This is a genomic window from Mesorhizobium sp. CA8 (assembly GCF_020164955.1).
Taxonomy (GTDB): domain Bacteria; phylum Pseudomonadota; class Alphaproteobacteria; order Rhizobiales; family Rhizobiaceae; genus Mesorhizobium.
Genome location: NZ_JAIUHG010000009.1, coordinates 1 through 57,671 on the forward strand (window position 1 = coordinate 1; position 57,671 = coordinate 57,671).

At 59.3% G+C, this 57,671-nt stretch carries 47 protein-coding genes and 6 pseudogenes (1 of these 53 running past the window's edge); 9 read left to right on the plus strand and 44 right to left on the minus strand.

The features are described 5' to 3' along the window. Positions 1–117: 117 nt before the first annotated feature. The 7 genes and pseudogenes from LB553_RS12250 to LB553_RS12280 form a co-directional block, all read right to left on the minus strand. A pseudogene (locus LB553_RS12250) lies at positions 118–1,158 on the minus strand (quaternary amine ABC transporter ATP-binding protein). Then, a pseudogene (locus LB553_RS12255) lies at positions 1,151–2,032 on the minus strand (ABC transporter permease). Before LB553_RS12255 ends, LB553_RS12250 begins: the two co-directional pseudogenes overlap by 8 nt. 85 nt (positions 2,033–2,117) lie before the next feature. Beyond that, positions 2,118–2,880, minus strand: a pseudogene (locus tag LB553_RS12260) (glycine betaine ABC transporter substrate-binding protein). Positions 2,881–2,973: 93 nt separating this feature from the next. Next, complete coding sequence (locus LB553_RS12265) at positions 2,974–4,086, minus strand: ATP-binding cassette domain-containing protein (protein WP_224513515.1); 1,113 nt, start codon at positions 4,084–4,086, stop codon at positions 2,974–2,976. Between the two features lie 3 nt (positions 4,087–4,089). Further along, positions 4,090–6,069, minus strand: a complete 1,980-nt coding sequence (locus tag LB553_RS12270) for an ABC transporter permease (protein ID WP_224513517.1) — start codon at positions 6,067–6,069, stop codon at positions 4,090–4,092. A gap of 37 nt (positions 6,070–6,106) precedes the next feature. Further along, entirely contained in the window at positions 6,107–7,066 is a 960-nt protein-coding gene (locus LB553_RS12275; RefSeq protein WP_224513519.1) for an ABC transporter substrate-binding protein, read from the minus strand. Positions 7,067–7,111: 45 nt separating this feature from the next. Further along, positions 7,112–7,911, minus strand: a pseudogene (locus LB553_RS12280) (SDR family NAD(P)-dependent oxidoreductase). 229 nt (positions 7,912–8,140) lie between these two features. Between LB553_RS12280 and LB553_RS12285 the strand changes: the two are divergent. Beyond that, positions 8,141–9,709: an ABC transporter substrate-binding protein gene (locus tag LB553_RS12285; RefSeq protein WP_224513521.1), complete on the plus strand. Its 1,569-nt coding sequence runs from the start codon at positions 8,141–8,143 to the stop codon at positions 9,707–9,709. Positions 9,710–9,781: 72 nt separating this feature from the next. Here the strand turns inward: LB553_RS12285 and LB553_RS12290 are convergent, their stop codons facing one another. Then, positions 9,782–10,957: a cytochrome P450 gene (locus LB553_RS12290; protein ID WP_224513523.1), complete on the minus strand. Its 1,176-nt coding sequence runs from the start codon at positions 10,955–10,957 to the stop codon at positions 9,782–9,784. Positions 10,958–11,039: 82 nt separating this feature from the next. Next, positions 11,040–11,618, minus strand: coding sequence for a cupin domain-containing protein (locus LB553_RS12295; RefSeq protein ID WP_224513525.1), 579 nt, complete (start codon positions 11,616–11,618; stop codon positions 11,040–11,042). A 484-nt stretch (positions 11,619–12,102) separates the two neighbouring features. On the opposite strand from LB553_RS12295, the gene LB553_RS12300 reads away from it, so the two are divergent. Together LB553_RS12300 and LB553_RS12305 are read left to right on the plus strand one after the other, a co-directional pair. After that, positions 12,103–13,239 carry a DMT family transporter gene (locus LB553_RS12300; protein ID WP_224513526.1) on the plus strand — a complete coding sequence of 379 codons (1,137 nt, stop codon included), beginning with the start codon at positions 12,103–12,105 and terminating at the stop codon, positions 13,237–13,239. Between the two features lie 290 nt (positions 13,240–13,529). Next, entirely contained in the window at positions 13,530–14,522 is a 993-nt protein-coding gene (locus tag LB553_RS12305) for a PDR/VanB family oxidoreductase (protein WP_224513527.1), read from the plus strand. 95 nt (positions 14,523–14,617) lie between these two features. Here the strand turns inward: LB553_RS12305 and LB553_RS12310 are convergent, their stop codons facing one another. From LB553_RS12310 to LB553_RS12365, 12 genes and pseudogenes are all read right to left on the minus strand, one after another. Further along, the gene (locus tag LB553_RS12310) at positions 14,618–15,238 is read right to left on the minus strand and encodes an HD domain-containing protein (RefSeq protein ID WP_224513528.1); all 621 of its coding nucleotides are present in this window, start codon (positions 15,236–15,238) and stop codon (positions 14,618–14,620) included. A gap of 27 nt (positions 15,239–15,265) precedes the next feature. Continuing rightward, positions 15,266–16,194: pseudogene (locus LB553_RS12315) on the minus strand (3-keto-5-aminohexanoate cleavage protein). A gap of 37 nt (positions 16,195–16,231) precedes the next feature. Continuing rightward, a complete protein-coding gene (locus tag LB553_RS12320) occupies positions 16,232–18,679 on the minus strand; it encodes a GcvT family protein (RefSeq protein ID WP_224513529.1) in 2,448 nt (815 codons plus the stop codon). Continuing rightward, positions 18,676–21,126: a GcvT family protein gene (locus tag LB553_RS12325; RefSeq protein ID WP_224513530.1), complete on the minus strand. Its 2,451-nt coding sequence runs from the start codon at positions 21,124–21,126 to the stop codon at positions 18,676–18,678. Before LB553_RS12325 ends, LB553_RS12320 begins: the two co-directional genes overlap by 4 nt. Before the next feature lie 223 nt (positions 21,127–21,349). Then, positions 21,350–23,053 (minus strand): ABC transporter ATP-binding protein, encoded by a 1,704-nt coding sequence (locus LB553_RS12330; protein ID WP_224513531.1) that lies wholly within the window; start codon positions 23,051–23,053, stop codon positions 21,350–21,352. Beyond that, entirely contained in the window at positions 23,053–23,895 is an 843-nt protein-coding gene (locus LB553_RS12335; protein WP_224513532.1) for an ABC transporter permease, read from the minus strand. The genes LB553_RS12330 and LB553_RS12335 overlap by 1 nt, the downstream gene beginning before the upstream one ends. 5 nt (positions 23,896–23,900) lie before the next feature. Then, the gene (locus tag LB553_RS12340) at positions 23,901–24,854 is read right to left on the minus strand and encodes an ABC transporter permease (protein WP_224513533.1); all 954 of its coding nucleotides are present in this window, start codon (positions 24,852–24,854) and stop codon (positions 23,901–23,903) included. Between the two features lie 117 nt (positions 24,855–24,971). Continuing rightward, positions 24,972–26,531, minus strand: coding sequence for an ABC transporter substrate-binding protein (locus LB553_RS12345; protein ID WP_224513535.1), 1,560 nt, complete (start codon positions 26,529–26,531; stop codon positions 24,972–24,974). 165 nt (positions 26,532–26,696) lie between these two features. Next, positions 26,697–27,350, minus strand: coding sequence for a flavin reductase family protein (locus LB553_RS12350; RefSeq protein ID WP_224513537.1), 654 nt, complete (start codon positions 27,348–27,350; stop codon positions 26,697–26,699). Positions 27,351–27,371: 21 nt separating this feature from the next. After that, positions 27,372–29,072, minus strand: coding sequence for a thiamine pyrophosphate-binding protein (locus LB553_RS12355; protein WP_224513539.1), 1,701 nt, complete (start codon positions 29,070–29,072; stop codon positions 27,372–27,374). A 43-nt stretch (positions 29,073–29,115) separates the two neighbouring features. Beyond that, positions 29,116–30,216 carry an aromatic ring-hydroxylating oxygenase subunit alpha gene (locus LB553_RS12360; protein ID WP_224513541.1) on the minus strand — a complete coding sequence of 367 codons (1,101 nt, stop codon included), beginning with the start codon at positions 30,214–30,216 and terminating at the stop codon, positions 29,116–29,118. A 169-nt stretch (positions 30,217–30,385) separates the two neighbouring features. Further along, the gene (locus tag LB553_RS12365; protein ID WP_224513543.1) at positions 30,386–31,375 is read right to left on the minus strand and encodes a GlxA family transcriptional regulator; all 990 of its coding nucleotides are present in this window, start codon (positions 31,373–31,375) and stop codon (positions 30,386–30,388) included. Positions 31,376–31,585: 210 nt separating this feature from the next. Between LB553_RS12365 and LB553_RS30695 the strand changes: the two genes are divergently transcribed. Next, a complete protein-coding gene (locus LB553_RS30695; protein ID WP_318011496.1) occupies positions 31,586–31,978 on the plus strand; it encodes an NAD(P)-binding protein in 393 nt (130 codons plus the stop codon). Between the two features lie 189 nt (positions 31,979–32,167). Further along, entirely contained in the window at positions 32,168–32,734 is a 567-nt protein-coding gene (locus LB553_RS12375) for an FAD-dependent oxidoreductase (RefSeq protein WP_224513545.1), read from the plus strand. Positions 32,735–33,130: 396 nt separating this feature from the next. Here the strand turns inward: LB553_RS12375 and LB553_RS12380 are convergent, their stop codons facing one another. The 16 genes and pseudogenes from LB553_RS12380 to LB553_RS12455 all read right to left on the minus strand — a co-directional run bounded on the left by LB553_RS12380 (position 33,131) and on the right by LB553_RS12455 (position 46,634). Then, positions 33,131–33,574 (minus strand): ABC transporter substrate-binding protein, encoded by a 444-nt coding sequence (locus tag LB553_RS12380; protein ID WP_318011497.1) that lies wholly within the window; start codon positions 33,572–33,574, stop codon positions 33,131–33,133. Positions 33,575–33,588: 14 nt separating this feature from the next. Further along, complete coding sequence (locus LB553_RS12385; protein WP_224513548.1) at positions 33,589–33,933, minus strand: non-heme iron oxygenase ferredoxin subunit; 345 nt, start codon at positions 33,931–33,933, stop codon at positions 33,589–33,591. A 24-nt stretch (positions 33,934–33,957) separates the two neighbouring features. Beyond that, on the minus strand, positions 33,958–34,461 hold the full coding sequence (locus tag LB553_RS12390) for an aromatic-ring-hydroxylating dioxygenase subunit beta (RefSeq protein ID WP_224513550.1): 504 nt from the start codon (positions 34,459–34,461) through the stop codon (positions 33,958–33,960). Then, the gene (locus LB553_RS12395; protein ID WP_224513737.1) at positions 34,454–35,371 is read right to left on the minus strand and encodes an RHO alpha subunit C-terminal catalytic domain-containing protein; all 918 of its coding nucleotides are present in this window, start codon (positions 35,369–35,371) and stop codon (positions 34,454–34,456) included. The genes LB553_RS12390 and LB553_RS12395 overlap by 8 nt, the downstream gene beginning before the upstream one ends. 121 nt (positions 35,372–35,492) lie before the next feature. Next, a pseudogene (locus tag LB553_RS12400) lies at positions 35,493–35,702 on the minus strand (Rieske 2Fe-2S domain-containing protein); the annotation flags it as partial. Between the two features lie 231 nt (positions 35,703–35,933). After that, a complete protein-coding gene (locus LB553_RS12405) occupies positions 35,934–37,034 on the minus strand; it encodes an NAD(P)/FAD-dependent oxidoreductase (protein WP_224513551.1) in 1,101 nt (366 codons plus the stop codon). 281 nt (positions 37,035–37,315) lie between these two features. Then, the gene (locus LB553_RS12410; RefSeq protein WP_224513552.1) at positions 37,316–38,458 is read right to left on the minus strand and encodes a PLP-dependent aminotransferase family protein; all 1,143 of its coding nucleotides are present in this window, start codon (positions 38,456–38,458) and stop codon (positions 37,316–37,318) included. Next, the gene (locus LB553_RS12415; protein ID WP_224513553.1) at positions 38,428–39,348 is read right to left on the minus strand and encodes a homocysteine S-methyltransferase family protein; all 921 of its coding nucleotides are present in this window, start codon (positions 39,346–39,348) and stop codon (positions 38,428–38,430) included. The genes LB553_RS12410 and LB553_RS12415 overlap by 31 nt, the downstream gene beginning before the upstream one ends. Positions 39,349–39,477: 129 nt before the next feature. Beyond that, the gene (locus LB553_RS12420) at positions 39,478–39,777 is read right to left on the minus strand and encodes a DUF2218 domain-containing protein (protein WP_224513738.1); all 300 of its coding nucleotides are present in this window, start codon (positions 39,775–39,777) and stop codon (positions 39,478–39,480) included. A gap of 334 nt (positions 39,778–40,111) precedes the next feature. After that, the gene (locus tag LB553_RS12425) at positions 40,112–40,768 is read right to left on the minus strand and encodes a fumarylacetoacetate hydrolase family protein (protein ID WP_224513554.1); all 657 of its coding nucleotides are present in this window, start codon (positions 40,766–40,768) and stop codon (positions 40,112–40,114) included. Continuing rightward, complete coding sequence (locus tag LB553_RS12430) at positions 40,768–41,223, minus strand: hypothetical protein (protein WP_224513555.1); 456 nt, start codon at positions 41,221–41,223, stop codon at positions 40,768–40,770. The genes LB553_RS12425 and LB553_RS12430 overlap by 1 nt, the downstream gene beginning before the upstream one ends. 35 nt (positions 41,224–41,258) lie before the next feature. Then, positions 41,259–41,582 (minus strand): rhodanese-like domain-containing protein, encoded by a 324-nt coding sequence (locus LB553_RS12435; RefSeq protein ID WP_224513556.1) that lies wholly within the window; start codon positions 41,580–41,582, stop codon positions 41,259–41,261. Positions 41,583–41,598: 16 nt separating this feature from the next. After that, entirely contained in the window at positions 41,599–43,197 is a 1,599-nt protein-coding gene (locus tag LB553_RS12440) for an ABC transporter ATP-binding protein (protein WP_224513557.1), read from the minus strand. Further along, positions 43,194–43,994 (minus strand): ABC transporter permease, encoded by an 801-nt coding sequence (locus LB553_RS12445; protein ID WP_224513558.1) that lies wholly within the window; start codon positions 43,992–43,994, stop codon positions 43,194–43,196. Before LB553_RS12445 ends, LB553_RS12440 begins: the two co-directional genes overlap by 4 nt. Before the next feature lie 85 nt (positions 43,995–44,079). Then, on the minus strand, positions 44,080–45,066 hold the full coding sequence (locus LB553_RS12450) for an ABC transporter permease (protein WP_224513560.1): 987 nt from the start codon (positions 45,064–45,066) through the stop codon (positions 44,080–44,082). Continuing rightward, positions 45,066–46,634: an ABC transporter substrate-binding protein gene (locus LB553_RS12455; RefSeq protein ID WP_224513562.1), complete on the minus strand. Its 1,569-nt coding sequence runs from the start codon at positions 46,632–46,634 to the stop codon at positions 45,066–45,068. Before LB553_RS12455 ends, LB553_RS12450 begins: the two co-directional genes overlap by 1 nt. A gap of 213 nt (positions 46,635–46,847) precedes the next feature. Here LB553_RS12455 and LB553_RS12460 point away from each other — a divergent pair, with 213 nt between their 5' ends. Both LB553_RS12460 and LB553_RS12465 read left to right on the plus strand, forming a co-directional pair. Then, the gene (locus LB553_RS12460) at positions 46,848–47,399 is read left to right on the plus strand and encodes a TetR/AcrR family transcriptional regulator (protein ID WP_263484036.1); all 552 of its coding nucleotides are present in this window, start codon (positions 46,848–46,850) and stop codon (positions 47,397–47,399) included. Positions 47,400–47,426: 27 nt separating this feature from the next. Continuing rightward, positions 47,427–47,858, plus strand: a complete 432-nt coding sequence (locus LB553_RS12465) for a GlcG/HbpS family heme-binding protein (RefSeq protein ID WP_224513564.1) — start codon at positions 47,427–47,429, stop codon at positions 47,856–47,858. A gap of 17 nt (positions 47,859–47,875) precedes the next feature. Here the strand turns inward: LB553_RS12465 and LB553_RS12470 are convergent, their stop codons facing one another. The 7 genes from LB553_RS12470 to LB553_RS12500 form a co-directional block, all read right to left on the minus strand. Then, entirely contained in the window at positions 47,876–48,577 is a 702-nt protein-coding gene (locus tag LB553_RS12470) for a FadR/GntR family transcriptional regulator (protein ID WP_224513566.1), read from the minus strand. 2 nt (positions 48,578–48,579) lie between these two features. After that, the gene (locus LB553_RS12475; RefSeq protein WP_318011498.1) at positions 48,580–49,278 is read right to left on the minus strand and encodes an SDR family oxidoreductase; all 699 of its coding nucleotides are present in this window, start codon (positions 49,276–49,278) and stop codon (positions 48,580–48,582) included. Between the two features lie 285 nt (positions 49,279–49,563). Then, entirely contained in the window at positions 49,564–50,640 is a 1,077-nt protein-coding gene (locus LB553_RS12480) for an alkene reductase (protein WP_224513741.1), read from the minus strand. Positions 50,641–50,732: 92 nt separating this feature from the next. Further along, the gene (locus tag LB553_RS12485; RefSeq protein ID WP_224513568.1) at positions 50,733–51,707 is read right to left on the minus strand and encodes a D-2-hydroxyacid dehydrogenase; all 975 of its coding nucleotides are present in this window, start codon (positions 51,705–51,707) and stop codon (positions 50,733–50,735) included. A gap of 7 nt (positions 51,708–51,714) precedes the next feature. Further along, positions 51,715–52,668 carry a LysR substrate-binding domain-containing protein gene (locus LB553_RS12490; protein WP_224513570.1) on the minus strand — a complete coding sequence of 318 codons (954 nt, stop codon included), beginning with the start codon at positions 52,666–52,668 and terminating at the stop codon, positions 51,715–51,717. A 120-nt stretch (positions 52,669–52,788) separates the two neighbouring features. Then, positions 52,789–53,982 carry a mandelate racemase/muconate lactonizing enzyme family protein gene (locus LB553_RS12495; RefSeq protein WP_224513572.1) on the minus strand — a complete coding sequence of 398 codons (1,194 nt, stop codon included), beginning with the start codon at positions 53,980–53,982 and terminating at the stop codon, positions 52,789–52,791. Beyond that, a complete protein-coding gene (locus tag LB553_RS12500) occupies positions 53,979–54,866 on the minus strand; it encodes a sugar phosphate isomerase/epimerase family protein (protein ID WP_224513574.1) in 888 nt (295 codons plus the stop codon). Before LB553_RS12500 ends, LB553_RS12495 begins: the two co-directional genes overlap by 4 nt. Before the next feature lie 322 nt (positions 54,867–55,188). Between LB553_RS12500 and LB553_RS12505 the strand changes: the two genes are divergently transcribed. After that, positions 55,189–57,264: an acetate--CoA ligase family protein gene (locus LB553_RS12505; protein ID WP_224513575.1), complete on the plus strand. Its 2,076-nt coding sequence runs from the start codon at positions 55,189–55,191 to the stop codon at positions 57,262–57,264. A gap of 34 nt (positions 57,265–57,298) precedes the next feature. Further along, positions 57,299–57,671 carry the 5' end (the start) of a sugar ABC transporter ATP-binding protein gene (locus LB553_RS12510; protein ID WP_224513576.1) on the plus strand. It continues 1,115 nt past the right edge of the window, so 373 of the gene's 1,488 nt are visible here — the first part of the coding sequence; it begins with the start codon at positions 57,299–57,301; the stop codon falls past the right edge of the window.

Genomic DNA, 57,671 nt, shown 5'->3' on the forward strand with positions numbered 1-57,671 from the left:
CAGCCCTGTGCAGCTTCAGCCGATCCGACTGCATGGCAAACCTGCCAAGCAGGCGAGCCTTCTTGCCTTCAATCTTGACAGGGAACATGAGAGACTTCGAGGTGCTGAGCGGGCGCGTCAGCTTTCGGCAGGGGTCAACATCGCCGCAACCAGCGAATCGAGCGTAACCTCGCCGACTGCGCTTCCGTGACCATCGACTATGTGCGCGATGCGGCAGCCGGTCGCTGTCATCGCTTTGACGGCATCCTCAAGTGAGGCGTCGCCCTCTATTGCGGGCCCGACGGGTGGACGCCCACTGAGTTCACTCATGATCGAGGCGGCCTTCACCACCTTGCTGCGATTAACCTCGCGCACGAACCGGGCAATATAGTCATCGGCCGGCCGCAACATGATGTCTTGTCCGGTGCCTTGCTGGAAGATCTGTCCATCTCGCAGAATGGCGATCCGGTCACCCAGGCGTAACGCCTCGTCAAGGTCGTGCGTTATGAAAACGATGGTCTTTCTGATCTCTTTCTGGAGTTTGAGAAGCACAGTTTGCATATCGACCCGAATAAGGGGATCGAGCGCCGAGAAGGCTTCATCCATGAGCAGTATCGGCGCATCATTGGTCAGCGCTCGTGCCAAGCCGACACGCTGCTGCATGCCGCCAGACAGCTGATTTGGGTATCGATCCTCGAAGCCCTTCAGTCCGACGCGTTCAATCCAGCGCATCGCAGGCTCGAGCTGCCTTGCCCGGGTCAACCCTCGGATTTCGAGGCCGTAAACGACATTTTCGAGGACGTTTCTATGCGGCAGTAGCGCAAACTTTTGGAACACCATGGCGGTCTAGTTGCGCCGAAACATGCGCAATTCAGCACTGTTCATCTTGACGACATCGGTTTCACCGACCAGCACTTGGCCGGCGGTGGGGTCGATCAACCTGTTGATATGCCGGATGAGGGTCGATTTGCCGGAGCCGGACAGTCCCATGATGACCTGAACGGCCCCAGCTGACATATCGATGTTGATATCCTTGAGACCAAGCACATGGCCATGCCGTTGGTTCAGTTCTGCCTTGCTCATCCCCTGCCTGACAGGTTCGATGAAGGCTGCCCCATTCGGGCCAAAAATCTTGTAGAGCGACCTGATTGAGATGGCGGCGCCGATCTTGTCAGCCATGACCGACCTCGCGGTGACGCTGAAGACGCCTGCCAAAGGCCTGGCTGATGCGATCAAAGATGATCGCGATGCCGACGATGGCCAAGCCGTTGAAAACGCCGAGTGTGAAGTACTGATTGGAAATGGCTCTCAACACTGGCTGACCCAGTCCTTGGACCCCAATCATCGCCGCGATCACCACCATGGCGAGGGCCATCATGATGGTTTGATTGATGCCGGCCATGATGGTCGGCAGAGCGAGCGGCATCTGCACGTTCCTCAACTTTTGCCAATTGGAGGAGCCAAATGCGTCGGCGGCCTCCAGAACATGTCGACCAATCGGATTCCCAGATTTGTCAGCCGTATCATCGGCGGCACGGCATAGATAACCACGGCGATAAGTCCGGGAACCTTTGCTATTCGAGCAGCATGACGACAGGGATCATGTAGACGAAGCTTGGCATCGTTTGCATCACGTCAAGCACCGGGTTCACTACCCGCTCAAATCGGTCCGAACGAGACATCCCTATTCCGATCGGAATGCCCACCACTATTGCGATGACCGTGCAGACGAAGATCATTGAGATCGTCTTCATCGTGTCCTCCCACATTCCAAACAGCCCGATGACAACGAGCGTGGCGACGGAGCCGAACACCACTTTCCAACTGCGGCTGGCAAGCTAGGCAATCACGGCGATGACGAGGAGGAAAATCGGCCAGGGAGTGGCAAGCATCATTCGCTCGGAGTGAATCAAGAACGATTGAAGCGGGTCGAAGAACGATTCTATGCTGTCTCCATAGGCGCGCGTAAATCCGCGGAAACTCTCGTGACCGACTTCTTGAGAGCGGTAAGAAGCGCGTCGTTCAATGTCGGAAATTTTGAGAACCACTCCATGGGTGCATCTCGCAATCCTAGTGCAGAAAGCGAGGGGAAACGGCGACGTCAGCCGCCGTTCCCCCAAAGGTGAGCTACAATAGTCCTAGAGAGAGGCCTTGACCTTTGCAGCGACCTCCGGCGACACCCACTTGGTCCAGACGTCCGGCTGCTCTTGCAGGAAGTGTTTGGCACCGCCCTCGCCGGTAGCTTGGTTGTCAGACATCCAGGCTAGCAATGCGTTGACCGTCGCATTGCGCCAATTGCGATGTTTCAGATACTCAATTGCCGGGCCGGCCCGATCAGCAAATTTTGTCGTGACGATCGTCTGAACCGAGTCCTTTGGCCATTCGTTCGGCTGGGCTCCGGGCAGTCAGCGACGGTATTGCAGCGTTTCCATTCCGCCTTCTCAAAAGGCGGGTCCTCGGGCGACGGAAACAGTTCCGGATGCTTCAGGGCGTCCTGAATGGTCTTGATGTCGGGATGCGCGTCGGCGACATATCTGGGAATGAACCAGCCCTGCACGGCTCCATCGCTCAAGGCCTCTCCAACGGAGACGATCTTCTTGTCGTTCAGTCCCCGGTTCACAAGCTCCGGCTGCAGATCGACCCACCTTCCGGCGCGATGTCCGGCTGGCCCTTTTCGATCATCGAGGTCAGAGTTGGTACTGTGTCACCTTGCACGACTTGCGCGTTGCAGCCATAGCCAGCACTCAAGATGATCTTGTCGATGTTAGCCAGAACCTCGGCTGATTGCCACGTCATGCTCGCGATCGTAACATCTCCGCAGCTGTCTTGCGCATAGGCGGCGCCTATGCTGAAAGCACTCGCCACGGTCGCGAATGCGATGGTTTTGTATAAACGAAGCATGTGTTTCTCTCCCTTGAACTTCGTTGCTGATCGAGACACGCCGGTCTGTGCCGGCTTGCGTTGAGGCCGCGATTTCCCAATCGCACGCCTTCCTCACCCGTCGTTGGTCGACGGCACATCTACCCGTCCGACCTTGCCAGCCAGAACGCGAAGCGACGCAATCCGATCAAGCATGCCTATGATTGCACCGTTTCGCTGAACCGCGAATGGGGTGTCGCCTTCAACAATAAGCGGGGCGAATTGTTGAACCGTTTCATCGTGATCTGTGGTTGGCGCTCCCGCGTCGACCTGGCCGGAATGAAGCAGCAGTCTTTCTGCTTGCACGACCTTCGCGGGAGCGATCGATTCAACGAACCTGGCGACATAATCATTGGCGGGATCCAGGACGAGGTCTTGCGGCGTCCCTATCTGCACAATCTCGCCATCCTTCATGATGGCAATCCGGTCGGCCATTCTGATTGCTTCATCGAGATCATGGGTGATGAAGACGATTGTCTTGGCAAGTTCGCCCTGGATACGCAGAACTTCTCCTTGTAGATCGCGCCGTATCAGGGGGTCTAGGGCGGAGAACGGCTCATCGAGAAGCCACAATTCGGGATCCAGAGCAAGCGAACGCGCGATGCCGACCCTTTGTTGCTGGCCGCCGGACAGTTCGGATGGCCGGCGGTTCTCAAAGCCAGACAGTCCAACCATCTCGATCATCTGCATGGCGCGCTCGCGGCGCATGGTCTTTTGGCGGCGCTGCACCTCGAGCGGAAACTCGACGTTGCTGAGAACGGTCCGATTGGGCAGCAAGGCAAAGCTTTGAAAGACCATGCCCATCCGGTTGCGACGAAGCTCGACGAGCTCGGTGTCAGGTATCCGCCGCAAATCCTTCTGGTCAAAGAAGAGATCGCCCGTGGTCGGCTCGATCAACCATGGCAAGCATCGCAGCAAGGTTGATTTTCCGGAGCCCGACAAGCCCATAATGACGAACACCTCGCCTCTCGCGACCTCGAAGGTGGCTGCCCGGCCCGCCGCAACCCAGCCCCGTTTAGCCAAGTGTTCGCGAGATAAAGTGGGCCCGTCCGCCGAGGCAAAGTCGCGGGGCGCCGCCCCATAGACCTTCCAAAGATTTCGTACCGATAGCGCGCTCTGGTTCAGGGGTGTTGCTGGACGGTCCATAGCTGATTGCGATCGGGTGTTGTCGTTGAATCGTGCATTCATCAGCTACAACCTCACTCCGACGCTTGCTGCGGCATTGCGCGCAGCTGCCCGCATAAGCGAATCGGCAGCCAACGCGATCGCAGCGACAGCGAGCCCGGCAACCATGCCGTCTCCAACCCGCATGCGTGAAAGGGCGATAAACACTTGCTGGCCAAGATCGCGCGTACCCACCAGGGCAGTGATGACGAGCATGGCGATTGCCATCATGACCGTCTGGTTGATGCCTAGCAGCAGGGTCGGAAATGCCTCCGGCAAACGAATCCAGCGTAAGGTCTGCGAGGGACTTGCTCCGCTCATCCGCGCTAGTTCGAGGCGGCTCTCGGACACATGCGCGAACGAATGCATGGCGTAACGAACCGCTGGCGCGACCGCATAGCTCGTGATCGCCAACACCGCAGAAAAGTCGCCGTTTCGAAACAGCATGACAGCTGGAAGGAGATAGACCAGGGTCGGGAGGGTTTGAAGCGTGTCCAGGAACAGTTCGGCACCTGGCCGCCAGGACTCATGGCGCGCGAACCAGTAGCCGACCGGAACGCCGATCAGCAACGACAAAACGGCACCAAGCGACACCAGATATACGGAAACCACGGCAGGCTGCCAGTAACCCGTCACAACAACGAAGAAGCAAAGCCCAGCTACGAGTGCCCCGCAGCGAGGCCCGCCCAACCAGAGCCCCCATGCCGTCAGGAAGGTGACGACCAAGGACCACGGCAGGGCCAGAAGGAAATTCTTGGTTGGGTTCATGACGTTCAAAAGCGCGAAGGTCCTGATGCCATCCAGCACGTCGAACAGGTGGATGTTCATCCAGGTAACCAGTCCGTTCCACATTGGCGCAGTGGTCAAGTACGAATCTGCTGGCCAGGTCTGCAGTGCCGGGATCACCCATGTCGCCGCCAACGACAGGATCAGCAGACTGATTGCGGTGCTTCGCTTAACGGGCCATCGCAAGGAACTTGTTGGCGACGCCGAGATCAGGTGCCGAGCCATCGCCTGGCAGAAGCGGTCAAGAATGACAGCCAGCACGACGATCGCAAGTCCAGCCTCCAGAGCGTGACCAATGTCGAGCTTCCGCAGCATGGTAAGCACGACATAGCCAAGCCCGCCCGATCCAATCATGGAGGCCACGATGACCATGTTCAGGCAAGCCATTACAGCCTGGTTGATGCCGATAACGATTATCGGCATTGCCAAGGGCAGCTTGATCTTCCAGTAGGTCTGGCTTCGGCTGGCCCCCGTCATGACGCCGAGTTCGAGAGCTTCTGTCGGGACTGACTTAAGCCCTAGAATGGTGGCATGCACCATTGGCGGAAGCGCGTAGATGACCGTTGCCGCGAAGGCCGCACTTGGTCCATATCCAAGGAAGAGCAGCGTCGGAACCAGATAGGCGAACACCGGCACCGTTTGCATGACATTCATTGCGATCGCCACGGCTCGGTCGGTCGCACGGTTGTGCAACGCTGCGGTACCAATCGCCAGCCCCAGGATGATGGCCGCCACTGTCGAAATGAGAACGCTGGACAGTGTCATCATAGCGTCAGCCCAAAGGCCAAACGCTGCGACGTAGAGCAAGCCGAACGCCGCGGACAATCCCAGGCGCCAGCCGCCAAGTCGCCAACCCAACGCGCCGCTGATGGCAAGCACGGTGAACCAGCCAAGGGGAGGGACGATCGTGACCACATTCTCGCCGAAGCCTGACCGCCAGCCCGTCGTCAGCAGCACGTTGAGCGCATTCATCGGCATATCGACGATCCGGGCAGTGGCGCGCGTGATCTGCGATATTTTGACTGGCCCCAGCATTGCCTCACGCGCTAGCCAGTTCAGGAAGTCGCCAAGCCACCTGGCCAGCGGGAGGACCAACTGATCTGGATAGTCGAGGCGGGCTTGCGGCAAAAAAGGATGCCAGGCGGGCATCGAGACTATCGCGAGGAGCATCAGCAGGGCGGTGCAGGCAAGGAATATCTGACGATGGCCAGCGCTCAGCATGGCCGGCCATCGTCGAATTTTATTGCGTCAACCGTCTTCATTTCGCGCAGGACGTCCACTTCTGCCACGTCGGCTCGTTCTTGCCGATCCACTCGGCCGCAACGTCTTCTGCCTTCTTGCCATCGAGGTCGACTTCAGCGGCCATCTCGCTGAGCGTCTTGCTGTCCATATCGTAGGACTTGATGAATTCGTAAGCACAAGGCCACTTCTTTTCCCCTTCGGCCCAGGCCATCTTCTTGATCCAGCCTTCCGGTTTGCCGCAATCGTAAGCCTTGTCCTTGTTGATGCCCCAGGATGGATCCGAATAGCAGGCCGGCTCGTATTTAGGGAATTGCACCCATTCGCCTTTGAACTTGGCGGGCACCCAATGGGGCGTGTAGACCCACAGCATGATCGGCGCCTTGCGCTCATACGCCGACTGCAACTCGGCAAACAGACTAGCTTCCGTGCCCGCGTTCACCACTTCGAATGGCAGACCAAGCGCCTGGACGCGCTCAACGTCGAAGCCACCCCAGTCGACCGGACCCGACAGGTAGCGTCCCTTGGGAGCGGTTTCCGGCGTCGAGAACGCCTCCGCGCACTTGGGATCCTTCAACGCCTTCCAATCGGGAAGACCAGGGCATTTCTCCTTCATGTAGATCGGATACCACCACTCCTCCTTCGCAGGGGCCGACAGCGAACCCATATCGAGGATTTTCCCGGTCGCCAGGGACTTCTCGAATGCCTCGCGTTGCGTAGTGGCCCAGGTCTCCATCCCGATGGTGAGATCGCCGTTTTCGAAGGCGGGATAACGTGCCGAGTCGTCCGCGGGGACGTATTGGATCGTATAGCCGAGTTTCTGAAGTAGCTGGCCTGCGATCTGTGCCTGGACCACGAAACTCGTCCAGTTGCCGATCATCATGTTTATGGTGTCGTTCGATTCAGGAACACTTGCCGTGTGTGCGCTGGTTGAGGCGATCGCAAGCCCGAAGGCCAGAAGCGGAGCATAAGGACGCATTTCAGTTCTCCCATTAGTAATCCGGACAAAGTGGTTGTCTCGTCGTTACCCCTTTGCAAACCACCCATTGTCGACATAAAACGCCGAGCCGTTGATGAAGCTCGCTGCGTCGGACGCCAGGAATAGTGCCGCGCGCGCCACTTCATCCGGCTCGCAAAGACGGCCTTGTACGCCGGCTAGATCCGCTTCCGCCCATTTCTGGCCAAGGTGATCCAGTTCATCGACCTCGCGCAGGCCGTGCGCGGTCTTGACGAAGCCCGGCATGACACAATTGGCGCGAATGCCGCGGTCCCGATATTCCGTCGCGATCGACCGGGCGAGTTGGAGCACCGCCCCCTTGGTCATGCAGTATAACGCCTCAAAGGCAAATCCCTTCTCGCCGCCTATCGAAGATGTAATCACGATAGAGCCGCCGCCATGTTTCAGCATGCGGCGGACCACCTGCGTGCAAACCAGGAAGGCCGACCGGACATTGATGTTCATGAGCCTGTCGCAGTCTTCCTCCGTGGTCTCGTGGAATGGTCGAACAATGATCGTGCCGGCATGATTGAACAGCGTGTGGATCTGGCCGAACTCGCGGTAGATCGCCTGCAGCGCATTTTCCACGTCGACGCTCTTCGAAACATCCGCGCGAAGGAACCTCGCCCGTCCGCCTTCGTCGTTGATGTCGCGAGCCAGGTTCTCTCCAGCGGCGTGTCCAGGATCGCGACCGCCGCACCTTCACTTGCAAAGAGCCTCGAGGCCGCTGCCCCCATACCTCCAGCGCCTCCGGTAACAATGACGGTTCGGCCGGCAAAAGTTCTCCCGGTTGCGACGTGCCGTAGCGCTTCCGCCTTGTTCAGCATGCATTCCCTCTTAAAATGCGATAATGGTACAGGATATAGACCATTAGGACTTTCAATGTCCATCCCGTATAATCTCCATCACGATGAGGTCTTCGGATGAAGAAGGTTCGCGTGCTCCCGCGGCCCGTGTCGGCTTTGGACAAAATTTAGGCGGAAACCTTCAAAGCCACGCCTCTGGACTGTTTGACGCTCGCCCAAACGAATGGGCAATAAAGCCCTGGAGGAGAACATGAGCGAATTTCAAACAGACGGTTCGTGGCTGATTAACCGGCGGTCAGTGGTCAAACTGGGGGCCGCATCACTTGCAGCGTCGATGGTCGGCTTGCCGAAGTCCGCTCGTGCCGAACCCGAGAAAGGAGGCCATCTGCGCTTTGGCCTGCCACACGGCTCATCGGCCGATTCCCTTGATCCGGGAAAGATCGACAACGGGTTCTTGTTTGCTTTGGTCTATGCCGTTTTCAACAACCTCGTCGAGATTGACCCCGATGGCAAGGCGATCGGTGAACTGGCCGAAAGCTTCGAATCCGATGCGACGGCGAAAATTTGGACCTTCAAGATCCGCCCGGGTGTCGAGTTTCATGATGGCAAACCACTGAGCGTTGAGGACGTCGTCGCGTCCATCAACTTCCACAGAGGACCCAATACCAGCTCAGCGATGGCACCGTTGCTTGCAGATGTAGCCGACGTGAAGGCGGACGGCAGCGACAAAGTCGTAATGACGCTGTCGAGCGGCAACGTCGAGCTGCCCGGAGTGCTGGCCAGTCAAGGCTTCTTCATCAAGCAAGCCAAGGATGGAAAGATCGACGTAGCCTCGACCGTAGGTACTGGCGCCTACAAGCTGGAAAAGTTCGAGCCGGGGGTGATGGCCACGGGTGTGCGCAACGAACGCTACTGGAAGCAGGGGCGGGGGCATGCCGATCGGATGACGCTGCAGACCATATTGGACGCAGCGGCTCGCACAAATGCACTGCAGACAGGTGAAGTCGATGTCATTGACGGGGTCGATCTGAAGACCATCGGCCTCCTGAAGCGCAACCAGAAGATTCGAATTGATCGGGTAAAGGGTAATCTTCACTACACCTTTGCCATGTTTACGGATGCTGCTCCATTCAAGGACAACAATGTTCGGATGGCGCTGAAATTCGGCGTGGATCGTCAGCAGCTCATCGACAACGTTCTCTCCGGATATGGCTCGCTCGGCAACGACCATCCGATCGGCGAGGCCTATCCCGAAAAGGCTGCCTCACTGGAACAGCGCAACTACGACCCTGACAAGTCCAAGTGGCATCTCAAACAGGCCGGGCTCAATCAGCTGGACGTCTCGCTAAGCGCTGCTGACGCGGCTTTCACCGGCGCGGTCGACGCTGCCACGCTGTATTCGGAGAGCGCCAAGAAAGCGGGCATCAACATCAACGTTATACGCGAGCCCAATGATGGCTATTGGTCGAATGTGTGGATGGTGAAGCCGTTCTCAGCCGTTTTTTGGGGTGGTCTCGCGACGGCCGGCGCACAGCTTGAGCTTGCTTATGCCGCGAGCGCGGCATGGAACGACACGCATTGGAAAAACGGCAAGTTCAACCAGTTGCTGAGTGCATCGAAAACCGAGCTCGATACCGCCAAGCGCGTCAACCTGTTCTCGGAAATGCAGCAACTGATCCGTGACGACGGGGGAGCGGTGGTTCCGATGTTCGCCGATCTCGTCCTGGCGAGTTCCACCAAGGTCAACCACGGCAAGCTTGGCAGCCTTATCGGCATCGACAATTATCGGTTCGTCGAGCGCTGGTGGGTCGAACCCTAGACCGGGAAGAACCGGTAGCAGATAGGAGCCTTCGCGTAGCGGGGCTCCTACTCATCGTTCCTGCGCGTTTGGCTATTTCAGCGTAATGCGAACGTCGAGCTTGGTCACCCCGCTCATGAGCGGATTGTCCGACCACCTCACTGCATTGTCGCCCACGAGCTCCAGGGTGGCATGATGCTGGATGAGTGCGCCAACAAATGCTGCCGCTTCGCTTTTGGCCAGTATGTTGCCGAGGCAAGTGTGGATGCCGCGAGCAAATGACAGGTGGCGATTTGGCTGTCGCGCAATATCAAAGCGATCAGGCTCGACGAAAACCGAGTGGTCGCGATTGCCGCTGGCGAGCCAGGTGACGACGGTGTCGCCCTTGCGGACCTTCACGCCGGAGAGTTCACAATCCAGCTTGGCGACGCGTTCGGTCTCACGGAACGATCCGCGCAGCCTCAACGCTTCGTCTATGGCGCCCGACGCCAGTTCGGGAGCAATCTTCAGACGAGCATATTGATCTGGATGCTCAATCAACAACAAGAGCAGTTGCGAGAGCAGGTTCGTGGTCGTCTCGTTACCTGCATGCAATATGAACTTCGCCATCGAAACAGCTTCGTCCCGGCTGAGTTCCGAAGCCAACAACACGGAAAGCAGGTCATTTCGTTGAGAGCGGTGCGACTTGATCTTTGCCGAAAAGAAATCGGCCATCTCGTTGAGCGTCGCGCTTCCCGCCTGTTCCATCCAATCGTCAGGATGGTGCAGGAAGTTGGCAACGCCATCTATGCGGGCCAATTTCTCGGTCCATTCGCGCACTTTTGCGATCTCATCCTCTTCAATGGAAAGCATGAGACCGATCGTCGAGATCGTAAGCGGCGCGGCGATCTCGCTGACAAAGTCTATGACCTTGCCATTAGCCTTGGACAACAGGTTGGCCACCCGGCTCTCGATGGCGGCTTTCATGCCCGCCAGGGCCGCCGGCATGAACTGCCGCTTCACTGCGTTGCGACGACGCGTATGCTCTGGCGGGTCATCGAACAGAAGGATCATTGCATCGCCAAGACCGGCTTTGCGCACGGATTCTCCACGATCGCTTGACCACTTTTCGTGATCCTGGAGAACCGCCTCGCAATCGGCATAGCTGAATACCGAGACCAGGCGCTTCAGTGTATTGGTATGCACATATGGCTTGCCGGTCGCCCGCATAGCGGAAAGATGCTCGAACGGTGTCTGGGCGAATTCCGGCGACAGCGGATCGAATGTCATCAGCACAAGTCCCGATTTGCATGGGCTTCAAAAGGGGTGCGGCCGCTTCGAAGCGGCCGCCAAGCGCTGGGAGGATGCGCCACTATTTCTTGATACGGCGCGACTTGTGGAGGAAATCCATCTTCTCGGAGTCACCGAACTGAAAGGTCGCCATCCGATTATAGGAGTAGATCGGCAGATCCTGGACCGTCCACATGTAGGAATCCTCGGTTCCAGTGTTCCAATGCTCATGATAGGAATTTGACGGACACGAGAAAGTGTCGCCCGCCTCCCAATCGATGCGGTACTCGTTGATCGTCGAGTACCCGGTCCCGGAAATGACGTGATAGACCGAACCAGGTGTGTGTCGATGCATCTCGATGCACTCACCTGGGCGCAGCAGATGGACGGTCACCCACATGGTGGGGATGGTGGAATTGTAGTCGCTGTCGTTACCCTTCAGTGAGAGATAACGGGTGTTCCCGTCCCAGCGCCCGTCCTCCTTCATCGCAATGAGCTGCTTCTTGATTTCCTTCATCGACCAATGGGCAGGGCGCACTTCGAGCGGAAATGCACCGTCCATGTATTCGTTGTGGTTCTGCAACGACCCGGCGTCGGGGGCCACGGGAAAGAATTCAGTAGGCGTGGTGCTGTTGCGGCGCAGCGGCGGCTTGACAGTCATGACAGGCTCCTCGGGTCATGATGAGGACACTTATCCAGCTGCGACAGCCCTCCGTGCCCGTAACGGCTTCATCCTCCCAGAACAAACAATCTGAATTGTGCAACAGGCGACGCCGAGCGGGCGAAATGCGACGCGACACAAACACCTTTGGGCGGCTGCACGCCGCCATTCCTGCGACACCAAAGTGCATGGTTCAATCCGGATCCAGTCAGCTGCCTTGATAGTGGGAGGCCGCGGCCACTGCTGCGGCCAAGCCAGTCGGCGCTGCCAGCCGGGCCTGCGATTTGGACACCGCCGCGCCGGTCACCACACTTGCGGAGCTGGGCGCATACCTGCCGCAGAAAGCGCTTTGCCGAGATATGACACGGTAGGCGGCATATGGACGCCAAGTGCGTCAGGCGATTTCAGACAATCTGACGTCGAAAGTCACGGCGCCAAGGGCCCGCAATGATCTAGTGTCTCCTCGACTCAGGGGCCCGCGATCATGAACCGCAATACGCTTCTTGGCATTTCGTGCCTATGCATAGGGATATTTTCATTCTCAATGCAGGATGCCGTTCTCAAGGGCCTTTCTGGGAGGTTGCCGGTAACGGAAGCCATGACGGTTCGAGCAATGCTTGGCTTGCCGATACTAGGTTTAATAGTACATTGGACCGTCGGCTTACGTTCGATATTTCACCCAGTTCGGAAGATACTTATCGTGAGAGGGTCTCTTTCGTTTTCGGCCTTTATTTGCTACTATCTTGCGTTCCCCGCGCTCCCTCTGGCGGGTGCAATTGGATTATATTATACCGCACCCTTGATTATCTTGATATTGTCGTCCCTTTTCTTAGGAGAAAAGCTGAACTCCGTGAATTTGGCGTCGACCGCAATCGGTCTCGCCGGCGTTGCGGTCATGCTTAGACCCAGTACTGGTGTGTTCGAGCCGGCAGCGTTGTTATCTTTGCTTTCTGCGCTTCTCTATGGAATTTCGCAAATCCTTGCTCGTAGATTGGGTGGTGCTCTTAGCGCGCCGACCATGGCCTTTTATCAACACACGGTCTTTGCCTTGGGTGCGCCGTTCCTGGCATACATCATTGGCAACGTCGATTGGTCAGCCGTGACCCACCCGAGCATATTATTCTTGGTTCGCCCATGGGTATGGAACCCTTATGAAATTGGCGCGATGCTTTTGTGCGGTCTCTTCGCCGTGACTGGCACCTTGCTGCTTACGCAAGCGTATAGGGTGGCGCCGGCCAGCACGGTGACGATCTTCGAATACACCGGGCTGATTTGGGCACCCACCTGGGGCGCGCTATTTTATCATGAAATCCCAAGTGCCGGCACGATCTTGGGACTGGTCATGATAGCCGCGGCCGGGTTGCTCTCGGTGCTGGGACCTTCATGGCTGCTTCTCGTCCCATTACCCCAGAAGCCGAGTCCATGCCGGGATTGCCTCGAGGACAAAGCGGGCAGCCAGGTGTCGCGGTCGGGGCCTAGCTCGAGTGTGCGATCATTGAGAAGCTCGATGGACGCGCCGCCCACATCGGAAGGGCCCAAGCAGAATCCCAAATCCCACGCCTGCCCTGAATATTCGCCTGAGCGTCATCTCCGGGCCAAGCCTTCTCGCGGGTCCTGGTAGCTCGCGTCAACGGCGCGACAGTTTTCCTGATTCATGAAAAAGGGATGGCCGGATGCCGGCGTATTCGATCCTCCCTATGAGCCTACACCGAATTGCTCTGTCCTGGGTTCCAAGCTCGATCCAGACTGGCTCACCAAGACGTGCTCTATCCGTGAGTCGGCCTCGCGTTTTCATGGCCTTGATTGATATCGGCCGCATCTGCGGCGCAGAGCGCGTCGACTTCGCTCATTCATGTGTCGCATTCCGTCGGCAGTACGTGACGGCCAATGGTATTCGGTCCGAAGTTTAGAATGGACATGACACATACCATGGCTGGATCTTGGCGAAAGGTGCGCGTGTCTCGGATCACGTGCGAGACAGAAAGGATCAAGGCATTCGAGCTGACTCCGGAGGACGGGCAGCCTCTGTGGTCTTGGGCGGCGGGCGCTCATACTCGCGTCAAGCTGCCCTCTGGCACAGTCAGGCAATATTCGCTGGTGGGCGATCCGGATGATGTTTCGACATATCGTTTGGGCGTTCTTCGGGAACTGGCCGGTCGCGGCGGCTCCGCCGAGATGCATGAGGTCCTATGCGAAGGAGCCGTGATCGAGATTTCGGCTCCCATCAACAATTTTGCACTCGATGATGAACAGGTCCCGCATCTTCTGATTGCCGGCGGCATCGGCATCACGCCGATACTCAGCATGGCGCGTGTGCTGGCGAAGGAGGGGCGGGAATGGCGGTTGTTCTATTGCACCAGAACCCCTGCCGACACGGCATTCTTGCAGGATGTGCGTGCCCTGGAATCGCGTTGCGTCGAGTTCGTCCACGATGAGGGCGATGCTTCCCGGGGGCTGAACGTGCTGGATCTGCTTCGGTCGGCGCCCTTAGAAAGCCAAGTCTATGTATGTGGCCCACGCGGCTTGATCGATGCCGTCATTTACAAGGCGAAGGAAGCCAACTTCCAGGATTCGCGAATCCATTGGGAAGCGTTCACCGCATCCGGTACGCAACCCAAAGAAGAAAGGATCGCGGGCAGCTTCGAGATTGAGCTTCGCCGCTCGGACAAGATCCTTACCGTTCCACCGGACAAGACCATCCTCCAGGTCTTGCGTGCAGAGGGCATCCACGTCAAAAGCGTGTGCGAGGAGGGCTATTGCGGAACCTGCCTCACAGGCGTGCTGGAGGGCGTGCCGGACCATCGCGACGACGACCTGCTGACGCCTGAAGAGCGTGAGAGCAATGCGGTTATGACCGTGTGCTGCTCGCGTTCCAAGACAGCCAAGTTGGTTCTCGATCTCTGACCGGAAGCAGCCAAGCAAGACTGAAGTGGCCTTTGCTTGGCCCGGATCCATAGGTCGGGTCTAGCTTGCCAGGGACTGCAGCTCGGGCTTTGCGCTTATGCCGCCCTTTGGCTCGCAACGCCAGGATCGAGCATCGGCACGCGCTCCCCAACCCGTATCACCCCCGGATCGTAAGCCTTGCGGGCGAAAACCTCGAGCACGAAGGGCCGGAAGAATTCGACCGGCAGCGTCTCGTAGCCAGGGTCGAAGCTCGACTGGTCCCAGCGCTCGCAGAACTGGTCGCAGTCGTCGAAATAGGGGTGGCCGGCGAAGCGGTCGCGAGCATGCGGGTTGCCCCCCAGATGATGCGCGTAATAGAGGCGCTGGAAATCGCCGTGCTTTTCCACCACCCAGGTGCATTGCTCGCGCACGAAGGGTCTCAGGATCGAGGCAGCATACTCATCGTGATTATACGGTGCGTAAATGTCGCCAACGTCGTGCAATAGGGCGGCGACGACCCAGTCGGTGTCAGCGCCATCCTTCCAGGCGCGCGTCGCCGCCTGCAGCGAATGGCCGAGCCGGGTGATCTTGTAGCCGGAAAGCCCTTCGTCCAGCTGTACGAGGGCGTCGAGCAGGCGCTCTCCGGTTCCGGATGCGAATTCGGCCTCATGCGCCGCCAGAAACTCGTACTCCTCCTTGGTCCCGTCCTTCATCGCGGTGAATTTCACGTTATCCATTTCTTCCTCCGTTCGATCCGCAATTCTTCACGCTAAGGTTTGAGCTATCGGCGCCCGCTTGGTGAGGTTGAGCTTCTTGCGCACTTCCTCAGGCCCGAGGATACGCGCGCCGAGATTGGTGACGATGCTGGCTGCGCGTTCGACTAGCTGCGCGTTTGTCGCCAGCACGCCCTTGTCGAGCCACAGATTGTCCTCCAGGCCGACGCGGACATTGCCGCCGGCAAGCACGGCCGCCGCCGCATAGGCCATCTGGTTGCGGCCGATCGAGAAGGCCGACCAGTTCCAGGTCGAGGGCACGTTGTTGACCATCGCCATGAAGGTGTTGAGGTCGTCCGGCGCGCCCCATGGCACGCCCATGCAGAGCTGCACCAGCGCGTCCGGGTTGAGCACCTTCTCCTCGACCAGCTGCTTGGCGAACCACAGATGGCCGGTATCGAAGGCCTCGATCTCGGGCTTGACACCCAGCGCCGTCATCATGCCGCCCATGGCGCGCAGCATGCCGGGCGTGTTGGTCATCACATAATCGGCCTCGGCGAAGTTCATCGTGCCGCAATCCAGCGTGCAGATCTCCGGCAGGCACTGGCGCACATGTTCCATGCGGTTGGTGGCGCCGCCCATGTCGGTGCCTTTTTCATTGAGCGGCAGCGGCGCTTCCGGCGAGCCGAACACCATGTCGCCGCCCATGCCGGCGGTGAGGTTCAGCACCACGTCGACATTGGCTTCGCGGATGCGCGTTCGGTCACCTCGCGGTAGAGATGCACGTCGCGCCTCGGCTTACCGGTCTCTGGGTCGCGCACATGGCAATGGACGATCGCCGCACCCGCCTTGGCGGCGTCGATCGCCGAATCGGCGATCTGCTTGGGCGAGCGCGGCACATGCGGGCTGCGGTCCTGCGTGCCGCCGGAGCCGGTCACGGCACAGGTAATGAAGACCTCGCGGTTCATCGCAAGCGGCACAGTCTTTCCTCCCAGATTCTCCGCAGATCGGAGCGGGCTACATCCTCACCCGTTCCGCCTTCGGGTCGTACATCGGCTTCAGCGAGGCTTCCGCCGCAAATCGCTCTCCCGCGATCTCGACCTCGTAGGATGAGCCAAGCACATCCGCCTCGCTCTCGCCCTGGCAAGGCACGTAACCCAGGCCGATGGCGCCGCCCAGATGGTGGCCGTAATTGCCTGAGGTGATCGGGCCGACAATCCGGCCGTCGCGCAGGATCGCCTCGTTGTGGAAGAGCAGGGGCTGCGGGTCCTTGAGGCGAAATTGCACCAGCCGGCGTGACAGGCCGGCCTCCTTCTTTCTGAGCACGGCGTCGCGGCCGATGAAGCCGGCTTTGCTCGTCTTCACCGCAAAGCCGAGGCCCGCCTCCAGCACATTGTCCTCGTCGGTGATGTCGTGGCCGAAATGCCGGAAGGCCTTTTCGATACGGCAGGAATCGAGCGTATGCAGGCCGCAGAGTTTCAGGCCGACATCTGCGCCGGCTTCGGTGATCGCCTCGAAGACATGGGCCGCCTGTTCGGTCGAGACGTAGAGTTCCCAGCCAAGCTCGCCGACATAGGTGACGCGGTGGGCGCGGGCGAGACCCATGCCGATCTCGATCTCCTGGAAAGTGCCGAACGGATTGGCCTCGTTGGAGAAATCGTTCGGGCTGACCTTCCGGATCAGTTTTCGCGCTTCCGGACCCATGATGCAGATCACGGCTTCGGCCGCGGTGACGTCGGTGATGACGAGGAACTCGTCGGCGACGTGCTTTCTCAGCCAGGCAAGGTCGCGCTGCAATGTGGCGCCAGGCACGACCAGCAAATAGGCCGTCTCCGACAGCCGCGTCACGGTGAGGTCGCTCTCGATGCCGCCCCTGGCGTTGAGCATCTGCGTGTAGACGATCTTGCCCGGCGCGACCTCCATGTCGTTGGCGCAGAGCCGCTGCAGGAAGGCGCAGGCATCGCGGCCTTCGACGCGGATCTTGCCGAAGGAGGTCATGTCGAACAGGCCGACGCCGTTGCGCACCGCGAGATGTTCCTCGCGCTGGTTGTCGAACCAGTTCTGCCGCTTCCAGGAATAGCGGTATTCGCGCTCCTGGCCTTCGCGGGCGAACCAGTTGGCGCGCTCCCAGCCGGCCACTTCGCCGAAGACGGCGCCGCGCGCCTTCAAATGCTCGTGCAAGGGCGAGCGGCGCACGCCGCGCGAGGTCGCCATCTGGCGGTAGGGGAAGTGGTCGGCATAGAGCAAACCGAGCGTTTCGGAGACACGCTCCTTGAGGTAGCGGCGGTTCTTCTGGAAGGGCTGGGCTCGGCGTATATCGACCTCCCAGAGGTCGAAGGGCGCCTCGCCGTCATTGATCCACTGCGCCAGCGCCATGCCGGCGCCGCCGGAGGAAACGATGCCGATCGAATTATAGCCGGTCGCCATCCAATAGCCGGAGAGTTCCGGCGCTTCGCCGAGATAGTAGCGGTCGTCAGGGGTAAAGCTCTCGGGGCCGTTGAAGAAGGTATGGATACCGGCGGTGCCCAGCATCGGCATGCGGTTGACGCCCATTTCGAGGATGGGCTCGAAATGGTCCATGTCCTCGGGCAACTGGTCGAAGCAGAAATCCTCGCGGATGCCGTCCATGCCCCAGGGCTTCGCCACCGGCTCGAAGGCGCCGAGCATCATCTTGCCGGCATCCTCCTTGTAGTAGGCGCACTCGTCCGGCACGCGCAGCACCGGCAGGCGCGACAGGCCGGGGATCGGCTCGGTGACCAGATAGAAATGCTCGCAGGCATGCAGCGGGATGGTGACGCCGTTCTGCCGGCCAAGCTCGCGCGCCCACATGCCGGCGCAGTTGACGACGATGTCGGTCTCGATCGTGCCTTGCTCTTCGCCGTGCGCCCACGAGACGCCGGAGACGCGGCCGTTCTTCGTATGGACCTTGGTGACCTTGACGTTCTCGATAATCGCAGCACCCCGCTGGCGCGCGCCCTTGGCCAGGGCCATTGCGATGTTGGCGGGATCGCACTGGCCGTCGAGTGGCAGATGCACCGCGCCGACCACATCCGAGACGTTGAGATGCGGGTACATCTCCTTGACCTCGCGCGGCGAAATCTCGCGCACGTCGACGTCGAAGGCGCGGGCGAGCGATGCCTGCCGATAGATCTCGTGCTTGCGCTCCTCGGTCAGCGCCACGGTGATCGAGCCGACCTGGCGCATGCCGGTGCCGACGTCGGTCTCGGCCTCCAGCTTGACGTAGAGGTCGGCCGAATATTTCGCCAGCCGCGTCATGTTCTGCGAGCCGCGCAACTGGCCGATCAGGCCGGCCGCGTGCCAGGTGGTGCCTGAGGTGAGCTGCTTGCGTTCGAGCAGCACGATGTCGGTCCAGCCGAGCTTCGCCAGGTGATAGGCGACCGAGCAGCCGGAGACCCCGCCGCCGATGATGACGGCGCGGGCTTTGGTCGGGATGGTCCTGATCATGCTCGCAGTCTTTCGTTCTTCGGGTCGAACAGGGGCTGGTCGGGATGGACGACAGCCTTGCGCCGTTCGCCGTAGATTTCGACCTCGACTTCAGTCCCAGGCTCGGCCAGCTCTGATCGCACCATGCCTAGTGCAACGGATTTGCCGATGCGGTAGCCCCAATTGCCTGAAGTGGTTTCGCCTACGACCTCGCCACCATGCCAGATTGTCGACATGTACGGCGCGTCGGCATCGCCAGCGTCGACGGTCAATACCACGAACCGCTTGACCACACCCTGCTGCCTCTCGTTCTCGAGCGCGCCCTTGCCCCTGAAGCTCGGCTTGGTCCAATCCACGAAGCGCTCAAGCCCTCCCTGCAATATCGTGTAGTCGGTCGACAGATCACCCTTCCAGGTGCGGTATCCCTTTTCGATGCGAAGGGAATCCAAGGCCTCCATCCCGAATGGCTTCAGACCGAAATGCTTGCCGGCGGCCCACACGGCGTCGAACACCACTGCAGTGTCGGTGACGGCCGTATGGATCTCCCAGCCAAGTTCACCGGCAAAGGATACGCGAACCAGCCTGCAGGAGCGCTCCGCGATCTGGGCAACTTGATGCGTCAGCCAGCCTTTATGGAGATCGGCGTTGCTTGCAAGTGCAAGGATGTCGCGAGACCTCGGACCAGATAGGATCTGGCAGGTGAAGCGGTCCGTCACGTCTTCGAGTTCGAATTGTCTTTGCTCAGGAAGGTTCTTTTGCAACCATTCCAAATCGTGCCACTGGGCGGTGCCCGCGGTGATAAGATAGAAGTCGTCGTCATTGAGGGCCATCACCGAGTTCTCGGTAACGATGCGCCCCTTGTCATCGGCAAAATAAGCCAGGCCGAGGCGACCGGGCTTGGGCAGCTTCCCGGTTATCAACTCCGCAAGCCACGCAGTGGCGCCGGGGCCCTTGACGCGATAACGGGAGAAGCCTGGCAGATCGAGGATACCGGCTGCTTCGGTGACAGCGCGGCATTCCTCCTCGATCCGCCGCTGCCAAGGTCCAGCGCGGTTCCAGGTCTGCGTGGCAGCTTCCGATGTGTCGTCACCGACCTGGGCGTACCAGGTCGCACGTTCCCAGCCATTGAAGGGTTTGAACTGGGCGCCGAGCGCAGCGATACGATCATTGATCGGTGATAGTTTTCGGTTGCGTCCGGCCGGCCAAGCATGCTTGGGAAAGTGCATGGCGTATTCGTTGCCATAGATCTCCATGCCCTTGGCGACGCAATAATCGGGCGCCGAGGCGAAGCTGGTGAAACGGCGCGGATCGCAGGACCACATGTCCCACTCGGTCTGGCCCTCCGTCACCCATTCGGCGAGCACCTTGCCGGCACCGCCACCTTGGGCAATGCCGAAGGTGAAGACGCAGGCCTCGAAGGCGTTCGGCACGCCGGGCATCGGCCCGATCAGCGGGTTGCCGTCCGGCGCGTAAGGGATCGGCCCGTTGATCACCTTGGAAAGGCCGGCGGTGCCGAGGATCGGCACGCGGGCGACCGCGTCGGCCAGGTAATGCTCGAGACGGTCGAGGTCGTCGGGGAAAAGCTGGAAGGAAAAATCCTCCGGCATCGGATCGTTGTGGGTCGCCCAATGCGCGCGGCAATTGCGCTCATAAGGGCCGAGATTCATGCCGCTCTTTTCCTGGCGCAGGTAATAGGACGTGTCGACGTCGCGCAATAGTGGCAGCTTGTGGCCCTGCTCCTTCGTCCAGGCGGCGAGCTCGGGAATCTCCTCGAACAATATGTACTGGTGGCTCATCACCATCATCGGCACATCGCGGCCGAACATTTTGCCGACTTCGGCGGCGCGGTAGCCGGCGGCGTTGATGACGATCTCGCAGCGGATCTCGCCCTGCGGTGTTTCGACCACCCATTCGCCGTTCTCGCGGCGAACGCCGGTGACTGGGCAGAAGCGGATGATTTTCGCGCCCATGTCGCGCGCGCCCTTGGCGAGTGCCTGCGTCAGCTGCGCCGGGTCGATGTCGCCGTCGCTCGGATCATAGAGCGCGCCCTTCAGATCGTGCGTCTCGATGAAAGGGTAACGGCGCTTGATCTCGTCCAGCCCGACGACGTCGATGTCCATGCCCTGGTAGCGGCCCATGCCCTTGGCGCGCTGGAATTCCTGCATGCGCTCCTTCGTATGGGCGAGCCGGAGCGAGCCGGTGACATGGTAGTTCATCGGATAGTCGACCGCTTCGGCTAGTCCCCGATAAAGCTCGGTCGAGTAGCGCTGCATGTTCATCAGCGACCATGACGAGGAGAAGGTCGGCACGTTGCCGGCGGCATGCCAGGTCGAGCCGGAGGTCAACTCGTTCTTTTCCAGAAGCACGCAGTCGGTCCAACCCGCCTTGCACAGATGATAGAGCGATGAGCAGCCGACGACACCGCCTCCGATGATCACCACGCGCGCATGTTCTGGAAAATAGGACACTGGTCACCAATGAGGTTTGAAGTTGCTTGGATGGATCTGGGGTAGTCTGCCGGGATGTGAGAAACTGCTCGCAGTCTGAGGAGGCTCCCCATGGATTTCCTCGTCAGGCTAGGAAACACGGCAGGCTCTGCCCCAGGCACCAGGGCCTCAACGTAACGATGCGCCCCAGGGCTGTGCGGCAGAAATCGACGTCCCATCACCCGAAATGGACGCCCCACTCAGCTCAGCTTGGCGAGGTGCCGCGCTGGAGAAGCGCGTAGACGTTGCTACGTTGGGCTACGTCGCCGTCGGGAGCCTTTGCGGCGCGACGGCCAAGAAGCTCGGAAAGCCAATCTGGGTCCATTTGCGGAACCGAGCTCAGAAGCAATTCCGTATAAGGGTCATGTGGCGGTGCGAAGACCTTTTCAATCGGTCCGGCTTCCACGACCCTGCCTGTCTTCATAACCACAACGTCATGCGCAATGGCGCGGACCACTTCGAGATCATGGGTGATGAATATCATTGCCACTTTCAACTGCTGTTGCAGTTTGAGCAACAATTGTAGAATCTCCTTGGCCACCAGCCGGTCCAGGGCACTTGTGACCTCGTCGCAAATCAGGACCGAAGGGTTGGCGGCGAGCGCGCGAGCGATACAAAGCCGCTGCTTTTGCCCGCCCGACAACTCAGAGGACCGGCGGTCGAGGAATGTCTCGGGATCCATCTCGATCATGCGCAGCAATTCCTCGACGCGATCAAGGCACTTGGCGCCCGTCATTCCGAAATAGAACTTAAGCGGTCGCGACAGGACCTGCCGCACCGTATGGCGCGGATTGAGCGCGGTATCGGGCATCTGGCTGACAAGCTGGATCTGCCGCAACAGATCACGCGTGCGGTTGCGATAGCTGGCGGGCAGAGCCAATGCCTTGAACAACACTTCGCCGTCGGTCGGAGCCAGCAGGCCTGTGATAACCCTGGCCGTTGTCGATTTTCCGCTTCCCGATTCGCCCACCAGCGCGACTGTCTCTCCTCGCCTGACGTTGAAACTCACGTCATCGAGAACCTTCTGGGCGCCATACTGCGCATTCACATTCTTGATGGTCAAAACCACCTCGGCACCAGTCTCGCCGCCAGGCTCCCTTGGAATGTTGGTGACGTTGAGCAGCTCGCGGGTGTATGGATGCTCAGGGCTACTCAACAACTTGCGAGTGTCCGCGAATTCGACGACCTGTCCGTGGCGCATAACAGCAATCCGATGCGCCATCTGCGCGACCACTGCGAGGTCGTGAGTGACGTAGACGGCGGCGGTGTTATAGCGCTGGACGACCTCTCGAATAGCCGCCAGCACCTCTATCTGCGTGGTGACGTCCAACGCGGTCGTGGGCTCGTCGAAGATCAGCAGGTCCGGTTGGCAGACCATTCCCATGGCAACCATGGCGCGCTGGAGCTGACCACCGGAGACTTGGTGGGGGAAACGCTCCCCAATTCGTTCGGGGGCAGGCAACCTCATGGTGCGGTAAAGATCCACTGCCTTGGCGCGCGCATCGAACCGCGTCATGATGTGTTGATCAACCGCAGTCTCGGTGGTCTGCAAAAGCAGGCGCCATGCCGGGTTGAAGGCCGCCGCAGCAGACTGGGCAACATAGGCCACGCGCGTTCCCCAGTTCTCTCGCAACTCCTTTTCTTGCAACCTTGTGATGTCGACACCATCAAAGTGGATCGACCCTGCTGTGAAACGCACGCCTCCGCGGGTAAAGCCCATGCATGCCAGTCCAAGTGTGGATTTGCCGGCGCCCGATTCTCCGATCAGGCCGACCACCTCGCCGCGATGCACCGTGAGGTCAACACCATTGAGTATGGTGGTTGTTCCCTCCTCGGTCGCGGCCTTGACGACCAATCCCTTGATGTCGATCAAAACGCTGCCTGGCTGTCCTTGGTCGCGTCTACGCATCACACTTCCTTCAAACCGCTTGCTCGATGCAGGAACCAGTCGACCACGAGGTTGACCGCCACCGTGAGCACAGCGATGGCCCCCGCTGGGATCAGGGGCGTGATATCGCCGAAGCCGATCAGCGTGGCGTTGTCGCGTACCATTGCACCCCAGTCCGCGGTCGGTGGCTGGATACCAAGCCCGAGGAAGCTCATGGCACTGATGAAGAGAAAAACGAAACAGAACCTCAGCCCGAATTCTGCCGTCAAAGGTGGGATCGTGTTCGGAAGGATCTCGCGGGTGGCGATCCACCACAGACCTTCGCCGCGAAGCTTGGCCTGTTCCACGAAATCGGCAACGACGACGTTCATCGCGAGCGCTCGTGCCACACGATAGACCCGCGTCGATTCCAGCAGGGCAATGATGATGATCAGAACGGCAATCGATGACCCGAATACGGTCAGCAGCATCAGCGCGAAAATCAGAAGCGGGATTGCCATGAACAGATCATTGACGCGCGAGATCACGACGTCGACCTTGCCGCCAATGACAGCGGCGGTGAAACCGAAGCTGCACCCCACCAGGAAAGCAAGGATGGTGGCAATGATCGCAATGGCAATCGTGTTGCGCGCTCCGTAAATGACGCGTGACAACATATCGCGTCCGATGTTGTCGGTCCCCAGAAGGTGAACGGAGGTCCAAGGATCGTATTGCGAACCCACAACCTCGGCCTCACCGAAGGGCGCCAGCAAAGGCGCGAAAACGGCGACGATCACGTAGATCAATACGATCAGCGCTCCGATGCGCGCCGGCCAATCCATCGCGGCTAGCAGTCTGAAAGGGGCAGCCAGGATTTTCTTCATTTTGGTCAACGTGGATGAAGGACGCGAGGATTGCCCACCATGGAGACGATGTCGGCGAGCAGATTGAGAACGATGTAGATCACCGCGAACAACAGGGCGCTGGCCTGCACGACCGGCAGATCGCGCTTGGCAACGGAATCGACGAGCAACTGGCCCATGCCCGGATAGACGAACACCACCTCGACCACCACCACGCCCACCACGAGGTAGGCCAGGTTCAAGGCGACGACGTTGACGATCGGCGCCACTGCGTTGGGCAGTGCATGAAACGTGATCACCTTACGGGGCGAGGCTCCCTTGAGCCTGGCCATCTCGATGTAGGGACTGGCCAGGACATTGATGATCGAGGTGCGTGTCATGCGCATGATGTGGGCGGCCACCACCAATGTTAATGTCAAGGCGGGCAGGAGAGTCTTGTCGAGCCTTTCCGACAGGCTTATTGCCGGATCGACTATGTTGGAAATGCTCGGAAAGATCTCCAGCTTCACAGCCAGGAAGAAGATAAGCAAATAGGCTATGAAGAACTCCGGTAGGGAAATGGCGCTGAGCGTCGCAATATTGGCGAGACGGTCGAAAGCGCCATTCCTGTACAAGGCAGTCAAGAGACCAAGAGCCAGCGACACCGGGATGGCGATCACCGCAGCGACGCTCGCAAGGAAGAGCGTGTTGCCGATACGCGCCGCCAACAGGTCCGCGATCGGACGGCCGTTCGCCAGTGACTTGCCCAGATCCCCGTGCAGGACAGCCCAAAGCCACGTAAAATATCGCTCATGCAACGGCAGGTTCAGTCCGAGCTGATTGCGCAAGCTCGCCACCGTGTCGGGCGTCGCGCTCTGACCGAGCAGTTCCTGGGCGATATCTCCGGGGAGCAGATTTACCATCAGCGTGATCAGGATCGAAACGGCAAAAAGCGTCACGACCCCCCAGAACAGGCGCATCAAAATCAGACGTAGGAGCATTTTTTAAGGTCCAGGTTCGCTTCGCTCGGCCGGATCAGATGCCCAAATGACCGAAACGACCGGCGCCCAGTCCAGCCGAATCGATCACAAGGCAGATAGCTTTTCAGCCCGGCATTCTCAGGCGAGCCACCAACGCTCGCCGCACCGCAGTCCGTCGAGTTCCCAGGCAGCCGACGGCTTATCGTACATGACGTTCTGACGGTGGGCGATAACGTCATTGGCGAACATCGGGATGATCACGCCTCCCTGATCACGGACGAGCAGCTGCGCTTCCTTGTAGAGGTCCGCGCGCTTGCTGTCGTCAAGTTCGGCCCTGGCGAGCTTGATGACCTCGTCGAAACGGGGATTGCTCCAGTTGCTGTCGTTCCAGCTTGCGCCTGTCTGATAGGCTGAACTGAACATCCAGTCCTCCGTCGGTCGCCCGCTCCAGTACGCCATGGCAAAGTCCTTCTTGCGCCAGACGTTTGACCAGTAGCCGTCGTTGGGTTCGCGAACGATGTCGATCTTGATCCCCGCCGCAGCCGCGTGGGCTTGAAACAAGGTGGCGGTGTCGACGGCGCCGGCGAACGCTGCATCGGCGGCGTGCAATTGGAAGACGGTGTTCTCCATGCCAGCCTTCTTCATCAATGAACGAGCCTGATCCGGGTCATATTCACGCTGCGGCAAGTGCGCAACGAAGCGGTTCGACGAAGCGATCGGTTGATCGTTGCCGAGCGCGCCGTGGCCGGCCAGGACCTTATCCAGAAGCTCCTGGCGATTGATGGCAAGCTTGAGTGCCATGCGCACGTCAGGATTGTCATATGGCGCGTGGTTGGTGAGCATCGGAAGCGTGTAGTGCTTCTTGCCGGTCATCTCGAGGATCTTGACCTCGGCCACCCGCTTCAGCAGTCCGATGGTCTTCAGGTCGACCGCGTTCATGACGTCGATTTGATTGGTGCGCAAAGCCGTGGTTCTGGCGTTGTCGTCGGCGATCACGAGCGTTTCGATCTCGTCGGCATGCGCACGGCCGGCCTTCCAGTAGTTGGGATTTCGCTTCACAAGCGCGCGCACGCCAGGTTCGTATTCCACGAGCGTATAGCCGCCCGTGCCCATTCCATCAGAGAAATTCGTCGTGCCGGCAGGGACCATTTGCAGGTGGTAGTCGCCTAGCATGTAGGGCAGGTCGGCGTTTCCGTTTTTGAGTGTGATGACGAGGGTGTCCGACCCGTCCGCTTTGACGGACTCGACATCCGCCAGGAATCCAGCAGCGCCTGACTTGCTGTCCGGCCGAATATGATAGTTGATCGAATAGGCGGCGTCCTCGGCATCGAAGGCCTTGCCGTTGTGGAATGTCACGCCCTTGCGCAGCTTGAAGCGCCATATCTTGGCGTCCTTGGATGGCTCCCAACTTTCTGCCAGTTCAGGAACCGCCTCCGAACTTGCACCGATCTCGACCAGATTGTTGCGCAATTGCCAAGTTATGTTGATCGGATGGGTGTTGTTCAGGATGCTTGGGTCGAGATTGTCGGATGTATCGCCCCGGGCGATGCCGATGCGAAGCCGACCGCCCTGCTTCGGCTCAGCAGCGCGCGCCGTCCGCGGACTATTGAGCAGGGCATAGGAAGCGACGGCGCCAAGACCCATGGCAAACGTGCGCCGTGTGATGCCGCGACCGGCAACCGGCCTATTGTTGGACATATGTGACTCCCATTGGTTTTTTGTTTTTTCACATGCAGTCGAATTTGCGACTGCGCCACGATATTGCTGCCGCGGCAGGCCGACGTCAGGGCATATTTCGACGGCCTTTTTTCCCAAACCGACAACTAATGAAGTTGGCGTCCGCCGCCATGTCCGTTATGATGGCTAGTCGAAGAGCCGGCTGACAAGTTTTTCAGGATCGCCGGAATGTCCCCGGATATCCTCCCAACCGGGGCGGGGCATCTTGAATGTAGCCGCCAGGGTCGCATACCGACCACCCAAGCGGCAAAGAGGCTTGAGACGTTCTGGAGAAACTCGTCCGTTGCGCCAAACGCTGCCCATGATGTGATAGCGGACGACCGCGCCGATAACGACATGGTTGCGCCGCCCCACATCAATGATGCGGTCGACGCGGCATTCCATCGACGCTGGGGATTGCGCTACCCGAGGCGGACGAATGTCGATCGATGCTCCACGTTCTACCTGGGCCCAATCGAACTCGCTCTCGCCTCGCGGCATCGACGCCGCCGATAGTTCCATCCTTTCCGCCATCTCCTCGGTTACGACCGATACCGTGAACTCCGGCACCTCGAGGAGATTGCGATAGGTATCCGTCTCGCCCTCGATGGAAAACATCAGATAGGGCGGGTCGTCAGCTATCGCATTGAAATAGGAATGCGGCGCGAGGTTGTCTTTTCCGTCAGCCGAGACCGTGCCGACCCAGGCGATCGGACGAGGCGTTACGATCGAGGCATGAAGATAATAGATTTGCTTGGTATCCCACTGAGCGGGCGTGACGGTGAAGTCTGCTTCGGCCATGTCCATCATCCGATGCCGCAATCAGTATTTTTGCACCCAGCCCGAATCGTCCCAGGCCAAAGGCGCGGTCGCCTCGATGTCGGTCACAACGTCGATCACGACCGGCTTCCTCAACGAGACGGCTTTCTCGATCGCTGGCGCAAGATGCGCGGGTTTGTCAACGCGCATTCCCACCGCGCCCATATTCTCGGCAATTCGCGCGAAGTCCACCTCGGTATGGACCCAAAGTTCCCTCGATTTTTCCGTCGGCTTGCCCTCATAGGCAATCGAGAACCCTCGCATCGACTGGTTTCCCGACCGATTGTTGTTGACGATGGTCACGGCAGGAATGTTCTTGCGAACCGCCGTTTCAATTTCCGCGATATGGTACCAGAGACCGAGATCGCCTGTGAACGTAATCACCGGACGGTCGGGGCAAGCACACTGCGCGCCAAGGCCGGCCGGAAAGGCCCAGCCAAGATGCCCGGCGCTACGGATATAGGTTTGCGTGTTGGTGCGGATGTCGAACATCGAAGACATCCACATGCCAGCATGCCCGGTATCGACGCACAAAATGCCGTCGTCAGGCAAAAGACGCGTAAGCTCCGAGCAGATCCGCTCCGGTCGGATCGGGACGGCATCCGAGGCGAGTTTTTCGGCGCGCTCGCGGAACCACGATTCCTTGTTGTCGGCAACCGCCTTGCGCCAATCAGAGAATCGCGCCGCCAAGGTTTCCGGCACCAGCGGGAGCCATGCCTTGAAGGTCTCTCGGATGTCGGCCTGGATGCCGATTTCGGTGGGATAGTTGCGCCCGATGGCGGCACCATCGATGTCGATCTGGATGGTCTTGGTATTCGGCTTCGGCAGGCGCCAGAAGTTGGTCACCATGCTGCCCGCCGATGAGCCCGCAAAGATGACGAGGTCGGCCGCCGCAACGGCCTGGTTGGCATTGCGGCGAGAATAGGTGCCAACCACGCCTATTGCCAGCGGGTGATTGTCAGGAACTTGGTCCCTGCCGTTCATTGACATGGCGATCGGAATGCCCGCGCGCTCGGCGAAGGCGATCAGCGCCGCACCTGCGCCCGAGTGATGCACTCCTCCGCCTGCAATGATGACCGGACGAAGCGCTTTTTGGAGTTCCCTGGTCGCTGTCTGGAGCAATGCCGGGTCCGCCAGCGGCCGGAAGGGCGTGACAGAGGCGTGCCTCGGCTCAACGACAGTATCCAGATCACCTTCCTCGCGATCAATTTCACCTTCCTGCCCCCACACCTGAAGGTGCACCGGGCCGGGGTTGCCAGTGGTCGCGGCACGAAACGCCTGACGCACCAGATCCGGGAAGCGCTCGACGTGGTTGATCGCGGCATTGAACTTGACATAGGGATCAAATGCCTTGAGGTCCTCAGCCTCTTGGTAGAGTCCCCGGTACTGCAATTCTGGCCGGCTGCCGCCGGTAAAGGCAACGATGGGCGCCCGCGCAAGATAGGCATCGCGCAAGCCGGCGGCCAAGTTGAGCGCGCCCGTCTGCTGAGCCATGCATACGCCGACCCTGCCGGAGGCGCGCGCAAAGCCATCTGCCATGTACGCGGCCGCTTTCTCGCCATGCGTGTGGAGGATATCGATGCTTGTTCGACGTTCCATTTCCGCCATGCTGCGGCGCAACACAGCCGGAACCATGAAGATGTGAGTAACGCCGTAGCCTGCAAGCATATCGGTGAGGCAGCGTGCCCCGGTCATACGAGTCATGAAATTCCCCGTGAGATGAATTGTTGTTGTCGATGTGAAGGCGTTATTCGGTCAGCCGCGGACTGACGGCGGCGCGCACGAGATCCTGAAAATAGGCAATGACGTGTTCCGAACTGCTGCCCTGTTTGGGGTTGGCGAAAAGGTAAGCCTTTTCGAAGCCGTCACTCTTCATTCCGATCTGGACGCCTGCCGCCACCTCGCCATCTTCAGCGCCCGTGGTGCGTTCATGAAGATAGGAGTATTCCAGCACCGTCGAGGGGTCGGCGCCCTTGTCGACAAACCAGCGGTACCAGTAGATCGCGTTGTCCACGTCGATCGGATACATATGCCGAATGCAAAGTGTCATGCCATAGTCGGGAATGGGATAAAGCCCAATCGCCGTGTTCGGCCAGAAGTGCCAGATGATCTGTGTGCCCTTGTTACCAAGTGTCTTGACCTCATGACGCTGCACGAGGCGCTCGCCCCAGACCTTGTAGCTGTCGGGATCAATAACGTTGTCGGTCAGGTATTTATGCACAGGGCCGCAATGGTAGCACTCGGCGAAATTCTCAACCGAGGCCTTCCAGTTGCAGGCGTGCGGATAAGGATTGTCACGAACCAGCTGCTGGTCTTCGACATTGGGCTTGTGGGCCAGGATCTCTTTCTCGACGTCGCCGAATACGTCGCGAACAGTGGGGGCATCCGGATCAAGATTGACGAAGATCATCCCGCACATGGTTTCGAGACGTACGCCTCGAAGCTGAACGCAAGTCTGATCGAAATTCATATTCTCCGACCCCGGCGCACGCACCAGCTTGCCGTCGAGGTCGTAGGTCCAGGCGTGATAGGGACAAGTCATGCGCCTTTGAGTGCCTGGCTGGCTGATCAACCGATGGCCGCGATGCTGACAGACGTTGTAGTAGGCCTTCAGCTCACCCTTAGCCGTGCGAACGATCAAAATCTCCTGGTCGATCAATTTATGGACAAACATGTCACCTGGCTTTTCGGCCATGCACACGTGCCCAACGCAAATCCACGCCTTTGCAAATATCTCCTCGCGCTCGACATCGAAGACCGCCTTGTCGACGTACCATCGCTTCGGAAGCCCGCGCTTGATGGCAATATTCTCGTTGTCGCATTCGATAGTGCTCAAGCGTTCATACATAGCTTCCTCCGAGGCAGGTCGCTCGCCAGTCCGGTTTTGCAAAGACCCTCTTATCGGAGTAACGCTTCTTCGGTTTCACCCAAGCTAGCACTGCGGCTTTCGACTTGCGCCTTGCGGATTTCGACGCAGCCGCGCTTCTGTCCCGAAAATCTACGAAAGTGCCATGCAATTACAAATCGGGCTTTGAAGACAAAGATCGACGCGCCGACGTCGGTGAATGACCAAAGAAGTGGCGATAGACGCGCGAGAAATTGCTCTGCGAGCCGAACCCGCATGCCACCATTATTTCACTCACCGGAAGTGCCGTTTCGGTCAGCAGTGTGCGAGCTCTGTTGAGCCTCGACTTTGTATAGAACTGGCTGGGCGACATGGAGAACTCGCGATGGAACAGGCGCTCCAGCTGGCGTTGGCTTATCGACACGCGACTGGCAAGTTGCTCTATCGAAAGCGGCTGCTCAAGGTTGCTCTCTATGATTTTAACGGCGCTCGCCAGCACCCCAGACTTTTGCTCGGCTGACCGGATCCTGGCCTTGCGTTGGAAGTCCCCCGACGTGCGGATACGCTCCAGCAGCATTTGATCCGCAATTTCCAAGGCCACGTCGGTGCCTAGATGTGCTGCGGTAATGTGCAAGAAGAGATCGAGGCACGCCGAGCCGCCGCCACATGTTATTCGCTTGCGGTCGATCTCGTAGATTCTGTCGGTGACATCGAGATCTGGATATCGCTCCGTGAACGCAGGGAGATTTTCCCAGTGGATGGTGCAGCGGTAGCCATCGAGAAGCCCGGCGTCCGCCAGGACATACGAACCGGTCCCGATTCCGCCAATGTAACTCCCGGCATAGGCTGCCTTTCGCAAGTAGCTCCGCATTTTCGGGGTCTGCGCGCGTTCGGCCAAGAAGCTCGCGCAGACAATTATGAAATCAAACTGCGGTGCGTTGGAAAGGGCAAAATCGGGCTTGACGACAAGATGATTGCTTGCCTCGACGGGCGCCCCATCCTCGGAGATCGATGACCACTCGTAGATAGGTCGATTGCACAATCTGTTGGCGACCCTCAGCACATCGATCGACATGGTTGCTGAGGCGAGATTCATGCCTGGAATGAACAGGAAGCCAAATCGCATCGTCGGGGACGAATCGCTTTCCTTGACTCCGTTCATACAGGGGGGACCTCGCTACATAATCGCTACGCGTCTCGTGAGGGTGGACTTTCTATGCACCTTTGTCGAATCCCGCACATTCTCGCATTGTCAGGCAGCCACTATCCCAACGGCAAGTCGGATTTGCGTCATCAAAGGGAATATTAGCATTCGCAGCGACTGCTTGTAAGGCGAGCGGTGGGTTCAGGCGCATTCTGGGGAGGGATTGTCGTGTTGGGAAAAGCGGCTATTGCGGGCGCGGGCCTCGGAGGGTTGGCGGCGGCGACGTCCTTGGCCATGGAAGGCTGGGCCGTCGAAGTCTTCGAGCAGGGCGATGAACTGCGGGAAGACGGCGCCTGCATCTGGCTGGGCGAAATGGCTCTCACGACGCTCGGCCGATTGGGTGCCCTCGACGAGGTCCTCGCAAGTGGCACCGATGTCGAATACTGGGAAATGATTGGTCACGATGGAACGGTGATCCAGAGTGGGGGACCTCGCCTAGGTTCCACCGGGAGACTTCATTGGCTGCCACGCGCTGAGCTGCACCGTTCGCTTGTCGAGGCGGGAGCGAAGGGTGGGAGTGAAAATCAGTACCAGCGCGCGCGTAACCTGTGTGCCGGATGATTGCTCGGTGTCGCTTGGAGATGGCACCGCCTGCGTGGCAGACTTGGTGATCGGCGCTGACGGTGTCCATTCTAGAGTCCGCGGGTCTCGGGACTTTGGCGCGCGCTCACGACCGATGGGACATCTTCTGATGCGCGAGGTTATTGATTTCGACGACGATGCCATCGCACCCAAGGTGATCTACGAGCATTGGGCCTCGTCATTGCGTATAGGCTATGGCTGGCATCAGCCCGGCAACTGGGAATTTGGCTCTCTCTGCCGGCTCCAAACAAGATCGACAATGCCGACTGGTATGACGCGGAGCGCTGGGCGAGAGCGTTTCCGGCATTAAGGCGAATGGTTTACGCGCTGGCGAATGCAAAGCCGGTTGGACGTCAGCTGATAGACGTCCGCTGCGCCAGGTGGACGGATGGATGTGTCGCCATCATCGGCGATGCCGCACACGCCATGGCACCGCATTTCGGACAGGGGGGTGGCCTTGCGATGGCGGACGGGTGGGCGCTCGGCGCATGGTTGAGTTCGCCAAGCCATTACGCCAATGCAAACGAATTGTCCGAGGCGTTGCGGGCATGGGAACTGCGCCACAGGTGGCTCGCAGACACGACACAGCGCTATGCCCGTTTCTATACGAATGTTCAGTCCTACGTGTTGCGTCCTCTTGAGCGGCCGCGGGCGAAACTGCTTCGCTGGCTCGGCAACAGTGGCACTGCCATTAAGGTCAATGACGGCTTGTTGCTGCAGCAGGCTGGCATTTGAGCCGCCAAGGGAGTGCGAACAAAACATTGGCGCCGGCTGGCCGGCGTCTTGATATCCAGGCGGGCGCCCGGGCATCAAGACGCCCGCTCAAGCTTCAATCCACCATCGCTCGAGAAGCCGATAGTTGTCCGGACCGGCGAGATTGCCGATCCTTTCGTGTCCAACCTTGTTGGAGCTGGCCAACACGAAATCGGCAAACATTGGGATCACTGCGCCGCCATCGTCGCGTATCAGAACGGACATTTCGTGAAAAATCTCCTTGCGCCTGGCGGGATCCAGCTCGACTTTGGATGACGCCAGCAGCCGGTTGAATTTTTCGTCCTTCCAATGGGTGTCGTTCCACGGGCCGTCGGAGGCCTATGCGAGCGATAGCTGCGAACCCGCCGTGGCGACCCCCTAGAATACACTCACGAACGGCTTCTTGAGCCAGACACTTGACCAGTAACCGTCGTTTGCCTCGCGCACGACCTGCAGGTTGATGCCTGCCTTCTTGCTCGATGCCGAATAGAGCGTGGCGGCATCGACGGAACCAGGAAATGCCGCGTCTGCCGCACTGACACGAACATCGAGACTGCTTAATCCAGCCTGTCTGAGGTGCCAAAGCGCCCTGTCGGGGTCATAAACGCGCTGTTCGATAGCATTACTGTGTTCAGGATAGGCTGCGCCGATTGGATGGTCGTTTCCCAGCGACCCATAGCCGGACAGGATCTTGTCGATCAATTCCTGGCGATTGATGCCAAGTTTTAGAGCCATGCGCACATCATTGTTGTTGAACGGCGCGGTGTCCGTCCACATTGAGAACGCGTAGTGGTAATTGCCCTTGACAGAGTCGACGCGCACGTTCGGATTTCGTTTCAGCCGCGAAACAGTCTTGAGATCGACGCCGTCGATGATGTTCCGTCCACCACGCGCACGGGATATGTGGCGATGTCTTTTGTGGCTGGGCTGGTCAGCGCCTTGCCGCATTTGACGTTGAAACGTCCCCCGTGCAAAGGGCACTCGATTTCCTCTCCATCAAGCCAGCCGTCGGTCAACACGGCATAGGCATGGCTGCAGATGTTTTGCGTGGCGTAGAGTTCGCCTTCGACATTGTAGATTGCGATCGAACAGCCCTTGGCCTCGAACGAAATCATCTCCCCCGCCGGCAGTTGGTCTAGTCGAATGGCAGCATGCCAGTCGGTCGCAATGTCGAATCCCATTGGGTCCAATCCCGTCGTTGAAGCTCACAACGTGTAGAAATCGATCACAGTTGGCACCCTGTCGTTGACGAGGATCGTCTTCTTGCGCGCGATACGCCATTGGCCATCGGCCTCTTTGCGCAGGCGATGTTCAACTCGCCCAAAGTGGGTGTATTGCCTGGCCGTCCTTGGATCGTAGACATGAACTTGCCAGACAGAGTTCGCCTCGATTGTCGTCTCGGACTGTGCTTCCACAAGAATGTTGCTGGTCAGATGCGTCGTCCGGGGTAATGGCATTGCGGTGACCGATTTGCGCGACCGAATACGCATGATCCGCTCCGCCAGGCTGTTGCGGCTGGTGTGGTAGATCAATGAGCCTTCGCTTGCCGGGTCGCCCGTCGGGCTGTGCTCGCTCTTCCACGCGGGTATCCAATACTCGACATCGTCGCAGTACAAAGCGAGCCAGGCATCCCAGTCTTGGCGGTCGAGACACAATGCCTCCCGATAGAGCACTGCGGCCACGGTTTCTCGCGCGCTGGCGTCAAACATTGCGCAGATCTCCGGCTTGAGACAGCAGCCGGAGCCATTCCCGATAGCCGGTGTGGAAACACGTCTCGCCGAAGGTCAGGTCGCCTTCACGCCAGTCTTGCGGTGAAAACGAAAAGCCGTCGCCGCTGTGCTCCAAGGCGCCGCGATCGCTTCCTAGCCCTCGTGCGTAGCCTTGTGTCCACCCAGCATCTCGCGCTTCGTAACCGCTCTGGCAATATTCATACATGACGTTGTCATCGGAGGTCGCCATGCCGCTGAGGTTGAAGAAATCTTCATACTGACGGATGCGGAGTTCGCGAGCCTTGGCGGCTTCGCCTATCGGTTCGAGGCAATGAGAGTGCATTTCGGTGCGATCTGGTGCCAGCGGGCGCCAGGTGCGCAACTGCAGCGACGAAATGTCGATGATTTGCAGGTTTGGGAAGATAGTCAGATTCCGTTGCCGTAGCATCCATTGCAACCGGTGTGGTGCAATGTTTGCCTGCAAGGCCTCAAAGTCATCCGTGTCGTAGGCGAGCGGCCGAAGCTGGTCCTCGTCTCCGCGGATCGACCACATCACGGAGTGCCCGTTGCGGAAGCTGAATGAGCCCTGGCGGTCGGGGGAAGTTTCTCGTAACAAGGCAGCCAGACGACTCTTGATTTCCGTTGGGGTGCCGCGCCGACCAAGCACGTCTATGTAGGAACTATGCGTGGAAACGAAATGATAGTAATCGAGGCCGTTCTCGAATTGCAGTTTCCAATTCGCATCGAACGTATAGGTAACCGTTCCCGGCACATATTCGAGGCCTTGCGGTGCTTGGTCGGCGACAATGTCCAAGAATGGTCTTGCGTCGCCCAGATAATCTTCGAGGGTCGGCACATCGCTTGAAAGGCTTGCGAAAAGAAAGCCGCGATAGGTGTCGAAACGGGGCACATGAACCAAGCCGTGCTCCTCTTCCGTGAAGCTCCTGCGGATACTGGCCAGCCGCTTCGTCGGTAATGCTCATGTTGTTCCCGGCGCTATCGTACGACCAGCCGTGATGACGACAGATGTGGTACTTCTGATTGCCCTTGGAGAACGGCCAAACGATCGCGCCGCGGTGCCGGCAGGTGTTGAGAAAGCAATTCAGCTTGCCCGAGGCGTCTCTCGTCACCAGGATTGGCTGGCGACCGATAAAGCTCGTGAAAAAGTCGTTTCGCTTCGCGACCTGGCTCTCCAAGCCAACAAGGACCCACGTACCTTCGAAAATGCGCAGCATCTCCATTTCATAAATGGCCGGGTCACGAAACACCTCTCTACGCACGCGGAAGATCTGCTCGGCCGGTCGTCGATGAGACGGCGTGCATCCACGACAGGATGGGTCACGATCCTCTCCTAAAATTCGCGTGAAATGGTGCGAGCCGGGTCAGCGGTGAAAAGCGAGCAAGCAGATCGCTCGTCAGCTCAGCCCCATCTGCGAGCGGGCGGCGGAGCATGGAGATATCGCGGCCGCTGTTTACCGAGACCGCCCAACCACTTGGCCGCCGATGACCGCGATGACGGACCATCTATCGCTGGAGACGTCGCCATTCGCCAGCAGGTCTGCATCTGGTGGAACCTCACCGATAATCTGCAGGTTCGAACCGAACTGATCTGACCAGAACCACGGTGCCTCGGTATAGGATGCCTTGCCGCAAGCCATGATTTTAGCAGCCACAAGTGGTTGCAGTTGAGCGGTTCGCCACGACTGGGCACGGCGATGTCGGCCGGTTGTTCCGACTGGGTGGGCGCTAACGTCACCTGCAGCAAAGATGCTGATATCAGATGTCCGGCATTGTCTGTCCACGACTATGCCGTCTTCGACAGTGAGACCGGCACTTTTTGCTATCTCGCTATTCGGATCGACGCCGATACCGATCACGACCGCGTCCGCGACGAAATCCCCGCGACTGGTCCGCACCAACGCTCGTTGCTGGTCGTCTACCGCGATCTCATGGATTTCGACGCCGAACAGGACATGCACCCCGTTTCGGATTTGCAGATCGAGCACCCAGGCGCCGGCAAACTCGGGAAGTGCTCGCGCAACCAAACGATCACCGGCCTCCAAGAGGGTAACCTCGCAGCCGTGGGCCCGAGCCGCGGCGCTGACCTCTAGTCCGATCAGGCCGCCGCCAACGACCACGATCGATCGCCCCGGGCGCAGGTGTCGCCTAAGCCGTTCGGCGTCGGCGAGCGTGCGAAAGGTAGAAACTGGGGCGCCGATTTCGACCGCTGCCGGCAATTGCCGTGGGCGCGAGCCGGTGGTTATCAACAGACGCCCGTATGTAGCTGAGCCTCTGTCGGTAACCACTGTCTTCGCCGCCCGATCGATGGAGATAGCAGCGGTCGACGGTCGGTAGTCGATGTCCAGGGCATCATAGTCGGCGGCCTCTTCAAGGGTTCGTTGAGACGCCTTCGAGTCGCCAAGCAACACAGCCTTCGAAAGCGGCGGCCTGTCATAGGGCAGTCCGGCCTCATCGCCGAGCAACGTGATAGATGCGCCCGGTTCATGTTTGCGCAATTCAAGCGCAGCTTGATGGCCGGCCAGACCAGCGCCAATGATGAGAAAGTCGGACACGCGATTTGCAGGTTCGCTTTGGCATTGAGGCGCTCTCGCAGGGCTGCGAGGTTGTCGCCGTTTCCTCGCGGCCTTTGATGAAACGGCCCTGTACGGATAGCCACAGTTGTCAACCAATTTGATTAGTACAGATGGTGGCTAGGCAGCGGTGGTGGCGGCGTCCGCCAACAAGGCGCCTATCATCCGCAATCGCTCCTCGCGCAGCTTTGTCCAAGGATAGGACATGTTCAGGCCGACGAAGTTTCGGAACGAGTCAGTCATCGAGAACATCGGACCCGGGGCTATTGCAATACCATGTCGCAGCGCCAGGCTCGCTGTTGCGAGAGCGTCGAAAGCCTTGGGACCGCGGAGCCAGCACACGACGCCGCCACTCGGCCGCGAAACAGCGCAGTTCTCTGGAAAATGTTGCGAAATAAGCGCCAGTCCCCTTGCATGCGCGAAGTCAACAATTCGCGCGTGCGGCGCATCTGACGATCATAGCTGCGTGCCGAAAGGTATTGCGACAGCGTCTCCGCTGCTTTGGCAACAACGCGTCGCATTGCATCATCGCTATAGGTGATGCCGGTTGGGTAGTGGTGGGTAGCCATCAAGAGACAGGCCGAGACGGGATTGCTGTCCATCAGGTAGGCAAATTGGTCAGGGTCGATCCCATTCTTTGGGTGCGAGTAGATCTCAACAGCCCTCAGGTTTCGCCTTTGAAGCGCCGCAAGCATAGGGAAAAAAGATGGGCTTTCGACAAGCACCAGGTCCCCGGGTTGCGTGACAGTCTCAATGCACAGATTCAGAGCGTGCGCTCCGCCCTGGGTCAAAACTATGCCCTCGGTGCCCACATGAAGACCGCGTTCCACCAGGCGCTTGGATATGAACTCGCGCAACGATGCCTCGCCCTCGGGCGGAGATGGTACGCGCATGCGCATCACTTTGTGCCGCAGCTCCTTGCGCAGGAAATACTTCAAGTCTCCTTCGGGGAAGAGATCCGCGCTCGGCAAAACCGAACCGAATGTTTCGAGACCCGGCTTCGTCCACGACGACATGATACTGAACGTCAGGTCCGCGATGGCGCTTGGACTACGGTCTTCCGCCAGGACCTCATCGCTGAATGGGGCGAACTCATGCATCGGTCGCGGCGCTCGCTGCAGGTAAAAGCCTGAGCGGGGTCGGGCGCGAATAACTCCGTCGCTTTCCAGCAGAGAATAGGCATGGTGTACCGTAACCATGCTGTAGCCTGTTTGAGCACTGATCTCGCGAATCGAGGGTAGACGAGCTCCGACTTCGATAGATCCTGCCTCGATGCGTTGTTGGATCAGTCGAACGATTTCTTCGTAACGTCGCATCCCGCCAAAGCGCCGATCGATCCACCTGTGAGCACGTTTCAACATCAGCGGCCAGCGCATCAGTTGACGGAATGCGCTCTCGGCGTCCATTCAAGTCGCAATGCCTTGATATGGTCTGGAGTTATCCCGCAGCAACCGCCCAGGATCTGACATCCCGCTGCCCGCCATTCGTGACTTTGAGATGCGAACTCCCCGGGCGAAACAACCGTGTTGAAATTCCAGCGGGGCATCACGAAATGGCCGGAATGCGGATAGGCCGCGACGGGACCTGACCACACACTGCGTATCTGTTTGAGCGCCGGGAGCACAAGTTCCAGATCGGTGTGCATGACAGAAATTATGTCGACACCGAGCGTCGAGATGTTGCTTGCGATATCAAGCAGGTCGAACTCGAGCCCAGCGTCTGGACGGCCGACCAGTCCTCCATTCTTGCCCCGGACGACCGAAACTCCAGCCATGACCGGAAGCCCCGTTGCTTTGCCAGCCTCGATCTGGACGGTTGCATAGTCCACATCGCGCAACATCTCCAGGATGATGAGGTCGCAGCCCTCGCCGGCCAGCATCGATGCCGCCTCGGCGAAGCTTTTACGGGAGTTTTCGGGTGAGGGGCGCCTGGCAGGGTCAAGACCTGGCGCCATGCCCGAAATCGCGCCGCCAATCCAGGCCGCGCCTGCACGTTCGCGCGCTTCCTTCGCACACTCGATGGATGCCCTGATGACCGCCGGCGATTGGCCGGCACGACCAATACCGTCCATCACGAAGCTCGTCGCTGCATAGGTGTTGGTCGTAATGATATCTGCCCCAGCCGCAATGTAGTCGGCATGAATCTCCGTCAGTATCTCGGGATGCGTGACCGCTGCGAGCGCGGACCATGCATCGTCATGCATAGGCACGCCGCGACGCTCGAGTTCGGTACCGGTTCCACCATCGAGGATGAGCAAATTGCCGGACTTAAAAGCTTCCCCAAATGACGACTGCATGATTGCCCCTTGATGGTCAGACGGCTTGCGACATGGATGTCATCTCTTGCCAGATAGACGCCGCGCGTTCGGCAGGATTCGTCATGTAACGCGCGGAATCGGACAAGAGGCTTGGCAGAAGCGTCGGCCTCAACCGAAGGGCCCGCTCCATCTCAAGGCCAGATCTTCGCGAAAGGCGAAACGTTGCAAGTGATGCACGACGACGCCAGCCAGTTCTTTCGTGGCTTCGCGCGAAACGTCGGTGACAGTTATGTTGAGGACCTTGTTTTCGGCGGTCAGATCGACCTTTTGACCATTGCCGAAATCGATGTGTCCCTCGAGACTGTCAAACTTGACTGTGTAGCCATGCGACCAGTGTTTGCAAAGCTGCTGTAGGTATCTGCTCCCGCGCTCCGTCCGGACGGTGGCAGTTGAAAGGGGCACGATCATCTCCACTGGGCATGGCCGGCGCGTTCACACCGGCCGAAGGGTTTGCCAAGCCGAAGAGTCCGCTGGCCGAAGCGCCGCTCTCGGGCTTGCGGATCCCACTTCCGTGGCGAGTCTTTAGCCGGCACAATTGAGTCCACCGGCAAATGAACGCTTTCGTGGGCATGGTGGTCTGTTCCAGTGCTGCTCATGACCGGACGTATCATCTCTTGCGAGATTGCTTTTTGTCGTGCCGGCAAAATCCGTGATGCGATTGTCGAGATTGGACAAGGATGCTGGCAAAGGTCCGCTTTGGTCAGGGCCAGTGAAACCTGGTAGCAAAGCACCCTGCGATTCCTCAGGTGACGGTGTTGGTCAGCACCCCCACGTCCTCGATTTCGACCTGCACGATGTCGCCTCGCTTGAGAGAAACGCGCGGGTCTTTGTAGTAGCCGACGCCTCCAGGCGTGCCGGTCGCGATCAGGTCGCCGGGTTCAAGCGTGATGTCTCTGCTTATGAACTCTATGAGCTCGGCAACGCCAAACACCATGTTGGCGGTGTTGGAATCTTGCATGGCTTGCCCGTTCAGCGTCAGCTTTATGGCCAGCTTTTGTGGATCCTTGATCGCGCTGGCCGGGACAAGAGCAGGGCCAATCGGGCAGAATGTGTCGAACGACTTCCCGCGCGTCCACTGGACATCTTCGACCTGCACGTCACGAGCGGAGATATCGTTGACGCACAGGTAGCCAGAAATCAGGTTCAGCGCATCCTTCGCATCGACATTCCTGGCTCGACGACCAACGACAACGCCCAATTCCGCTTCGAAATCCACGCACCTAGAGGTGCCTGGCAACATGATGGCATCCCCATCGCCGACGAGGGAATTCGACCATTTGGCGAAAAGGAGTGGGCGTTCGGGCAATGCGACCTTCGCTTCGGCGGCATGGTCCTTGTAATTGAGCCCAACGCAGATGATCTTGCCTGGAAGAGCGATCGGCAGCTTTGGCGGAGACATCAATTCGAACCCTTCAGTTTGCTGCCGTAAATTCCTGTCAGTCGCGCATCAGTGTTGGAGGCGCTTTTTATCCAGCTCTGCATGTCACCGGACTTCCACCAGTATGACGGATCATCCGTTTCCTCACCTGCGAGGTCTTCGACGGAAACGCCGCGGAAACGTTGAAGGGTAAATTCGCTTTGGCGCATGAACCCGACCGCGGTCGTTCCAAAGATCAGCGGATGGATATTGACCGACCACCCTTCCAGCGGACCTAGCTGGTCCAGCGCGGCCCGTTCATCGGCGTTGCGAACATGGAACACCGCAAACCCGCCATTCGGGTCGGCGAAATGATCATGTGCGATGCAGAGCCCGCGTTGCTCATCGAGGAGATACTCATTGAGACGGAGATTGGACTCGTCCCATGACATCGACGCGGGCGCGAGCGCGTATACGAGACAGCAGGTTTCCTTCATGATTTCCTCTTGTGATTGAAGTCCAGCCGTGATCTTCAGGTCGTCACGGCGAACCCGTGCGAGGCCCAGTCTTCCAGGCCTTCGACGTAGCGGAAGACGTTCTTGTAGCCGAGATTTTCCAATCGTTCGGCGGCCCGAAGGCTGCGCTTGCAGTCGGCCGAGCCGCAATAGACGGCGATATCAGCCATCTTGTCGGGCAGCAGCGTTGGCGCTCTTTCAAGTATCGTGTCGGATGTCCCGAGGATGGCGCCGGGGATATGGCCTTCGGCGAAGTACTCGGGCAAGCGGGTGTCGACCAGAAGGAGTCTTTGCCCGGCATCCAACCGGCTCTTGATCCCATCAGCGGAGATAAGCTGCATACGTCCTCCAAGGAGTCTAGCGCCTGGACAGGCTCACCGATGGTGTCTTCTCAATGAGTTCGATGGTGTAGGGGTGGCGCGGCTCACCAAGCACTCGCGCTGTAGGCCCATAGTCGACAATGGTTCCGCCCTGCATCACTGCCACGCTGTCGGCGATGGAAGCCACCAGGGCGATGTTGTGGGTGATAAACAGCAGCGCCAGCCCGCGTTCCCGACTAAGATCCTGGAGCAGCTTGATGATCGAAGCCTGCACCGAGACGTCGAGCGCGGAAGTGATCTCGTCGCAGATGATCACGTCCGGGCTGCACGCGAGTGCCCGGGCGATCGAGGCTCTTTGACATTCGCCGCCGGATATCTCTCGAGGAAATGCATCGGCAATCGACTTGGGAAGTGACAGTTCGGCAAGAAGATCAACAGATCTGCGGTGGGCGTCCCGTCTGGACATGCCGAAGAAATGCTGGAACGGCGAACTGACGTTTTCCGCGATCGTCCGGCGAGGGTTCATGGAAGCGTGCGGATTTTGATAGATGTACTGCAACGTCCGGCGCTGATCGTTCGAACGGTCGAACAATGCCGCGGGCAGGAGGTCGCCTTTGAACCGGATTTCTCCCGAGCATCCACCGGACAATCCCATCAGCGATCGCCCCAGCGTGGTCTTGCCGCTTCCAGATTGCCCAACCAGGGCAAGGACTTCGCCAGAGCGCAGCTCAAAATTCAGTCCATGCAGCACCTGAAGCCGCCCGAAAGATTTGGATAGATTTTTCCCTGACAGCACTGCCAACTTGGCCTTGTCCGCCAAAGGCTCCGCCCGTGCGCTTCCTTTGGAGGCTTTGAAGGCGGTAATGTCCGGCGCGGCCGCAAGCAGGCTGCGCGTGTAGCGATGAGCCGGCCGATGAAGCACCTGGTCCTTGTCGCCGACTTCGACGATCTCCCCCTTCAACATGACCATGACGCTGTCAGCGATCTCGGCCACGACGGCGAGGTCGTGCGTGATGTACAAGGCGCAGACCTTGTGGCGCCGGCACATGTCGCGGATGGTTGACAGCACATGAGCCTGCGTAAGGATGTCCAGGCCGGTTGTCGGCTCATCGAGAACGATTGCACGCGGCTTGGCAATGAAAGCCATGGCGATCATCAGCCGTTGTTGCTGACCGCCGGAGAGCTCGTGTGGGTAGCGGTTGAGAAATGCATCGTCGGAAGGAAGCGCGACGTCCTGCAGCGCTGCCGCGACGCGTTCGCGACGCTTCTCGGGCAGACCGATGCCGTGGGTTTCCAAAACCTCGGCGACTTGTCTTCCGACCCGTTGCGAGGGGTTGAGAGCGATCCCGGGATTCTGTGGGATATAGGAGACGTCGCGACCGCGCATCGCCCGAAGACTGTCACGATCGAGGCTCAGGATATCCGCCCCCGCGAGCCTGACTGTGCCACCGGTGATCGTGGCGCCCCTGCGGGTGTGACCGAGCAGAGCCATCGCCACGGTGGTCTTGCCCGAGCCGGATTCTCCCACCAGCGCGAGGATCTTGCCAGCTTCGATCTCGAAGCACACGTCCCGGGCGACCCGCGCTCGTGTCCTGGAAACTTCCACATTGAGCCGATCGACTTCGACGACGTTCATGTGTTCGGGCTCACATCGCCGATGTTCGAGGCGCTGCGCGAGATTGCCTCCGCCAAAAGATTTGTGCCGATCGTGAAAACGGCGATCATCGCCAACGGAGCAAGCACGCCAAAGGGCTGTAAAATGAGCCCATCACGGTTTTCGCTGATCATAAGGCCCCAATCGGAGGCAGGCGGCTGGATGCCGAAGCCCAAAAAGCTGATGCCCGCCACAATGCCGATGGACCATGTCATCCGCAGCCCGATCTCGACCATCAACGGCGTTACGAGATTTGGCAGAAGTTCTCGAAGCAATATGTCACGCGTCGGGACACCGATGGTCTCGGCGGCCTCAATGAAGGGCTGATTAACGATTTCGATCGTAACACCTCGAACCATGCGCGCGACCCTCGGCGCGTGCGATATCGAGACGACCAGCACGATCAGCCACAATTGCGGGCCCAGCATCGAAACAAACAGAAGCACAAGAACCACTTGAGGAAAGGCAAGGACGACGTCTGTCAGCCACATCAGCACATCGTCGATAATCGATCGGGAATAGCCCGCTACCAGTCCGATCGTCGTTCCCAAAGCCGCGCCGATCGCGGTCGCCGCCAGTGACATCCACAGAACCGAGAAACCGCCATTGAGGACTCGTGACAGGACATCGCGGCCCAATCCATCCGTGCCCAATAGCGCCTTGGCGGAAGGCAGTGCATAGGGGCGTTGAACGAACTGTGTCGGCGTGTGCGGCGCGAGCATCGGCCCAAGCACGGCTACGCCGATCACCAAGGCCACCATGGCAGTGCCGACTGCCATCGCCTTGCGTTGTCCTGGCCTTGCCCGAGACGGAGCTCGCGCAGCCATGGTCCGATCACCTGCCAATGCCTGCTTCAACCTGACCTCAACCATGGCTCGTCCTGAGTCTTGGGGTAAGTCTGATGGTCAGGTAGTCAGCCAGGAGATTCACGACCACATAAAGCGCAGCCTGTATTACGGCAATTGCCTGGATGACGGGCAGATCGCGATTGGCAATGGCATCTGTCAATGCGCTTCCAAGTCCTGGAAAGCGGAAGAGATACTCAACGACAACGATGCCGCCGGCCATGTAGGTCAGCACCAAAGCGCTTCCCTGCACCGTCGGGATCAGGGCATTGGGAACGGCGTGACGCAGTACTACACGGCGCTCCATCACCCCCTTCAGCCGGGCCATTTCCACATAGTCGGCCTGCAGCACCTCTATCATGCTGCCTCGAAACAGGCGCGTCAGATAGGGAAGGGTGGCCAGGACGAGGGTCAAGGCAGGCAGGATGAAGGCTGAGGCGTAGTAGAATGGGCTTTCGCCCTCGGGGATCATCGACACCGCAGGCAGCAACCTTGTTACGGTGGTCGCGAAAAGGATGACCAGCACCATGCCGACGATGAACTCGGGAAGGGCCGTCAGGACGGTCGTCAACACCCAAACCGAAAGATCGGCTGGCTTGTCTCGTCTCATCGCGGACCAGCCCCCGAGGGCCAGGGAGACGGGTATGCAGATCGCCGCCGACAAGCCGACGAGAAGCAACGAGTTCAGCCCACGTGTCGCGAGCAGGCCTGAGACCGCCCGTCGAGACGCGAGCGACCTGCCAAAATCGCCATGCAGGATTCCGGACAGCCAATTGAAGTATTGCTGGATGACGGGAACGTTGAGCCCAAGCTGCTGACGAAGCAACTCGACGCGATCGGGCGCCGCGTCGCGCCCCAATATCGCTATGGCCGGGTCACCGGGGAGCGCCTGGGTGCCAAGGAAGACCACCACCGAGATCATGAGGAGCGTGGCAACGCCAAGCAGCGCGCGGCGCAGGAGCCACGCGCCGCCCTGCACCGGCGACCAGTTCTGCTCACGCTCCATCAGGTAAAAAAAACGCGTTCGAATTCAAATGAGGTCAACGGCAGTCCGTTGCGATCTGGCCGGAAGCCGGCGAGCTTGCTGCTGTAGGCATCGATCTGGTTTGCGAAGCCCCAGATGATGTAGCCGCCCCGCTCGTATTGGATCTTCTGCATCTTCTGGATCAATTCCTTGCGCTTGGCGGCATCAACTTCTTGTTGCGCCTTGCTGAAGAGGTCGTTGAACTCGGGGTCATTGAAGTGCGTCTCGTTGTAGACTGCTCCGGGACCGTCTGCCTGGGCCACCTGCACCAGATACGAATTGGTCGGCGACCAGTTGTCGACCGCAAAGGTGTATTTGAGGTAGTCCGGGCCGAAGAAGGATGATGGGTCGAGCTTTCTCAGCTTGATATTTATGCCGGCAGCCTTTGCCTGCTCGACCAGAACCTGCGATGCCTCCACGACTCCGGCATTTACGGGCGCCGTAACGAGTTCGATGTCGAGCGTATCGTGGCCTGCCTCCTTCAGAAGCGCCTTGGCGCGTTCGATGTCCTGCTTGCGCTGGGGCAGGTCCTTGGCAAAATCCGGATCGAAGGGATTGTAGAGATCGTTTCCAACGCGACCCTCGCCAAGCAGCGCCTGTTCGACCATCTGCTCACGGTCCACCACCAGCCGCATTGCCTCGCGGACCTTCGGATTATCGAAAGGTGGAGCGTCTGTGCGCATCGTGAAGGGGCGCCACCCGCCGGTTTCGGAACGGAGGAGCTTAAAGCTTGCGTCGCCTTCCACCGTGGCGATGCGCGTGTAAGGGATCGAGGCAATGGCATCAACCTGGCCGCCGAGAAGCGCGTTAACGCGAGCTGTCTCGTCGGCTATGTCGATAATTTCAAGTTCGTCGACGAAGGGGCCTCCCCCCCAAAAACTCGTGTTGGCGACGAAGAGCGAACGATCGCCAGGAGTGAAGCTCTTATACTTGAATGGACCGGTTCCGACGGGATTGGCCGGGTCAAAATCCGCCGGCACGATACTGGATGTCGTAGTCGCAAAGCCCGACAGAAACTCCGCGTTTGGCTTCGGCAGCTTGAAACGCACAGTTCTGTCATCGAGCTTTGTCATGCCCTTGGCGTCGACATAGGCAATCATCGCGGCCGCAGATAGCTTGGATTGCGGGTCCATCATCCGCCTGACGGTGAACATCAGATCGTCGGCACCCAGCGACTTTCCATTGTGAAATGTCACGCCCTTACGCAGCCGGACCGTCCATTCATCCCCGGCCTTGTTCGGCTCGGCGCTTTCGGCCAAACGCATCTCGAGTTCGAAGGTCTCCGCGTTCGGCCAAGCCAACAGGTCGTACAGATTGAAGGCGCGCGCAAAGTCTGCCTGGTTAGTCACCCGGTGGGCGTCAAGGGTGTCGGTCGGGCCACCTTGGCTCATGCCAATCCGCAGCCTGCCTCCCTTCTTGGGCGTTTGCGCAAGTGCTGCAATGTTGGGCTGAACGGCCAGTCCGACGCCCGCCGCGGCGCCCATGACCAAAAGGCGCCTGCGGGAAATCAATTCCCGCATATATTCCCGACGATCACGAAAATCGTTCATGGCAGTTCCTCCCCTTGTCGCCGTATGCGTTGACGGCGCTCACAATAATAATATAATGATATTGTCGGTCAAGCCCTTTCCTGAAACTCAGAATCAATGAATAGTGAAATGATGCCCTCTAGCTATCTAGGTCCCTCAAGTCGGCTGGCTCTGGAGGAGGCTTCCGCTCAGGGACGTCCTCCTTATCGTTGTGACGAGCAGCGGGTGTCGATCTTGGACGCCACCCTCCTGCTGGTGGCGACGGTTGGCTGCGACACCTTGAGGCTTCGCGACGTAGCCGCGAGCGCCGGCGTCTCGATCGGTTCGGTTCAGCACTATTTCGACACGCGGGAAAATTTGTTGGTGGAAGCATTCGAGGACTGGCGTCATCGCGCCTTGATCAGATTCAACCCGCTCCTGCAGGCGAAGGGCAGCGGCCTGGCTCGGCTGAGAGGCATACTGAGATACCTCAAGAACGAAGACCCGGGGCCAAGCACTCTCGTTTGGATTTCTTTTTGTCTTGCGGCCACGCGGATCGAGGACGTTCAGGTGCGAGTGCGCGACCTGTTCCAAACCTGGCATGATGGCTTGTCGAATGCCCTCTTGACGTCAGGACAGTGGAAGGACCTGGGCGAAGCCGGCGCCAGGCAGGCGGCCAGCTTGTTCATGTCACTTCATTTTGGCGCAGTGTTGACCTCGACGATCACCAAAGGTTCGGAAATCGATCATCAGGGATCGACGGTGCACTCGGTCCTTTCAAAGCTGCTGGCCCTCTCGTCGCAATAGCCACCCAAAATGTTGTCGGAGATGGAATTGAGTTCAATCAGCCTCGATCAAGCCAACAAGATCATCGACGGAGCTTTTTCCTACGCACGCGACAATGGTCTGAAGCCCCTTTCGGTGGTGGTGCTGGATGCGCGCGGGTCGATGAAGGCGGCCGCGTCTGCCGACGGGACAAGCATGGGGCGATCGCAAATTGCCTTTGGCAAGGCTTATGGCGGGCTCGCATTCGAGTGCAACTCACGCACTCTTGGCGCGATGGCGACGAGCCGGCCTCATTTCATCGGCGCTCTAAACGGAGTGTTCTCGGGCAACCTGGTCCCGGTACCGGGTGGCTTGACTATTGTTGGCCAGCACGGCGAAGCAATTGGAGCGGTGGGTGTTTCAGGCGATACGTCCGACAAGGATGAGGCAGCCGCTCTCGCCGGCGTTGCATCGGCCGGCCTCGTCGCGGCGAGCGAGTAAGTTGAGGATGTCGTCCATCAGCGTGAGCGTCGCACGGAGCTGATCTGCTTGCTGTCCCGCTCGAGCGCGCGGACGATGGCGGCTTCGGCTCTGTCCTCGCTGCGTTCCTCGATCGCGTCCACGAGCTCCGCAGCGATTTCCCGCGACACGTGCCGCTCGGTTTGAATGGCGCCCGGAGGCTTCGGCGCGAAAGTGGCAGCCCAGGCTTCTTCTATAGCGTGAGCAAGGAACACGTTTTGCGTTGCTTCCGCTACGGTCATTTGAAGCAACGTCTCTGCACGCCGCAGCAGGCTCGGACTGTCGGCGTGCTCTATGTCGTCCGCGGCCCGTCGCATAATCCTCAGATGGGAGGGCGTCCGTCTCACGGCAGCAAATCGGGCCGCAATGCGGGCATTGACGGATAGAAATTCGAAAGCCCGCATGATCGCTGCGGGATCGCGACCAATCCGACGCAGGACAAGCGATCGCAGGTCCTCTTCGCCGACGACAAAAGCACCGCCTGCGACGCCGCGCCTGACAGTGAGATAGCCTTCGGTTTCGAGTATCCGCAGCGCTTCGCGAAGTGTCACTCGCGACACTTCGAGCTTTTCTGCCAACTGGCGCTCAGCCGGGAGACGCTCGCCCGGCATTATCAGGCCGATATGGATCTGTCGTCTGAGGCCTTCGACGGCCAGGCCATATGCGGCCTGCTGTTCGACCGGCCGGATTCCCCAGAGCATGATCAGACAGCCGTGAACGTGTTATCGACCATGATCTCTGCGCCATTGATGAAGCTCGATGCGTCGCTTGCCAGAAACAGTGCGACACTGGCGACCTCTTCGGGTTCGCAAATCCTGCCTTGCATGATGTTGACGTCGCCCTCGGAAGCGAGAATGCCGTAGCGCCTCAGCTGATCAATTTCATCCTCGCCGTGCCGCGTTCGCACGAAGCTCGGACAGAGATTGTTGCAGCGAATTCCGCGGTCGCGATATTCCACCGCGATGCTGCGCGCGAGCTGGTGCATGGCGGCCTTTGAGGCGCAGTAAGCACTTTCAAGGTGGGTCGCGGCTTTGACGCCCGTCGACGACGTGTTGATGATGACGCCCCTTCCTTGCTCGAGCATGCGAGGCAATACCAACCGCGTTACCATGAACGCACTCTTTGCGTTGTTGTCCATGAGCCAGTCCCAATCCTCGAGTGTCACCTCCAGGAAGGGCTTTACGATTATGACGCCAGCGTGGTTGAACAAGATGTCTATCTTGCCCAAGTGAGTGTGGGCGTTTGCAACGACACGCTCAACGTCGGCACGAATGCTGACATCCCCATGTTCGAAATGGACGGGAAGGTTCTCGGCGAGGCATTCATCAACGAGGCCTTCGCCGGCTGCCTGGTCGCGATCGGCAAAGACGACCCGGCAGCCCTCGCGAAGAAAAGCGCGCACCGATGCCGCACCGGCGCCTTTCGCGCCCCCGTAATCAGCGCGGTTTGTCCGGCGAGCATTCCTGCTGATCTAGTCATGTCGGTAGGACCCATTGATAGTTATCGTTGCACCAGGCCACCGATGACGATCTTGGCACCAACTGCTCTGGAATCGCCATGTGCATCAGCGCGTTCGTCTGTGCCAGTAGCATAATAGGCAGGCATTCCGCCAGAATCTCGCGCGGTGGGCGCTGATTGGCGGCCTGAGGGCGAGGCAACCACCGCATTTGCAAATGGGACGTCGTCGCTACGCAAGCGCCGGGTAATCGGTGTAGCCGGCTGCCCCTTGGGTGTACCAGGTCGTGATGTCTCGAGTTGCCAGCGGCTTGCCGGACCGTAACCGCTCCGGAAGATCCGGGTTGGATATGAACGGGCGTCCGAAGGAGATCGCGTCTGCTTCCCGACGGCTCAAGGCGTCCTGTGCCGAACGGCCATCATAGCCTGAATTCAATACCAGGACGCCTTGGAATGCTTTGCGGATAAGAGGATGGATGGGTGGCCGATCGGGCTTGGCGAAGGTGTCCTCTGGCCTGGGCTCACGTATCTCCAGGAAGGCTATGCCAAGGCTGGACAACGCGGCTGCAGCCGCCACGAATAGCTTTTCCGGCTCATCGTCGTTGACGCCGTAATATGCGCCGTTGGGCGACAACCGCACGCCAGTCCTGTCGCGACCTATCTCCTCCACGACAGCCTCGGTTGTCTCAAGCAGAAAGTTGATCCGGTTGCCAATTTCGCCGCCATAGCGATCCCGGCGCCTGTTTGCGCTGCTGCGGAGGAACTGATCGACCAGATAGCCGTTCGCACCGTGGATCTCCACGCCATCGAAACCCGCCAGAACTGCGTGTCGAGCCGCTTGGCGGTACTCGTTCACAACGTTGCGAATGCCGGTCAAACTGAGCGCTCGAGCACGAGCGTAGGCACGCTTGCCGTCGTAGGTATGGGCGAGCCCCGGCGCGATCGTGGCCGATGCCGATACGCTTCGCCGCCCATCCAAGAACTGTGGCGCGACCATGCGGCCCATATGCCAGAGCTGGCAGAAAATACGCCCGCCGGCCTCGTGAACTGCGCGTGTGACGACCCTCCAGCCGGCGACTTGGTCTTCGCTCCAGATGCCCGGCGCGTAGGGCCAGCCGAGGCCTTGCCGGCTGATGGCTGTCGCCTCGCTCACAATCAGGCCCGCCGATGCGCGCTGTGCATAATATTGCGCCATCAGCGGGGTCGGAACCGCGCTCCGGGTTGCGCGAGAACGCGTCAGCGGCGCCATCAGTATTCTATTCGGGGCGACCGTCGCGCCGATCGTGACCGGATCGAAAAGAGAGGGCATGACAGTGCCGGCCACTGGGCGGCCATCAGCCGTCATAGCCAGCGGTTCCTTCGTGACATTCGCGTGCCATTGTGCATTCCCGCTGTCGTGGCTTAGAAACCTTGAACCTTGTCGACAACGTTGTGGAGCGGCTTGCCGCTTGCGAACCGTTCGCAATTGTCTCTGATGATCGCGAACCGCCGCTCATCGAGGTCCGGTCCATAGCTTGCCATGTGTGGCGTGATGAGAAGGTTCGGCGTGCGCCAAAGAGGGTGCTCGGGCAGCAAGGGTTCATCTTCGAAGACGTCCAGACCCGCGCCAGCCAGGTCTCCGGCATTCAAGGCCTCGATGAGATCCGCGATGGAGGTGGTCCCCCCACGACCTACGTTGATGAAGAAGGCAGAAGACTTCATGGCGCGAAAGCGGTCCCGCTTGAACATCAGCCGTGTTGCTGGGGTCAGCGGGACCGTGACGACGAGAAAGTCGGCTTCCGGCAACAGTTGGTCGAGCTCTCCCGCGGCAGCGACACGCTGGACATACTGAACGGGCTCCGTCCTGCGGGCATCCACACCGATCACCCTTAATCCAAAAGCGGCGCAGAGCCGGGCGAGTTCGCTTCCAATGCCGCCCACACCCACGATGAGTACCGTCTTGCCCGGCAGCGGGATGACGCCCGTATCGAGGGGCTCGGGGTTCCATTCATGCTTGAATTGGCGGGGCAGGTAGTAATGGAGCCCTCGCGCGAACCCCAGAATATACGCCATGACATGGACTGCGATGTGATCGCTATAGATGCCGCGAAAGTTGGTGAGAACCAGTTTATGCTGTTGCAGGAAGTCAGGGAAAAATCCTTCCGGCGGCGCTGCATAAGGGGCCTGCAGCCATTTCAGTTTCGAGGCCCGCGAAAGCAGTTCGGGCGTAACCTCGCCATAGGCTGCGTCAGCGCCTGCGATCAACGCCAGTGCATCGGCCTGATTTTCAGCCAGATGGAATTTGAAAGGGCTGGAGGACGCGGTCAGGCGGTGATGCCAGCCACGGATAATGTCGTCCTGCGGCGGCAGGAACACAAAGCTCAGTTGATCTTGCATGTAAAATTTATCTCTCGTCCTTGGCTTGGATAAGTGATCCAGCCTGCTCCTCGGCCGATGCCGCTTCCTGGATGATCCACTCGCAGAATCGGCTGACGGCATTGTTCGGCGCTCGCATATTTCGCAGCTTCAGATAGAAGCTTCCGATCGACATCAGGCCGAACCTGAAGGGCTGAACGAGCGTTCCTGTCCTGACCTGTTCGGTGACCAGGGGCGGCCCCAGCAGCGCAAAGCCTTCGCCAGCCTCGCAAGCCTGAATCAGGTTGGCATAGTTATCCACCGTGATGCCCGGCGGCAGCTTCGAAACATGGATGCCGTTCTGCCTGAACCAACTGCGCCATTTTGAGCGCGCGTCGTATTTTCGGCCTTCCAGGTAGATCAGCCGTTCACTCAGCAGATCTTCGGCTCCCGAACTTGGCTTCAGGTTCGTTTGGTAAGTTGAGCTGCAGGTCGGCGCCACTTGTTGTTTAAGCAGGAAGCGCGCGCTGGGATCGATAAGGTCATCCTTGAAATAGCGAATGGCAATGTCGACGTTTTCCTCGTCGACATCGATGTATCGATCGGTCACGACGAGGTTGATCTCGATGTCGGGAGAAGCGGCTCGGAAAGAACCAACCCGAGGTAAAAGCCAGTAGGTTGAAAACCCCGTCGTGGTCGTCACAGTAACGGTGTCTTCCTGCGGATCGTTCTCGATTGCCAGAACGACATCGAGGATTTCTTCGAGGCTTCGGGAGACGACGGCGAACATCTTTTCGCCCTCGGGCGTCAAGCGCACTGATCGGTTCAGCCGATGAAAAAGGGGTTTGCCAACGAAGTTCTCGATCGCCTTGACCTGGTAGCTGATTGCCGCTCGCGACACGTTGAGGGCTTGCGCGGCCTCGGTAAAATTGGAGTGTTTGGCGGCGGCTTCGAACGCGACCAGATAGTTTAGAGGCGGCAACTGGTATCGGAACTTCGCCATCGCTCGCGGTCCATTGAGCGCACTGCGTACTTTCAACTCCGCGGCGCGTTGATGTGGCGCCTTGGCAGGGCGCCGATCGGGTATACGAGACGATAGCAAGCCTGTCACGAAGTTGCACCGCTAACTGAAAGTGCTGTGTACGATCGCGCCCTGGCGCGCCTTGGCATCCGGCAGCAGCTTGATGCCGAGGCCGGGAGCGCGTGGGGCCGCGGCGTAGCCGTTGACGATTTCGGGAAGTCCGCTCACCACGTCGAGGTACCAGCCGCGATAGTAGGCGCGCACGGCCTCCTGCATCAGGGCGTTCGGCGCGTTGAACGACAGGTGGAGCGAGGCTGAAAGCACCACGGGTCCGGTGCAATCGTGTGCCGCCACCGGCAACTGATGGGCTTCCGCCATAGCGGCGATTTTCTTGGCTTCAGAAATGCCGCCGCACCACGACAGATCCAGCAAGAGGATGCCGGCCGCGCGACAGGCGAGGAGATCCCGGAACGACCATCTCGTGGCGAGTGTCTCCGAAGCGGCCAATGGAACGTGAGTGGCCGAGGCGAAGGACTGGAGCGCCATGAGGTCGTCCGCTCGGATCGGATCCTCATACCAGAATGGTTCGAATTCATCCGCGTAGTGGGCAAGCCGCTTGGCGGTCGGAAGATTGAAACTGTTGTTGAGTTCCAACATGATTTCCATTTTCTCGCCAACGGCTTTGCGGATCTTTTGCAAGGGCTCAAGCCCTTTCTTGATCTGGGCCGGGTCGAGCTCCATTGTCAGATTGCCGGTCTGGAACTGCTTGAACGGCCAGATCTTCATCGCGGTTATCCCCTCTGAAAGCAGGTCTTGCGCGAGTTCGGCAGGATTGTTCAACGATGCTTCGTAATCTTCGTGACGACGCGACCCCTTGCCGGCGCTGACATTCATGGCCCGATTGCCGAAACCTTGCCCGCCGTAGCCCGCGCAGGTGTTGTAGATTCGGACCTGCTCGCGTGAGAGGCCTCCGAGCAACTGCCATACGGGCTGGCCGGTGACCTGGCCGAAAATGTCCCAAAGGGCGATGTCTATGGCCGAATTGCCTCGCGTTTCGGCACCGGTTGAATTGAACCCCAGAAAACCTGCGAGATCCCGCGAATGTCGATCAATGCGAAGCGGGTCCTTCCCGATGAGGTATGGTGCGGCGACCTCATGTATATACGCCGTAACCGTGAGGGGGTTGTAGAAAGTCTCACCAAGCCCGACTATTCCTTCATCCGTATGTACCTCCACCCAGATCGTATTGGACGAGGTATCCGGGAGGTAGACGGTCTCTAACCTTGTGATCTTCATTCTGGCTGGGAAACTTTCTTGAGGTGAGGGAGGATAGTCTCCGCGGAACGCCGGACGAGGTCGCGGTATCGCGTTTCGCCGACAACGCCGCCCGCCGTATCGGAATGCACCTGCCCATGCTCGCCCTGGTCAATGGATCCGAAGGCCGGATCGAGCGGTGTTCGGTCCACAAAGGGCACGAACTCAACCGGAAGGCCACCTTTGTAACCGGCGGCAGCCAGGGCATCGATGATCTCGGCCCAATCGTAGTGGCCCATTCCGGGCGCGAGGCGGTTCGAATCGGCAAGATGGTAATCGGCAAGCTTGCTGCCGGCTAACCGTATCGCCCCGACAGGATCGGGTTCTTCAATGTTAGCATGGAAGGCGTCCATGCAAACCCCGCAATCACCGCCCACGGCGTCTGCCAGCAACAGCGCTTGATCTAGACGATTGAGAAAATGCGTTTCGAAGCGGTTCAGAGGCTCCAGGGCGAGCCGAATACCCAAACGGCTCGCGCTTGCGTTGATCTCCTGGAGCGCATCGACGCACCAGTACCATTCTTCCTGCGGACTTGCGGCTGGCCCCTCCCGGCCAAAGCCGGGCACAACGACCAGGACTTGTCCTTTGAGGCGGTGCACGAAGTTGAGGCAGTCAATCGCATATCTGATATAGGCCGATCGCTCGTTTGCATTTGTCGTCAGCAGTTTTGTCTGCGCATACGGCCACATGACGCCACCCCAGCAGCGCACGGCCCTGTTGGCCAACAATTCCCTGACACTGTCGGCTCTCGATAGCAGTCCCGGATCACAGTAGATCTCCAGGCTCTCATATCCAAACTCGACCAAGCGATCGCAGGATTTTGCGAGCGGCTCCGGTTTCATCCAGTTGTGTATCGAAAGATGCATCGAGACCCCTGAAGCCGGCCCCGGCGCGATGTTGACAGGCCACTCGGGTGAAATAATCGCATCAAATCAGAGACATGCAGATGTCCAAAATTTTGACGGCTAGGCGACAGCATAAGCTGAGTTGACCCCCGACGTGTTCGGTTCATTAGCTAACGAAGAAACAATTGAGAGGACCGGCTGAACCGTGCAGGCGCGTTCGGGCAGCCGCAACAGTCGTCAAGTTTCAAGAGCCAGCCAAAGGGTTGAGGCACGAATTTTGCGTCTTGTTACGACCTCCGCGGATCAATCGTCCTCGCGTACCGCCAAGGTTCTGTCTCGAGGCATGGAAGCCTTGCTTGCTCCGCGAGCAATAGCGCTTCTCGGCGCATCGCCACGAGAGGGAAGCCTGGGCAACGCGATGATTCAAATGGCCCGAAGGGGGGGATACTCGGGCGAGATTTTCGCGGTAAACCCGCAGTACTCGCAAATCGACGGGCTGCCCACCTTTTCGGACTTGCAGTCACTTCCTTATGTCGTCGATCACGTCGTCATCGGCCTCGGTAACGAACGCCTGGAAGCGGCTCTCAAGGCTGCGGTTGCGCACCGCGCGAGTGCCGCAACCATCTTTGCTTCCTGCGTCAGTCCCGCCCTGCCGGGCCTCAAGGAAAGATTGACTTCCATCGCAACAGGCGCCGGCATGGCTATTTGCGGCGGCAATTGCATGGGTTTCTACAATCACGCAATCGGCTTGAGAGTAGCCGGCTTTCCTGCCCTGCAACCCATGCACGATGGGCCGGTCGGGCTGATCGCTCAATCGGGCTCGGTCTTCGGCGCCCTGGCGCACAATGACGATAGGCTGAGACTTGGTGTGGCCATTTCTTCTGGGGCGGAAATGGTGACCACGACCGCCGATTATCTGCAGTGGATGGTCGATCGATCCTCGTTCCGCGCTGTCGGCCTGTTCATTGAAACCATACGCAATCCGCGCGCTTTCGAAGAAGCACTCACGCTTGCGGCGGAACGCGAGGTCGCAGTCATCGCCCTCAAGGTTGGCCGAACCGCCAGGAGCGCAGAGATGGCGCTCAGTCATACCGGCGCGATTGCCGGTGCCGATGCCATCTATCAGGGAATGTTTCGTCGCTATGGCGTCATTCAGGTCGATGATCTCGACGAAATGGCCGCGACCATGCTGATGTTCCAGCAGCCGCGGCGGGCTATCAAGGGAAATTTGGCGGCGGTTCACGACTCCGGTGGCGAACGCGAGCTGGTTGTCGACCTCGCCGAGCGTCTCGACGTCGCCTACGCGGAGCCCCATGCGGCGACGCTGGAGAAAATTGCATCCTGTATCAGCGACGACCTGAAGCCGGCGAATCCATTGGACGCTTGGGGCGGCTCAGCCAATTTTGAGGCCGTCTTCGCGGATTCGATGACTGCGTTGCTGGAGGACGACAACGTCGCGACCGGCGCGTTCTTCTGCAACATCCGTGACGGGTATTTCGTATCCGAGGGTGTTGCGAACGCAGCTGTTGCCGCGCATGGGCGAACCACCAAGCCTGTTGCGGTCGTCACAAACTACGCCGCTGTCAGGCATGACGCCCTGGCGCTTCGTCTCACCCAGCTTGGGATCCCCGTTCTGGACGGAACCCAGACCGGCCTGCGAGCCTTGCGGCATTTCATCTGCTGGCGCGCGAGGCCGATCACTGCGCCGGAAAGGCCGCCCGACATTCCAGAGGGGCCGAGCATTTGGGCGCGGCAACTGAACCGTGCCACATCCCCGCTTTCCGAGCATGAAGCTCTCGAGTTGCTGTCGGCCTATGGCATCGACACTCCGAGGCGCAGGCAGATCGCCAGCCTCGAGGACATGCGGCGGGCCGCCGCATCATTGGCGTTCCCGGTCGCGCTGAAGACGGCGTCGGACGGCGTCCTGCATAAAAGCGACTTGGGCGGGGTCACGCTTGATATCGCGAACGAACCGTCGCTGCTCGCCGCCTACGACAGGATGTCGGCTCGCCTGGGCCCGAAGGCACTGGTGGCCGAAATGGCTCCCAAAGGCGTGGAACTGTCGCTCGGCGCGATCATCGAGCCGGGATGGCCGCCCGCGGTAATGGTGGCGGCCGGGGGGATATTGATCGAGCATCTGGGAGATGCCGCGTTCGATATCGCGCCCTTGGACGCCAAGCGGGCCCGGGCAATGATCGATTCGCTCGGCGTGAGAAGGCTCCTGCATGGCTATCGCAATTTTCCGCCGGTCGAACTCGCCACGGTGGTCGAAACAATCGTCAGATTCAGTTGGCTTGTGTCGGATCTCGCACCGTTTGCCGCAGAAATCGACGTAAACCCGGTAATTGTCGGAGCTACCGGCGCGATTGCGGTCGACGCGCTTGTCGTTCCTGTTCCACACGGCGAGCGCAATGAGTAGCTCAACCATTTCACCCGGGCCCGGACAGTTTCGGTTGGAATTGCAATCGATCGAAAAGTCGTTCGCGGGCATTCACGCCCTGCGCGGCATCGATCTGGGAATACGCGCAGGCACCATACATGGCCTGATCGGCGAAAATGGTGCGGGAAAGTCGACGCTCGGAAGAATTATTGCCGGCGCCACGACTCCCGACCTGGGGCGAATACTGATCGACGGCAAGCAGGTCACCCTAAGCGGCCCGCGTGACGCGCTCAGGCATGGCGTGGGTCTCGTCGCCCAGGAACTCAATGTCATTCCTCGCATGTCCGTCATCGACAACGTATTTCTTGGCAACGAGTTGGCGAGGGGCGGGCGGCTACGACTTCGCTCAATGCGCCGGCGATATGCGGAACTGCAAGAGCGATATG

Excerpts from the sequence above, each read along its gene's own strand:
- LB553_RS12490 (WP_224513570.1), bottom strand. The coding sequence starts at position 52,668 with ATGGCGAAGTTCCGATACCAGTTGCCGCCTCTAAACTATCTGGTCGCG.
- LB553_RS12480 (WP_224513741.1), bottom strand. The coding sequence starts at position 50,640 with ATGCCCTCTCTTTTCGATCCGGTCACGATCGGCGCGACGGTCGCCCCG.
- LB553_RS12265 (WP_224513515.1), bottom strand. The coding sequence starts at position 4,086 with ATGAATGCACGATTCAACGACAACACCCGATCGCAATCAGCTATGGAC.
- LB553_RS12440 (WP_224513557.1), bottom strand. The coding sequence starts at position 43,197 with ATGAACGTCGTCGAAGTCGATCGGCTCAATGTGGAAGTTTCCAGGACA.
- LB553_RS12285 (WP_224513521.1), top strand. The coding sequence starts at position 8,141 with ATGAGCGAATTTCAAACAGACGGTTCGTGGCTGATTAACCGGCGGTCA.
- LB553_RS12360 (WP_224513541.1), bottom strand. The coding sequence starts at position 30,216 with ATGTATGAACGCTTGAGCACTATCGAATGCGACAACGAGAATATTGCC.
- LB553_RS12495 (WP_224513572.1), bottom strand. The coding sequence starts at position 53,982 with ATGAAGATCACAAGGTTAGAGACCGTCTACCTCCCGGATACCTCGTCC.
- LB553_RS12420 (WP_224513738.1), bottom strand. The coding sequence starts at position 39,777 with ATGATCGTGCCCCTTTCAACTGCCACCGTCCGGACGGAGCGCGGGAGC.
- LB553_RS12410 (WP_224513552.1), bottom strand. The coding sequence starts at position 38,458 with ATGGACGCCGAGAGCGCATTCCGTCAACTGATGCGCTGGCCGCTGATG.
- LB553_RS12355 (WP_224513539.1), bottom strand. The coding sequence starts at position 29,072 with ATGACTCGTATGACCGGGGCACGCTGCCTCACCGATATGCTTGCAGGC.
- LB553_RS12350 (WP_224513537.1), bottom strand. The coding sequence starts at position 27,350 with ATGGCCGAAGCAGACTTCACCGTCACGCCCGCTCAGTGGGATACCAAG.
- LB553_RS12270 (WP_224513517.1), bottom strand. The coding sequence starts at position 6,069 with ATGCTGAGCGCTGGCCATCGTCAGATATTCCTTGCCTGCACCGCCCTG.
- LB553_RS12425 (WP_224513554.1), bottom strand. The coding sequence starts at position 40,768 with ATGTCTCCGCCAAAGCTGCCGATCGCTCTTCCAGGCAAGATCATCTGC.
- LB553_RS12505 (WP_224513575.1), top strand. The coding sequence starts at position 55,189 with ATGGAAGCCTTGCTTGCTCCGCGAGCAATAGCGCTTCTCGGCGCATCG.
- LB553_RS12430 (WP_224513555.1), bottom strand. The coding sequence starts at position 41,223 with ATGAAGGAAACCTGCTGTCTCGTATACGCGCTCGCGCCCGCGTCGATG.
- LB553_RS12390 (WP_224513550.1), bottom strand. The coding sequence starts at position 34,461 with ATGTTTGACGCCAGCGCGCGAGAAACCGTGGCCGCAGTGCTCTATCGG.
- LB553_RS12445 (WP_224513558.1), bottom strand. The coding sequence starts at position 43,994 with ATGGCAGTCGGCACTGCCATGGTGGCCTTGGTGATCGGCGTAGCCGTG.
- LB553_RS12305 (WP_224513527.1), top strand. The coding sequence starts at position 13,530 with ATGGACATGACACATACCATGGCTGGATCTTGGCGAAAGGTGCGCGTG.
- LB553_RS12310 (WP_224513528.1), bottom strand. The coding sequence starts at position 15,238 with ATGGATAACGTGAAATTCACCGCGATGAAGGACGGGACCAAGGAGGAG.
- LB553_RS12340 (WP_224513533.1), bottom strand. The coding sequence starts at position 24,854 with ATGCTCCTACGTCTGATTTTGATGCGCCTGTTCTGGGGGGTCGTGACG.
- LB553_RS12500 (WP_224513574.1), bottom strand. The coding sequence starts at position 54,866 with ATGCATCTTTCGATACACAACTGGATGAAACCGGAGCCGCTCGCAAAA.
- LB553_RS12415 (WP_224513553.1), bottom strand. The coding sequence starts at position 39,348 with ATGCAGTCGTCATTTGGGGAAGCTTTTAAGTCCGGCAATTTGCTCATC.
- LB553_RS12435 (WP_224513556.1), bottom strand. The coding sequence starts at position 41,582 with ATGCAGCTTATCTCCGCTGATGGGATCAAGAGCCGGTTGGATGCCGGG.
- LB553_RS12485 (WP_224513568.1), bottom strand. The coding sequence starts at position 51,707 with ATGCAAGATCAACTGAGCTTTGTGTTCCTGCCGCCGCAGGACGACATT.
- LB553_RS12385 (WP_224513548.1), bottom strand. The coding sequence starts at position 33,933 with ATGGGATTCGACATTGCGACCGACTGGCATGCTGCCATTCGACTAGAC.
- LB553_RS12300 (WP_224513526.1), top strand. The coding sequence starts at position 12,103 with ATGAACCGCAATACGCTTCTTGGCATTTCGTGCCTATGCATAGGGATA.
- LB553_RS12455 (WP_224513562.1), bottom strand. The coding sequence starts at position 46,634 with ATGAACGATTTTCGTGATCGTCGGGAATATATGCGGGAATTGATTTCC.
- LB553_RS12470 (WP_224513566.1), bottom strand. The coding sequence starts at position 48,577 with ATGCTCTGGGGAATCCGGCCGGTCGAACAGCAGGCCGCATATGGCCTG.
- LB553_RS12275 (WP_224513519.1), bottom strand. The coding sequence starts at position 7,066 with ATGCGTCCTTATGCTCCGCTTCTGGCCTTCGGGCTTGCGATCGCCTCA.
- LB553_RS12450 (WP_224513560.1), bottom strand. The coding sequence starts at position 45,066 with ATGGAGCGTGAGCAGAACTGGTCGCCGGTGCAGGGCGGCGCGTGGCTC.
- LB553_RS12320 (WP_224513529.1), bottom strand. The coding sequence starts at position 18,679 with ATGATCAGGACCATCCCGACCAAAGCCCGCGCCGTCATCATCGGCGGC.
- LB553_RS12335 (WP_224513532.1), bottom strand. The coding sequence starts at position 23,895 with ATGAAGAAAATCCTGGCTGCCCCTTTCAGACTGCTAGCCGCGATGGAT.
- LB553_RS12330 (WP_224513531.1), bottom strand. The coding sequence starts at position 23,053 with ATGCGTAGACGCGACCAAGGACAGCCAGGCAGCGTTTTGATCGACATC.
- LB553_RS12295 (WP_224513525.1), bottom strand. The coding sequence starts at position 11,618 with ATGACTGTCAAGCCGCCGCTGCGCCGCAACAGCACCACGCCTACTGAA.
- LB553_RS12345 (WP_224513535.1), bottom strand. The coding sequence starts at position 26,531 with ATGTCCAACAATAGGCCGGTTGCCGGTCGCGGCATCACACGGCGCACG.
- LB553_RS12365 (WP_224513543.1), bottom strand. The coding sequence starts at position 31,375 with ATGAACGGAGTCAAGGAAAGCGATTCGTCCCCGACGATGCGATTTGGC.
- LB553_RS12290 (WP_224513523.1), bottom strand. The coding sequence starts at position 10,957 with ATGACATTCGATCCGCTGTCGCCGGAATTCGCCCAGACACCGTTCGAG.